This window comes from Desulfobacterales bacterium (assembly GCA_034520365.1).
Classification (GTDB): Bacteria; Desulfobacterota; Desulfobacteria; order Desulfobacterales; family Desulfosalsimonadaceae; genus M55B175.
On sequence record JAXHNP010000003.1, the window covers coordinates 575,875 to 633,545 of the forward strand.

A 57,671-nucleotide genomic window follows, 5' to 3' on the forward strand; every position below is an offset into this window, starting at 1 on the left:
AGGATGACCTCACAATCTCACCTGTGGTCCAGTCCATATTGTCGGTAATAATGATTTTTGCCCCGCCGGGCGAGTTCTGATTGCTGGTCAGTTCATCTTGCCCCCCCTTTCATCAAAACAATAACCGTTTAAAAACAAGCAATCAGGCAACCGAGTGCAATTGATCCAATTCTGTCGCATCCTGTCCATCAGCAAAATTATAGCTCAATTCAAACGCACTGCTGTTATGCACCAATTTCCGGGAAAAACCGAGTTTTTTACCCAAAGCGAGCATGTTGGTATTATCAGACAGCACAAGCCCCCATACCCGCTCAATATTACGCATGCGAGCAATTTTCAAACACCGCTTCATCAACTCCGCGCCTATGCCCTTGCCATGCCACTCATCACCTACTAGCACGGCAAATTCAGCATTTTTTTGATCGTATTCGATAATCACCCTCCCGACACCAAGCATCTGTTCACTGCCCATGCTATTTAGAATGGCAACAAGCGCTATTTCCCGATCATAGTCAATCTGAGTAAACCGGGCGAGCATGTTTTGCGGCAGCTTTTTCATGGGGCTAAAAAACCTATAGTAAATACTTTGCTTGGACAGTTTCTCAAAAAGTTCTGTCAGTAGGGAGGCATCCTCGGGGCGAATGGGCCTTATCAGCAAACGCCCCACATCCATGATTTCCACGTAGGATTCATATTGGTCGGGATACGGGCTGATAACCAAGTGCAGAGGAGCGGCAACTGTCTCTGGCTCGACAATTATTCGGGCATCTACCGCAACCGCGAATCTGTCGGTTATGATGAGCGGATTAATATCTATTTCAGAAATCTGGGAAAAATCCGTCACCAGTTGCGACAGTCGGATCAGTATCTCCTCAATCTGCATGATATTTGCGCCCGGATAGTTTCGATAACCTTTCAAAACCCTGAAAATTTTTGTCTCTTCCATCATCCGACGGGCAAGCAGACGATTCAAAGGCGGTAAAGCCAATGCCCGATCCTGGATAATCTCGGTAAATATGCCGCCGGTGCCAAAGAGCAACACGGGTCCGAAATCCCGGTCCTTTTTCACCCCCAGGATCAGCTCATAATCCGGGCGGTTCAGCATGGGCTGGATGGTGACGCCTTCAATTTTAGCATCACGCTGATACAGCCGTACACTTTCCGTAACCTTTGAAAAGGCCTGTCTGATACCTGCCGGACTGCCTACGTTTAAGACAACACCGCCGGAATCCGTTTTGTGTGTCACATCCGGCGAATAGATCTTCACCGCTACCGGATATCCCATTTCTTCAGCCAACATTACCGCGATTTCTTCATCCTTGGCGACTTCAGTCTCATTAACTGGAATCCCATAGCAGTTTAGAAGCTTTTTGGAATCAATTTCAGTCAAACACCCTTTGGTTTGCGCCAAAGCGCAGGAGATAATTTCCTCAGCCGCCTTCCGTTCAAACGTCAGGCGATTCTGAAGTTTGGGGGGAACTTCCTGCAGCATTTCCCTGTTTCTGGCGTATCGGTAAAGATCCATAAATGCCCTTACCGCCCTTTCCGGTGTATCAAATGTGCTAATCCCCGCCCGGTTGAAAATCTCGCGACCGGCCGCTACTCCAGCACCGCCCATCCATACCGTAAAAACCGGGAAGTTTTTATCTTGAAGAAAATCCGAAAGGGCGCTTGCAACCTCTGAAGGATCGGCAACCGCTTGCGGCGAGAACATAATCAATAACCCGTCAACTCCTTTTGCCTTCATCAGCGTTTTCACGACCATTTGATACCGTTCAGGCGTTGCATCGCCTAAAATATCTACAGGATTGGAGCGGCTCCAATAATACGGCAGCAGCTTATCAAGTTGCTCGATGGTTTCCCTTGCGAGTGCCGTCGGTTCTGCATGATGATCAGCCAGCGCATCAGCCGCCATTACACCAGGACCGCCAGCGTTTGTAACAATAGCGAGGCCGGGACCTTCTGGTAGAGGTTGTTTGGCCAAAAATTCAGCACAATCAAAAAGTTCTTCAAATGTCTTGACTCGAACGATGCCGGCCCGTCTAAATGCAGCATCATATACCGCATCAGCGCTGGCAAGCGCCCCTGTATGGGAGGCAGCCGCTTTGGCACCGGCATGGCTTCGACCAGCTTTGAGGGCAATAATCGGTTTGATCCGCGAAACGGCCCGCGCAGCGCTCATAAAATTTCTTATATGGGTGAGATTTTCAATATAGAGTACGATGCTGCTGACTTCCGGGTCAGCACCCACAAAATCAATCATATCCCCGAAATCAACATCCAGCATGGAGCCGAGACTAACGAAATAGCTAAACCCCATATTCTCCTTTATTGAAAAATCAAGAATTGACGTGCAGATGGCGCCGCTTTGGGAAATAAATGCCATTTTCCCAGTAGCCGGCATCCGGCTGGCAAATGTGGCGTTCAACTGCGACTGAGTGGAGACAACGCCGAGGCAATTTGGCCCGATAATCCGAAGATTATTTTTTGAAGCCTGCAGAATTTCTTTTTCTAAAATCACACCCGCTTTTCCAATCTCTTTACCGCCGGCTGAAATGACAACAGCGCCCCCTACCCCCGCCTTACTACATTCCGAAATTATTTTAGGTGCGTATCGGATGGGTGTGGCGATAATTGCCAGGTCTATGACCTTCTGAATTTTCTTAATGGTCGAAAAACACGTCAAATTGAAGACTTCGGGATGAAACGGGTTTACTGGATAAATTTCACCTTTAAACCCGCCGCCAATTAAGTTTCGCATAAGGGCTGTTCCCAAGCTGCCCGTCTTTTCACTGGCGCCGATGACCGCAACAGATTTGGGACGAAACATTCTTTCCAAATTAAGTATTGCCATAAATCACCGATGGTTCTTATACAATCCAAACCGTGTGATACCTGCCCACTTGCACGACTTTCTGGCAGACCCTGCCCATGAAAAATTCACGCACTTTAGAAAGCCCTCTTCGACCGACAACGATAGTGCTGTAATTTCCGCATTCAGCTTCCATAACGATTGCTCCGGCGCGTGAATAGGCCCCGGTAATAATTTTCTCGCTTATGCTCTCCGGCTTAAAGCCGCTGGAGAGCAGCTTTTCTCGTAGTTCCTTAAAATGGCTCTGCATATTCGCTTCAGCTGTCTCAACATTTTTTACCGGCATTTCAAACTCTGAATTTTCCGGCATGATGCTGCCAACCCCCCGGATCACATGAAGCAGCATTACGCAGCAATCGTATTTGCCAAGATTTTCTGCGACAAAATCCACGGCCTTTGCTGCAGCGGTTGAACCATCTACGCCTATTAGTATCCTGTTCGTCTGCTCCTTGCGTCCCGCCACCTGAATGGGCAGAAATGTCAATTTTGATAAAAGCTTCGTGGCAACGCTGCCCATTGATATGCCTTCCAGCTGCCCCATCCCCCGCCGGCGAAGTACAACCGTGCGATAACCGGCTTGCGCCTCATTTAAAATATCCCGGGCAATCCCTTTTTCACGGTCGTGAATCTTGACCTCAATTGCGGCGTTCGGAAAACCGCCATTGACTAAACGGCTCCGGGCGGTTGACATGTATTCTTCAATCTTCTCCTTTTTATGTTTTTCCCAGGCCCGAAGCTCATGATAGGCATGAACACTTGAAGGCTCTTTCTCCAGGTCCCAATAACACTCTGGAATGCCGCTAAAAACCGTGTAAAGAACAACCTTCATGGATTGAAACATCTGCATGCCGGCAATATAGTCAACTGTCATCAATGAGCGTTGTGATCCGTCCAATAAAACAAGCGCATTTTTTTGAGTCGGCATTTTTCTTCCTCCTGCAGTCATGAGTTAAATCCTTTGATGACTATAAAGGCAACAAACATGCCAATTAAAGACTCCCGGGATAAATTTTAATATTTCGATTTAATTGTTAATTATTATCAAACGAGTGAGCCTGCCAAACAAAGTCAATGTAAATGTCAACTTCTTTGACAGCTTGTAAAAAATCCGGCAAGTAAATTATGGCGCAAGGAGAGCGGCAACTAAGCATTGCTGCGTCCGTTCAGCACCTTCTCCATTTCAAAGAACAAGTCCTGCTCCCGGATGACACCGACCACACCGCCCCCCTGCCTGACCACCAGCCGGCGCACCTGGTATCTGACCATCATGTAGGTCGCCTCCATCAAAGAGGCGGTGGAATCAATGGCATACGGCGCCGGTGACATCACATCATAAATTTTTTTATCCGCGCTCCGCCGGACCTCAGTGGAAAACATTCCATTCCAGAACATGGGAGAATACTGGATGCTGTCTGCCAGGCTGGGCTTGGGGGCAGACAAGTAGGCCGGCATGATCATTTTCAAAAGGTCCAGGATTGCCACCACGCCCTTTACACGCTTTTGCGCATCCACCACCAGCACAGATCGATGCCCGGTTTCCATGATCCGGGACGTGCTCACTTTGGAGGCAAACGATTTTTTCAACGCCTGGATGGCGTCCTTTACCGAAGTGTCTCCTGACAGGGTAGTGTATTCATGGATCGGCACCATGACTTCCAGTACGGTATGCTCCCGGTATTCCCGGGGCGGGGTTCCACGGTTATACGCATCCTTTATCTTTCCGGTGAGTACATCGATGTCGCAGGGCTTGGAAAGATAATCAAACGCCCCTTCCCCATAAGCATCCCGGGCGGATGGAAGATCGCCGTGGCCGGTCAGCATGATCACCGGCAGATCCGGTTTCTGCTTTTTGATCTCCCGCAGGGTCTCGTGACCATCCATTCCTTCCATTTTAATATCCAGGATCACCACATCCGGATCTTCCTTTAATTTTTCGATGGCCGTTGCCCCGCTTTCCGCCATGATGGTCTCAAAACCCCGGCGCGTTAGAATCTTATTGGTGGTGGCCCGGAACTGCTCCTCATCGTCAACCATCAAAACCTTTATTTTATCCGTCATGATTTCATCTCCTTATCGTAAATATGGCGCCTTGATTGGGTTCTCATCAAGTAATTACCGGAAGCATGGCCCAGAAAACCAAAACCATTATACCTATTGAAAGCGCGACAACGCTCCACGCCTGCCTTGAGCTCAACCCGCAGGCGCGGGAAAGCCCGGTTCCGATCAGCCACCATTTCCAGAGCTCGGTCAGCCAAAGAGCCATGGGTATCCAGGCCGCAAGAAAAACCGTGCCCGCGGCATAGGCATACACCGACAACACCTGCACGAAAGAAAACCGCCGGCCCGCTATTAACACCACCAACGCATACCCCAAGCCTGCTGAAATGATCGTCATACCCAGCGCATTGGTGAACAGGATCGAGGTCATCACCATGGGATTCGGGAACTGATACACCAGGTGAGCCGCGAATGCGAGAAACAGGCTGGACACCACCAGAAATATAAGCGGGGTTCTAACGTGTACAGTTTTGGACAGTTCGGTAAAAAACTTGCCGGGCTCAGCCATTACCCGTGTCGCAATCTGAAAATAGGCGGTTACCGAAAATTCCGGAATTGCCTGCGCCATGACATACTCCCTCAAAATATCCCCAGTTTATATAGAATGCCGGCACCCAGCATGAAAAGGGTCAGGACAAAAAACACCTTTCGTTCCATTCGCCGGGTGAAATATATCCGGCCCCTGTCATAATGAATCGGTTTTTTGGCTTCTTCTAATGCGCGAAACATGGAAAACTCCTTTTATTGAGTCATTGACAAGCCACTCCTAAAATCCGGCCAGATTGCCGAATCCCCGAAGGCTCCAGTAAACAGCCGTCATGAGAAGCAGCATAATGTTGGCGCAAACCCATACGGGTATGCCCACCCGCAGGTAATCCTTGGGCTCCAGATAGCCGGATGCATACACAATGGCGTTCGGCGGAGTGCCGATAATCAGGCAGTATGCCATAGACGAGGCCACGGCGGTTGACATGGCCATAAAGGGCAGATATGTGGTACCCGGATGCACCAATCCGGCCAAATTCAAGGCAATCGGTCCGACGGCGGCGGCAGCCGGCCCGTCTGCCATAAGGTTAGTCAGAATGGCGGTCAGGCCGTTAGATACGGCCATCAGCGGCAGCCCTGAATTAATCCCCAAAGGCCCGATAAAATCGATGACTGAGCGCGCCAGCCAATAGGCGGCGCCGGTTTCATCCAGGACCCGGCCGAAGATAATGGCCCCGGCATACAGCCAGACCACCCCCCAATCGACCTTTTCCTGATAATCCCGCCAATTGACAACGCCGGCCATGATATAGGCGACGGCCCCGGCCACGGCAATGGTACCGATGCCCAGCCGGATGGGATAAATCCCCATTTGATAAAAGGCTTTCTCTGTGAACCAGCCGAAAATCATAACCAGAAAGATAATGATGGCCACAATCTGATACCGGTTCCATCCGCCCATGCGATCAATTTCAGAGCGCAGATGCTTCATGGCCGGGGCCAGGGAAAAAATCTGCGGCTTAAACCGCCAGTTTACCGTAAACCAGACGATAGGGATCATGATCACCACAAAGGGGAAACAGTAGGTGACCCACTGAAGGTAGCCGATATCAAAGCCGAACATGTCGTTTAGATAGGTCATCATGATAACATTTCGGGCGCCGCCGGATGGCGCACCCGGCCCGCCGATATTGCAGGCCATGGCAATGGCGATCATCAACAGCTTGGCAAGCTCCGGATCCTCACGGGTCTCCGGGGTCAGGCTGTTTTCATAGAGCAGAATGCCGATGGGCAGAAACATGGCGGCCAGGGCATGGTCGGAGATAAAGGCGGCCAGCGGGCTGATAATGATAAAAAATATCAGGGTGATCCATTTGACATTGGGCCTGGCCAGTTTCCTAAACATGATCAGGCACATTCGCTTATCCACCCCGGTTTTGACAAATGCAGCGGCAAACATGAGGCTACCCATGATAAACCAGCAGGCATCGTCCCAGTAAAGCATGGCCAGGTTCTTCTTTGTGACCACGCCGGTGAAAACAAGAATCAGGCCGATGCAGAAAGCCACCCCCGGCAGCGGAATGCATTCGGTAAAAAAGCAGATGATCACAAAAACGGCCATGGCAATGGAGACCTTGATATGCCAGGCCGCCTCATCCGCTTTTTTCTTCTCTTCAGGCGTCAGGTTCTCGTATTTGAGCTTCTCTTTGCGCAGATCCAGGGCTGACTGCATGAGGGAGGTAAACTTGTCCTTGGAGAGCTGATTTTCAACAAAGATTTTCGCCTCCTCAAAATTTTGGGCATCCACCGGGATGTTGTATTTTTTGCACCACCCCATGTCCCGTTCCATAAAGCGGTTTTTGGAAAGCGCCCCCATCTGCATGTTCTGCTCCATCATCTGTGCAGTCAAGAGCTGCCACTGATTCACTTCACTGCTTTTTTGCTGAAACAATGACTGGGTAATATAGTTGACCACTGCTTTGGGGCCGATGCGGTATTCCGTACCCACATCCTTCATCCCATAGGGCGTTGGCAGCATTAATATCAGGAAGAAAAGCACCACTGGTATGATAAATATCTTCCAATCCACATACTTGTCATAGCCGGTTACCTTCTGTTTTTTCTCTCTGGCCATTGTTTGCTCCTTTCCAGGCCCCCTCGCCCCGTTTGACCAAACTTTTAATATTTTCAGAAAATTAAACTATTTTATGCATTATTTTCCGATTCTTCTCCCCGGTTGATGGGCAGGCTAATGGTAAATGCGCTGCCGGCGCCGGGCATGCTCTGCACATCAATGGTGCCGCCCATGGCCTCAATAATGCTCAGACTGATACCCAGCCCAAGACCGGTGCCCTTGCCGGCCGGCTTGGTGGTAAAAAACGGGAGAAAAATCTTTCCCAGCTCCTCCTGGCTCATCCCTCTGCCGGTATCTGAGATCACGACCTGCACTTTGTTATCCTTAACGCGGGTGGTGAGGGTGATCTTGCCCGACCCCTCTATCGCGTCCGCCGCATTGTTAATCAGATTCTGAAATACCTGACGAAGCTGATTCACATCCACCTGTATTTCCGGCAGATCCTCTGCGTAATCCCGCACCAGTTCTATATTTTCGACATGGAATTCCCGCTCGATCAATCCGTTGACCACATCCTCCAAGGTCTGATTAATATTTGTCGTTTCCCAGCGCGGCTCGGTTTTTCGGGCGGATCTTAAAAGCTTATGGGTGATATCGCCGGCCCGGCCGACCGCATCATCGATAACAGCCAGTTCTTCGCGGATCTGATCGGCAAGTTCCGCCGTGATGTCCTTGCCACCCCCGTATTCCGGATCGAAAAGGTCCCGGATCACCCCGCACTGGGATCCGATAATGGCCAGGGGATTGTTGATTTCATGGGCCACGCCGGCTGCCAGTTCGCCGACCGATACCAGCCTGGCGGCATGATATAACTGGTCCTGCAGCTCCCGGCGCTTTTTCTCGGTTGCTTCAGCCCTTGACAGGAGACGCCGAACACTGAACCAGGTGATACTGAAAAGAAGAATAATGATCGCCACAGTGGTAATAATCAGCACCACCCGCGCATGATACATCCGGGCATAGGCGACGCGCATCGGCTGCATCACGATCAACGCCCAATCCACCTCTGACAGCCAGGCACAGGCCAGAAGCTGATCAGCGCCCGATTTGGCAATCTCAGTTACCCCGGAGCCTTTTTTTGCCGGCGGATCAATGCCGCTTTGCGCAAGCAGCTGACCCCTGTCCGGATCCACGATCTGGTATTCCCCCTCACGGTTAATAATTGATGTCACGATACTTTTGCCGCGCCCTATGTCCCTCAAAAACATGTAGAACTTGTCCGGATCCAGCGTGGCGCGCATTACGTAATACTGGTTATTCACCTGCTGCTTGACCGCAATGGTAAAATGGGGTTTATCCCGAAACCCCAGGTATATATCGCTGATATAATAATTCTTCTCCTGCTTTATCAGGGTCTGGAACCACTTCTCCTGGCTGTAGTCCTTTCCGTGCAGATAAGGGTGCGGACCGGCATATCCGATCTGCCGGCCGGCGGGATTGAAGAACCCGACATCGATAAAGGCGTCATTGGCCTCCATTAAATTTTGGAGATAATGATGCATATCCGATTGATCCGGCGTTACAGTGAACCGGTCGCCATGAAAAAGGTTAAATATATTGACCACCCGTTCCTGGAGAAACAGATCAATGGTATTGCGCAGGCTTTCTGCCAGCGAGACCACATGCAGCTTGCCGCTTTTTTTAAGCGTGGCATTGAATTGAAAATGAAAGTAGCCGGAGAGAATGACAAGCGGGATAATAAAGGCCAGAATCATAGAGACAAACAGCCGTTTTTTCAGCCGGCTGAAATAGGTTCGCGTATCCGCCTCCGACCCATTCGGCGCTTCCGGCGGCTTACCCTTATTTTTGTTTTTATCCGAATGCGGCGACATCCGTGTTCCTTTCTGAAAAAGAACGTAAATAAATAGAATCAATCCATGCAGTGGGTATCATACGAACAAAGCACCGTTGCGACGGCCTCTTTTAGCGCCGTCGGATTGCCGCTTTTTTCCACAAATGCATCCACCCATTGAACCTTCTCATGGCGCTCATACTCCATGTAATTCGTATAAATCACGACCGGTAACCGGGGCAGCAGATTATAGAGTCGCCTCAACACCTCAAAGCCTATTTTTAGGGGCATATCCAAGTCCATGACGATCAGATCCGGCGGAGAGCCCGAGCGCAGGTGGTCAAAAATCTCCCTGGCCTTCTCGGCCGTTTCTACCTGATAGCCGTCAGCAGACAACTCCCGTTGCAGAAATGCCCGCACAAAGGCATTTGAATCCGCTACCAGCAGGGTAAACGCATGCTTCATTTCCGCTTCCTTTCTTTTCCCGACTGTCTCTCTTTGAGCAAGCAGCGTGCCAGGAAGCCCGGAAAATGTTCAAGCTATTGAAATTGATGTTTATTTTTTAAAAAAGGGTTTTAGCGGAAGGGGCTTTGAATGCCCGCCGGGGACGTGTATAAAAACAAGGCGTGTTGATTTTTTTTACAAAGTGTAAAACATTACAGCAGACAAGCAGAAAAAGGAGCGGGGACCCGAGCGCTTAACGCCAGATGGCCGCCTCAGGGAGTCTGGGGATTTTGCGGGGTGGTTCTTACTTCAGTTTCAATCATGAGATTGTATTTTTCTATCTTGGACTGCAGGGTCGGCCGTGACATCCCGAGCAATTTGGCTGCCTGACTGCGATTGCCTCCGGTCTGATGCAGGGCCTCGCCGATGACGATACTGCCGAACCGATCCATCAGATAATTATACATATCCGGCCGGCTTTCCTCTTCTAGCTTTTTCCGGACCCAGTTCCGCCCGACGCTTTCAACGGAAATATTTTCCGCCTGGGTGGCTGCCGCCTCATTGTCTACTAAAAGCGCCTGGGTCATTTCTTCAGCCCGGATCGGATACCCCCGGGAAAAAATCAGCGCCTTTTTAATGGCATTGCCCAGTTCCCGGATATTTCCCGGCCAGGTATGTTTATTGATCATATCCTTTGCACGCTCACTCATGCCCGGGTTATCAATCTCCATCTCCTTTGCATACAGAGACAGGAAATAATCGCATAGCAGCGGAATATCGCCCTTTCGCTCCTTTAACGGCGGCAGCTCAAGCGTTACCACTTTTAAACGGTAATACAGGTCCTGCCGGAAGCGCTCCTCCTCTATGGCGCGCTCCAGGTTACGGTTGGTTGCGGCAACAATCCGCACATCCACGGAAATGGGTCGGGTGCCGCCCAATCGCTCTATGCTTTGCTCCTGAAGCAGGCGCAGGATTTTTGCCTGAATGGAAAGGGGCATATCGCCGATTTCATCGAGGAATACAGTCCCGCCGTTTGCCTGCTCGATTTTTCCCAGGCGACGATTCACTGCCCCAGTGAAGGCGCCTTTTTCATAACCGAAAAGCTCGCTTTCCAGGAGCGTCTCCGGGATGGCCACACAGTTTATGACCAAAAAGGGTTTATCCGAGCGGTGGCTGTACTGATAAATGGCCCGGGCCACCAATTCTTTGCCGGTACCGGATTCGCCCCGGATCAAAACGGTGGCATCGGTGGGCGCCACACGGCCGATTGACTTATAAACTTCCTGCATGCAGGGGCTTCGGCCGATAATGGCGTCCCGCTTGGCAGTATCCGGTGTGACATCCATTTCCACCCGGCAACGCATGAGCCGGCCCGCTTCAAGGGCTTCGCCGATTAAATCCAGAATATCCGGTATATCAAAAGGTTTTAGAACATAATCGAAGGCGCCCAGTTTGGTGGCTTCAATGGCGGTTTCCATGGTGCCGTAGGCGGTCATAATAATCACCGGCAGGGTGGTATCAATGCCGCGTATGGCGGCTAACGCTTTCAGCCCGTTTATGCCGGGAAGCTTCACATCCATGATCAGAAGATCCGGGCTCCCTTTTTGCACCTCTTCGATGCCGGCTTCGCCGGTGGGCGCGGTGCGAACCGTGTATCCGTCATTTGTCAGAAGCCGGTCAAAGCTCTGCCGCAGCTGATTATCGTCATCTACAATCAAAATCTCACTCATTCGGATCCCTCCTCAACCGCCGGCAATGTAATCCTAAAGGTGGTGCCTTTGCCTTCAGCCGATATCAATTCGAGGCGGCCCCCGTGCTCCTCGACAATGCGCACCACTATAAAGAGCCCGAGACCGGTGCCGTCCGCCTTGGTGGTTTCAAACGGCTCAAGCACCCGGGCCTGGACATCTTCGGACATTCCCGGCCCGCTGTCCTTAACCCGAATGATCACCGACCGTCCGATATGCTCCGCTGTTGCAGCCTCGGCTTCTATCTCAATGTCGCCTCCGTTGACCATGGCCTCGCAGGCATTGACCACGAGATTGACAAAGACCTCCTTTAACAGCTCCGGGTCCGCTTCGATCTTTGGCAGCGATTCATCCGGGGTCCAATGCACCGCCACTGAATGCAGATTCAGGCGATAGGATAACAGGTCCAGCGTCATGCTGATTACATCGCAGATATTTAGCCGCTGCTTGTGGAGTTTATGGGGGCGGGAGAATTCAAGAAAATTACGGACAATATTGTCCAGCCGGCGCATTTCCTCTGAAACCACATCAAAATCTTCCTTTTGCGTGGGATTCAGTTCCAGACTCCGGGCCAGAGAAAAAAGCCGCATATTAATCGAAGTCATGGGGTTTCGGATGCTGTGGGCCACTTCCGTGGCCAGTTTGCCGACAAGTGCCATTTTCTCAGAGTTCATCAACAGTTCTTTGCTCTGCTGCAACTCGCTTCGGGTGCGGTCCATATCCTCCATCAGGCCACGCACCCGCCGACTTAGCGCCCGGACTTCATCGCCCTCAGGCACGGAATCATCAAAAGTCGCCGCCTCCTGGGTCAGTCTCCGGATGGGCGCCAGTACCTGGGTCACCAGCATAACACATAGCAGTATCCCCAAACCCAAAGCCGCCAACACGAGGGTGACCACAATGGCCGTAAGCCGACGAAAATGTTCATAACCGGCCCTACGGGCGCTTAACATATTCTCCTGAATAGACTTTTCATACTGCCGGCACAGATCATTTAATTCAAAAAACTGGGAACGCACCGCCCAGTGCTGCTTTTCGCCCAGATCCCGCCGGTCGCTTTTATACAAGGCAATCACCGTATCTTTTGCGTGGATATATTCATGGTATTTATTTTCAATCTGCCTCAGAAGCTTATCCAGTTCAGTTTTATGCTCCATGGAATAGGCCTCTTTCAGCCATTCCTGAAAGTGCCGTCTCTGGGCTCTCAACTGCTCAAGCCATTTCGGATCCCCATCCAGAAAATAATAGGTGGCAAAGCCTTTGTGGTTGGCAAGGGCGGTCTGCAGGCCTCTCGCGGCCTCCAGGGCCACAATATCTTTATTAACTAATTTGGCAAGCATACCGCTGAACTGCGAGGCATGCCAAACGCTGGTCAGGCCCACGCCCAGGGTTAACGCCAGCAGAAGAAATATATTGAGAAATACCCGTGACTTCAGCGTGAACCGGCTTGTCCACTTCATAAATATACCTTCCTTTATATACTCAAAGCGCTTTTTAACCCCATAGCGCTTTTTTAACTGCATAACGTATACAGCGTCCATAAACAACCGCCTTCAGACATCTACCTCCATTTAGGATCTATTTATATATAATCTAATATTAAAAATCAAAAACTTATCCGCCCGCCCGGCGCTATAAAAAACTGACATATCGGTTGACCACCCGATGAATTTGTGTCATTGATTTCTATTTATTTTTGCACAAATCCATATTCCTTTGACAAACAGAAAAAAGGAGGCAAACCTGAAATGACAGCATATTATGAAGGGACGAAACGAAATCGGGGGACGCCATACCTATTCCTTTACGTTTATCTAACAAACCATTGATGCTTGAATGTTTCAAATCGACAGCATTGCAGTAATTTTTAAAATAGCGCACTGTCGATAAACGTTCCGGACTTGTAAATTGTTACCAAGATTGAAGACTTTAAAAAGGCCCTATCAGCTATCCAGTTAAAAGGGGAAGCCCAACATATGGGGGTAACCTTCAGAGGCTCAGAGCCCCGGATTACTGTCTTTTCTGTTTGACTATACGTAGCGATAGCGCCGCAGAGCAAAGAATAGCTGAAGGTTCGCTAATGTATTCTTGGATGGAGGGATAGAATTTGGGAGTGAACGTTGCCCCTAAGCCGCGCGAGGAACGAGCGTCGGCTTAGGGGCTGGTTGTGCGAACTGTGCCGTTGATTAGGCATACGCAAGACGGCCTTTCGGCTGAGGAATAGGCCTGCCGAGTCTTGTAGCAGTTTCGATCCACTCATCGATAATTTGTTCCGCATTGCTTAGGGCTTCTTGGTAGCTCTTCCCGTCCGCCATGCATCCGGGGAGTTCCGGCACCTCGGCCACAAATGAATTGTCCTCAGAGCTCCAAAAAATAATGATTTCGTATTTTTTTTCCATCGTCATTCTCCAATTCGAATTTGGTACTTCAGGATTACATCCCTGACTTGTTTGACTTGATATGGTTTACCTTTACCCTCTTTGGGCTGTAAATTGAGAATCTCATCAACACCATCCTTGGTGAAGATATGGTGATCCCCTCTGATACGCTCATCAAACCCAAGCCGCTTGAGCAGGGAGCATAAAGTCTCGAATGGGACATTCGCATCTGATCTTCGCATCAAAATGTGCTCGTACAGCTTTTCCAGTTTGCTCATAATCGTATCCTATCATTTCCATTCAATTGGGCCAAGTTGCTCTTTACATCTCTCGCATAACAAGTGATTCTCCGGTTTTCCGGATATCATTCATCTTTGTATAATATTCAAAATTTATCATGATGAAACAAATCCCACAAATATTTTTACCGATTTGAATCGCGGCTGAGAAAAAATCAGGCAATATTCCCAAGCTTTCTCAAATTTGCATCTTGCTCGCCATATTCTGGACCGTCAATTTCAAGCGTGGACTGAGGAATGTAAAAAGCAATGTAGCAACAACTATCAACTACGGATAGGACCTACAAGATCTTGGGGCGCACAAGCCGCACCCGGCCAACAAACCTGAATCAAGACCTCTGCGGCATCCTGAATCCAAACCGCCTGCAGCCTTTCTTTACATTTTGTAAAAATCTAATAATAAAAATCAAAAACTTATCCGCCCGCCCGGCGCTGTATAAAACTGACATATCGGTTGACCACCCGATGAATTTGTGTCATTGATTTCTATTTATTTTTGCACAAATCCATATTCCTTTGACAAAAAAAAAATAGGAGGCAAACCTGAAATGACAGCATATTATGAAGGACTGGAGATCTCGGAAAAGCCCAATTATTCACTTTTTATTCGGGAACAGGTGGATAAATACGGGGATAAAATCGCCCTGCGGGCCAAACGGGAAGGCGTTTGGGAATCCATTTCATGGCACGAGTTCGGTGACAAAATCAACCAGGCGGCCAAAGCCATGCTGGAGATGGGGATCCAAGACCAGCAGATGATAAGCATCTTCTCCCAGAACAAACCGGAATGCACCATTATCGATATCGCCGCACTCGCCATCCGGGCCGTGCCGGTATTCATCTATGCCACCAACACCGCCGGCCAGGCCGAGTATATCGTCAACGACTGCAAGGCCCGGCTGATTTTCGTGGGTGATCAGGAGCAATATGATAAGGCCAAAACCCTTTTTCCCAACTGTGACTCGCTTCAAAAAATCATCGCATTTGATCCCAACATCCAACTCGATGGTTCGGAGAACGCCATGTACCTCTCCGATTTTCTGGAAATCGGCAGAAATTCAAAACTCGGCGATGAAATCGACAATCGGATGTCCCGGGCCTCGCAGCATGATATACTCACCCTGATCTATACCTCCGGCACCACCGGCGAGCCAAAAGGCGTTATACTGACCCATTTCAACCTGATTTTCACAGCGGCCGCCCATGACAAGCGCCTTGACAGCGTAAGCGACCAGGATGTATCCCTCTGCTTTCTGCCGCTTTCCCACGTGTTCGAGCGCACCTGGACCTATTATGCATTGTACCGGGGCATGGAGGTCATTTATCTGGATGACCCCAAAATCATCATCGATTTTATCAAGGAGGCCAAGCCCCATATCATGTGCTCGGTGCCGCGGATTTATGAGAAAATCTATGCCGCCGTGTATCACAACCTGGAGTCCGCCTCACCTATGAAGAAAAAACTCTTTCACTGGGCCATGGGCAAAGGCGCACAGCGCAACAACCTGATAAAGGACCAGAAACCTGTTCCCCTCTTGATTGAGATGCAATATAAGATGGCGGACAAACTGGTATTGAGCAAAATCCGGGATCTGGTCGGCGGCCGCATCCGCTTCATGCCGTGCGCCGGCGCGCCGCTTGCCCAGAATATCGAGGAGTTCTTTTACGCGGCCGGCATGTTTGTCTGGTACGGCTACGGTCTGAGCGAGACCACGGCCACCGCCACCTGCCATCCTTCCCATAACTTCAAATTCGGCCTGGTCGGCACCCCGCTGCCCGGCGTTCATGTAAAAATCAGCGACAAGGGCGAAATCCTGATCAAAGGCGGCAATGTCATGCAGGGCTATTATAACAAGCCGGAGGCGACCGCCGAGGCATTCACCGAAGACGGCTGGTTTAGAACCGGGGATGTCGGGGAATTCGATGAAAACGGAGAGCTTCGGATCACCGATCGCATCAAGGACCTGATGAAAACCTCGGGCGGCAAATACATCGCCCCGCAGCTCATTGAATCCACCCTGGGGGCGGATCACTTCATTGAGCAGGTGATGGTCATCGGCGAGCAGAAAAAATTCGTCTCCGCGCTGATCGTGCCCTCATTTGAAGCCCTGGAAGAATATGCCCAAAACCGGAATATCGCCTACAGCAGCCGGGCCGAGCTGGTTCAGCATCCGGAAATCATTGAGCTCTACCGACAGCGGATCAACGAGGGCTCCAAAGAGCTGGCCAGTTACGAACAGGTCAAGGAATTCACGCTCCTGCGGGATGAATTCTCAGTGGACCGCAATGAGATCACCCCCACCATGAAGATCAAGCGCAAATTCGTGGCGGAAAAATATAATGATGCCATTAACAACATGTACGGATAGATGTAGCTTAGCGGCTTTCCTATGATTTTACACCTGATACTGCTGGCTGCCGGGTTTCTGCTGCTCTATTTCGGGGCCGAATGGCTGGTCAAGGGCTCGGCCAACCTGGCCCGGAGCCTGGGCATCAGCGCGGTGGTAATCGGCCTCACCGTGGTGGCCTTCGGCACCTCGACCCCGGAGCTGGTGGTAAGTGTGATCTCATCGCTTCAGGACAAGAGCATGATCGCGGTGGGAAACGTGGTGGGCAGCAATATCTGCAATATCGCCCTGGTGCTGGGTGCGGCCGCCGCCATCATGCCGATCACCGCCAACCGGTCGGTGGTCCAACGCGATATCCCGCTGATGCTTGCCATCTCCGTCTATCTGCTTCTGCTCTCTCTGGACTCCCGCATCAGCCGGATCGAAGGGGTTACCCTGTTTGCCGGGATTATTTTATACACCATTTTCAACTACTACATCTCGATTAAAGAAAACCCGGCAAGCCGCGAAATTTCATATACCCCGGCTAACAGGGGCGCAGAGGCCTGCGATACTGCGGACCCGGCTGAAAGCATAGAGGCGCAGGTCGAAGAGATCGACACCATTGAATCCCGCCCCAAACAGGTGCTCATGATCATTGCGGGCATTGCCGGGGTGGTGATCGGCGCGGACACGATGATCGATGCCGCTGTGGCCATGATGAAAAATTCCGGAGTCAGCGAAAAATTCATCGGCTTAACCATTGTGGCGCTTGGCACCTCGCTGCCTGAGCTGGCCACCTCAGTGGTGGCGGCCATGAAAAAACAGATGGACATCAGCATCGGCAACCTGGTGGGCAGCAATGTCTTTAACATCCTGTCAGTGATCGGTGCCGCCGGAATGATCCGGCCGATCCCCATCCCGGGCGGCTTCATTGAAAGCGGACTGATTATCGATTACCTGGTGATGATGGGTATCAGCCTCCTGCCGTGGCTGATGATGCGAAAGGACTGCACGGTTAAACGGTGGGGCGGCGGGCTGCTGATCTTATGCTATGCCGGCTATATTGCCTATCTGATCCATATCGGATAAACTGCTTGATAAGAATAACGGACACATTATGACCAACGACCGAATTATCCGCCACTACCATGTGGATGAGAATCTGACGGAAAGCGTATTATCCGCTATCAAAAAAGAAAAAGGCGGTTTGGATAATCTTTCCGTGGATGATCTGATCGCCATTGACGGCTTCCACATCCGGGGCCGCAAATCGACCATCGAGCTGGCCGAACAGCTCAACCTGGATGCCGGCCACAGGGTCTTAGACATCGGCGCCGGCTCGGGCGGCACGGCCCGGTATCTGGCATCCAGATTCGGCTGCCGGGTCATTGGTATTGATCTGACATTCTCCTATGCCGCCCTGGCGGCTGAACTTGCCAAGCACGTGGGGCTTTCCGATCAAACCGCCTATGGCTGCGCCAACGGGGCAAAACTTCCGTTTGAAAAAGAGAGTTTTGACATTGCCTGGACCGATCACATCCAGATGAACATCCCGGATAAGGGCCAGTATATTAAAGAGCTCCGCCGGGTGCTAAAGCCCGGCGGGAAAATCGCCCTGCATGAAGTGTTCACCGGCGCCCACGGTGATCCCTACCTGCCGGCACCCTGGTCGAGTGAGCCGTCCACGAGCTTTGTCATCCCGGCCGATCAAATGAAAACGCACTTAACGCAAATGAATTTTAAAGTTCTGGAATGGCAGGATGTCACGGAGATTTCCAGCCAGTGGTTTCAAAAGATGCAGGCCCGGCAAAAAGCGAGCAGCCCACCGCCTTTGGGGATTCACTTACTCATGGGGCCGAATGCGAAAGAAAAAATCGCCAATATGGGCCGCAGTCTGGCTGAAGGCCGGGTCCGGGTGATTATGGGGGTTTTGCAGAAAATCTGACTTAAATTGACGGCTAAAAAAACAAATGCCACGCGGTCAGCACCTCATAATGCTGCTGACCCGCATCTTTATATGCGGCCTCAACCGATAAATGATTGTTCGGACTGAGCCGGAAATTGCCGATTGCGCCGGCTGTATACTCGGCATGGGTATCGCCGGCAAAAAATCCGAGCCCCCGGCCGTATAAATGAAACTTGCTGGCCGGCCCCAAGGAAAAAATGGTGCCAAGCGACGCCCCGCTCCCCGCAGCGTAGTCGGCCTCCAGGTCGCCGCCCACCGCTAACTCGGCTTCGGCCATGGCATAACACATCCCCAGCCATGACGTCCGGGCGGCCGCTCCGGCCCCGCCGTTTACCCGGTAATAAGAGGCGTCGCCGTCATTTTCAAGCGGCTTTCGGTGCCAGCCGGTGTTGAATTTCCAGGAAAGGGGCTTAAAAATGGCGTCCATTGGCGCAACCGACACAATATCCACAATATCAAACTGCTCAAGGGTCAGCCGGCCGGATTCCGGATAATACCGGGTCCGCAGGTCGCCGAACTCAATCTGGGCCCCCTGGTTATGGACATAATCCATATCGGTTAGATCGGTCAGCGCCGGCCGAAACCGCAGCTCATAAAACACATCCCCGCTTCGCAGGCCGACCCCGGCGCTGGCCCGTCTGGAATCGTGGCTGTTTTCGGGCCGCGGCGGCACCGGAATTTCCGCCTCCCAGTCGGTTTCAGCCTGCCCCAGCCCGCTGCGGACCCGCAATGCGGAAAGGAGCTGCTTACGATAGCTCTTCTTGTCCAGGTCTTTACTGACATATTGGTATTGAATCACCTCGACCACCAGATCCAGTATCCGGATCTTTTCCTCCCGGGAAAACGGTTTGTCGAGCAACGCTGCAGGAGCTGTTCGGCCCCGGATGATCGCCTCGGCAGCCGCGACCTCTCCGGTATCCAGATGGTCGATCAGGTAATCAATCCGGGTGGCCTTGGCCGGCCTGAATGCCGCATCCACAATAAGGCCTTCTTCCTTTACCGCCTTAACGGTATCAATGGGAATGGCGTAGAGATCAAACCGATCAATCAGGTGAACCGACGGCCGTGCGGCCTCGATCAGATAAAGCAGGTTGTAGGAGCAGTTTTCATCAAAAAAATAGTAATCCGAGCCGATCTCGTCCATTTCCCGGATGTGGCGCACCATCCGGCGAAGCTCTGCCGGGGTTAGATTCAGTTGGTACTCCCATATATCCCGCTGGTTGATATCGCTGTATTCCTGGATTTTTTTATAATAGGGCATAACCGAATAATACCCCTGGTAAAGCCCGGTAAGCCCGGAAAGGGCCATTGATAACCCGTCGCCGCCCCCGGTAACAGCCGCATAATTTACCGCATTGGACAACCGTTTGTTGGTATATGCCGTATCAATGATAATCAGCGTATGGCCAAACATAGAGGCCGGGTTGTTCATGTAATAGGTGGGAAAAATCAGGCTGGCCGACCGCGGGTCGATGCGGTCGATATCCGGGCAGTCCCGGCCGGCAAAACATTGCGGCAGCACCCCGCCCAGCTCTTCTTTCAACCACCCGAACCGGGCGTAAAACCGGCAGGCGGCTTCTTCCTGCGCGTCAGTTTCGCCGTCAAAGAGATAGCGGATGGTGGCCCGGAGTTCGGCTTCCGGATCGGTCTTGCCGTCTTCTGCCAGGAAAAAATCCGGATCATCCACCTGGCTTTCAACACCTGTCAGCTTTTTCTCATAGTGCATGAGGATATGCCAGTACCGGTCCGCATGAAGATTTTTTTCCCGGGCCGTCGAGAGCAGGCGCTCGACCGAACACTGACCGCATGGCCCGGAATGGGCGGGGAATGGAAAAAAAATGCCGGCAGCCAACAGCGCCATGATAAAAAACGATACGGCCCCCTCTGCTCGGAGGCCGTATCGTTTTTTTAGTCTTGTTGGAATTCGCTGCTGATCAGATGGTTTGAATGATCTGGGCAATTTCAGTAACGACGGTCTCGTTGGTCACCTCTGAATCGATATAGATCCGGTCGAAATTCTGCTGCAGCTTGCTGTTTAACATGGGCCGTTTGGTTTCGGGCACTTGGGCGATCTCCGCCAGCGCATCCAGGGATTCCCCCTCGCCCTGGGCGATGTCAACGGCCAGGGAATCCATGTTGTCGGCCACGTAGATGTTTAACTGCTCGTTCATGGCCAGGGACTGCACCTGACCGCAATCAAGCGTTCCGGAACTCATGGCAAACGTTTGATTGCCGGAGATGCCGTTTAAAAACGTGCCCACCAGCTTCCAGACCAGGCCGGTTTTGTCCCCGATAGCCATGCCGCCTAAGCCGCATCCGCAGTCCTCGCGGACCGTGTGGCCGCCCTGGGCCATGCATACCGATGCAAAGCCCACCGTCATAAAACAGATGAGAACAATAAAAGCAATCTTTTTCATAATCTCCTCCAAATTATATGATGTTCCAATGAAAACCGGACCTCCCCATGAGGACCGGCCCCAATACTGGCCGTTCACGCAGATATAAAGGAAATGGGCGGGTATGATCAATCTCCAAAATGGTTTCCGGCTGCTTAATTCTTGATTATAGAATTAGTCTAACTGGAAAACCGACCGTTTTCAATCAGAAATCATCACAATCTCCTGCCGAGGCATTTTTCTCAATAATGGAATGCTGTCCGGGCACTTCCGCCAAAATGCCGGACTGGCGCGAAAGAAGGCTGATCCGCGTTTAAAAGGGTGCATTATCTGTAGAAATGGTTATAATTAACTGTTTGAAGAAAGGAGTAAATAAATATGACAAAGACCAAAACCCCGATGGAGATACTGAAACTGCTGGATCAATCCAACTGCCGGCAATGCAATGAACCGACCTGTATGGCATTTGCCGCCCAGGTGTTTAAGGGGAAAAAGAAATTAAGCGACTGCCCGAAACTGGATGCCGCCATCATCGAACAATACGGTGAAAGCGATGAAAGCGCCGGGGATACGGAAAAACCGCGCACCTCGGAGGAAGAGGTCGAGGCCTATGTGGAAAGCCTGAAGGAGAAAGTCCGCGAGATGGATCTTTCCTCGGTGGCAGAAAAACTGGGGGGCGTATTTAAAAACGGACGCCTCACCGTTAAAGTGCTGGGCAAAGATTTCAGCGTATACCCTGACGGCACCCTTTCCGCGGACATTCACACCAACCCCTGGGTGTCTGTGCCGGTGCTGACCTATATCACCCAGGGCGTGGGAAAGGATCTAACCGGTAACTGGCTGCCCTTCCGGGAACTGGAAGGCGGCAGCGCATGGGCCGGCCTGTTTCACCAGCGTTGCGAAAAGCCCCTAAAGCTGATCGCGGATACTGATTATGATCTTTTCGTGGATCTGCTGGATATATTTAACGGCCGGCCGGTGGAGCATCTGGATGCGGATGTCGCCCGGGTCTTTTATGTGCTGCCCAAGGTGGCCATCATGATCTGCTACTGGCCGGCAGAGGAGGATTTTGAGTCAAGCCTCAAAATCTATTTTGACGAAGTGGCAGATGAGAACTTAAACCTTGCCTCCATCAATGCCCTGGGCTCGGGGCTGGGCCGCATGTTTGAAAAACTGGCGGAAAAGCACAGTACGAAGCAATCGCTGGCAGCGAGCCAATAATTGCCAAAGTCAAACAAATCCGAATAATTGATGATGCGCGCCCCTGCGGCGCGCATTTCATTTTTTTTCAACCCTGCTTTGTTGGTTTGTTTTTAGCCGAAATGCGCGCTATACGGATTTTTCACCAACCAGCAGAAAATGCTTCGCCAGATCGTTGAATAATTGAACATTCTGGAAATTCGCGGCCGCCATCTGCTCTTTTACCTGTTCGGGCTGCCAGCGGATGTGCTCGGGCGGGCCTTCATCCATTTCCTCCTTTTTCCAGTCCACAATAAAAATTTTACCGCCATTTTTTAAAATTCTATATGATTCCAATAGGATGGCCTGTGGATTGTCCAGTTCATGATGCAGATTGATCATGAACACCAGGACCGCCGTTTCATCATCCAGCGGCACACGGTTCTCCTCAATCTTGAGCGGCTTAATGCCGGGGTTTTGGGGACAAATATGTTCTTCCATCCATTCAATCATGGTATCGGATATATCACAGGCATAAAGCGTCTCCCCTTTTGATAACTTCAAAAAGGGAACGCTGAAAAAACCGGTTCCCGCCCCGATATCGACCAGTACGTCGGGATTTAAGATACCTATTCTGCCCCAGATATACTCCGGCGGGATGTCCCGTAACCTGTCCGGATTATTAAGCTTCTGCAGTTTTTTGACATCAAACTTTTTCTCATTCATTCCGTGATCCTGTTTAATTTTTCGCAGTCGTTTCTTTTTTTTATGATCATTTCAAATTCCGGTTTGTTCATGGCGATTTCAGCGCACAGCCGCCCCCCGTTCGCGCAAATAGGTCTTCAAGTCGCTGATTTCAATCATCCCGAAATGAAAAACAGATGCGGCAAGCAAAATAGTCGCCCCGGCTTCCACCGCCTGATAGAAATGCGCCAGCTCCCCGGCGCCGCCGGAGGCCACCACTTCGGCCGACACCGCATCTTTCATCGCACTTATCACCGGCAGATCATAACCGGTCTTAGCGCCGTCCCCGGCTTTGCTTGTGGGCAGAATCACCGGCACGCCGTAACCGTCAACCCGCTTTGCCCATTCGATGGCATCTGCGCCGGTGGCGGTCCGGCCGCCGTCAATATAGACTTCATAACCGGACGGCATCGCCGGATTTTGATCCACGTCAATAGCCACGGTCACGTTCCCGGCGCCCAGCTCTTTAACCATTTCTTTGATTACCTCGGGCTTCCGGAAGGCCGCGCTGCTGGTCGACACCTTGTTTGCGCCCGCGTTCAGCACCATTTCGGCGGATTTCACATCTGAAATGCCCCCGCCCACGGTAAATGGCACGGTGGTGACCTCGGCCACGCGTTTAACGACATCCAGCATGGTGGCCCTTTTTTCAACCGTCGCCGTGATATCCAGAAGCGCCAGCTCATCCGCCCCCGCCTCGCAATAGGCGCGCGCGCATTCCACCGGATCACCGGCGTCTCGTATGTCAACAAAATGAACCCCCTTAACAACGCGGCCGTTCTGCATGTCCAGACAAGGCATGATTTTAACTGCTTGATCCAATGTGTCCCTCCTTTTTTGCTTGGTTTTGTCCTAAGAATTCTGGACGACAGTATATTCAAATAAATTTTTGCGACAATAAAAACTTCATGCTTTGCATGGGTTGTTGATATTTTTGGAATTCATTATATTTTATCCTAACTTATTGGTATTATTTCAATCAGTTCTCTTGCTTCGACCCGGAAACCGATTAAAGATCCCGCCTCATGCAAGTAAAAACCCCGTTGCCGGCAAATGACGTCAACGGGGTCATACATTGTAAGATTTTATGACGGTTTTATTTGGCTGCATCTGCTATCTTGTCAAGAGGTACCTCATCTGCCAGTGAGATAATATCTTCCTCGTTGTCAAACGAGGATGTTGAAAAAATCACTATTGTCTGTTCACCCGCGAATACTATCAGGTTGCTTTTGCCCCCCTTCTTGTTTAGCTCCAGCACGGCCTTGTGACCGGACACATCCAGGGTTTTTACCTTTTTTTCCGCGGTCTCCATGTTGAATTTCTGCAAGGCTTCAAATTTTCGAATCCCCGGGGCATCAGAGCCGCTTACTATTTTAAGCTGAACCTGATTTTCCCCGCCGTTTGAGTAATTCTGTTCAAAGGCAGACCAACTCTGCCCGCTCTGCTCCATGTTCATGCCGTCTGCCTCGCCCTGCCTGTCAAGCCCGCCAATTTTTTCGGGCACCAGGGGCACCCAGTCCTTGTAGTCAAGGGCGTTTACCGCCGGTGCTGCCAGCAGCATAAGAACAGCGGTGAAGGCAATGATTTTTGAGAGCTTTAATTTCATTTCAATTCTCCTTTGTAAAAAGAGTTGACAGGCGGGACGGCCGGACCGGGATTACCGGCTCTCCGGCAGACTTTCCCCCATTTCCTTGATGCAGTTCTGCACGACCTTTGTCCTTTTTAACATCTTATTGTTATCATATCAAAAATTTACCTTGGTCCGCCCGGCGAGCGCTTCGGCATCGATGTCTTTTTCCTGCATGATCTTTGCGATTCTGGCGCCGACTTTTCCTGATTTCATGATTTCTCCTGTTTGTGATAAATAATCGCGTTGCCAAGGCGGCGGATTGACTTCAAAGCCGCTCTTGTACGATATGAGATAGGGGTTGTAAAGTGAGATCAGCGGGGTTTGATGATAGCTTCATAAAAAGCGATTTATTTCGCCGCAGCGATATGTTTACAGAAAGGAACTTATGAAATAGGCCCATGCGTATACTCATTAGCCAAAGGCGCCTGCCTCATCCCCCCTTTGGAAGTCTATAGAGGGGCCGAAAATGGAAATCACTTTATACCAGATTGATCTGTGCGGCCATGCCACCCTGGCGTCGGCCTGGGTGCTTTTTAAAATCTCCTGGGATATGAAAACGACCGGTTAGAAACAAGTCACTTGCCTGGGGGCGCTTTAATGGATAGGATATAGTTTTACAATTTGCCTGAAATTTTTATAATACCCCAAAAAGGAGTTCTGTATGAGCGACGCATCCTATAAAAAACTGGCCCGGGTGTTGGACACCCTGCCCAATGGATTCCCGGCCACAGAAGATGGCATTGAGCTTAAAATTTTAAAAAGAATCTTCACCCCGGAGGAGGCGGAACTCTTCTGCCAGTTAAAACTCAGCTTCGAAACCACGGAACAGATTGCTGATCGCATCGATATGACGCTTGAAGAACTCGCGCCCAAGCTTGAAACCATGGAAAAGAAAGGCCAGATTTTCGGAGTCGATTTGGGCGAGGTCAAACTCTATAAGATGCTGCCCTGGGTTTTCGGCATCTACGAGATGCAGATGCCGCATCTCGACCGGGAGATGGCGGAAATGTGCGAGGCTTACGCCGAGACCTTCGGCAAACAATTTTTTGAAAACAAGCCCCAGCTCATGCAGGTGATCCCCATTGAATCCGAAATCGAGGGCGAACACCAGACGCTTTCCTATGAACGCGTCTCAAACATCATCGAAAACAGCCAGTCCTTTATGGTTATGGACTGCATCTGCAAAAAGGAAAAGGCGCTGATGGGCGAACCGTGCGACCGGCCCATGCGGGTCTGCACCGCCTACGCCCCGATCCCGAACTTCTTTGACAATCACCCCTATGGCACGCCGATGACCAAGGAGGAAGCCTATGAACTGCTCAAAAAAACCGAGGAAGAGGCCCTGGTGCATCTGACCTGGAATGTGCAGAGCGGCCATTACTTTATCTGCAACTGCTGCGGATGCTGCTGCGGCGTGCTCCGGGGCATCAATGAACTGGGTATTAAAGCCGGCGATGTGATTAACTCAAATTACTATGCCCAAATTGACCCGGAATTATGCACGGCCTGCGGCGTGTGCGCGGACGAGCGCTGCCAGGTGCATGCCATTGAAGAAGGCGACGAGGCCTATGAAGTGGTTCCGGAGAAATGCATCGGGTGCGGCCTTTGCGTGACCACCTGCCCGACCGAGGCCATCTCGCTTGTCAGAAAGCCGGAAGAGGAGATTGAAACCCCGCCCAAAGACGAGATGGACTGGTTTGAGGTGCGGGCGAAAATGCGGGGGGTTGATATCAGCGAGTTTAAATAATTTATTATACCGGAGCTTTACGCTGTTGTCATTCCGAGAAACGATAGTGACGAGGAATCTTAAGATTTCTCGCTGGCGCGCGAAATGACAGTATGGACGGATTTTGGCCAGCTTTTTAGACGACCTTTATATCCTCCTCAAACCGCCCGAGCTGCTCAAGGCCGTTCTCAGTGACCACGTGCGTGTTTTCAATGCCGACCACGCCTTTTCCCGGAAAAATGCATTTGGGCTCAAGGGCAATCACCATCCCGGCCTCAAGCTCTAATTTCTGCCCTTTGGCCAGAAACGGGAATTCATCAAGCTCCAGGCCCACGCCGTGGCCCACAAACCGGATGCGCTGGTCACCCACACCCATGAAATAATCGCCAAGTCCGTGCGCCTCAGCCGTTTCCAAAGCCAGGTCATAGAGCGCGCCCGCAGCCGCACCCGGAACCGCGGCCTTTTTAACCGCCGCCTGGACTTCCCGCATGGCCTGATGCGCGGCCTTAAGATCCTCCGGCAGCTCGCCGATGGAGAAAATCCGGGTATGGTCGGAAATATAGCCGTCCGTGGCAAACACCAGGTCCACCAGCACCGGCTCATTCCGGGAGATGGGCCGGAGGCTTGAGCCCTGGGCAATGGCCGGCGTCACCCCTTCCCCGCCGGTGGGCGAGGACAGATAGCTGGGCGCGGCCGCGGTGGCCCCGGCCATGACATGGCCGTAAAAGAGTTCCCCGCCGAACATCCGCATCCGGACAATGCCCTGATGCCCCATCTTCCGGGCTTCAGCTTCTATACGGCCGGCCAGTTCAATCTCGGTCATGCCCTCTTTAAGGATCGCGGGCACGGCGGCGGCCAGTTTGTCTGAAAACCCGGCGGCCCGGCGGATCAGGTCCACTTCATGCGCGGATTTAACCGCCCGGGCCATGCGGATGGTGCCGCTGATATCCACAATCCGCGTATTTTCCAGAAGCCGGGAAAAACTAAAGTATTGGTTGGTGGGCAGGACATCGAGTTCCATACCAAGTGTTCCGGGAACGGAAATGCCGTAGTGCGTAAGAATATCCAGCAATTCTTTGGATCGGGAAAACTGTATAATATTGGGTAATGCCGATTCCGTCCGCGCCCGCGCGATATCCTTTCTGACCATGAGCACCGGCTCGCCGCGGTCGGGGATGTAGAGCTGGCCCTGCTGAATGGTGCCGCTGAAATAGAAGAGGTCCGTATTCTGAACGATGAGCGCCCCGTCAATGCCTTCCTGCTGAAGATGCGCCTGAAGTTTTTCCCGTCGGGCGGTAAGTTCGGCGAACGGCGTGTGGGTCTGGCTGTATTCCATTATTTTTTCCCCCGCTTCTTTTTGTCCCCAATGACCTCGTTTGCGATCACGATTTTCTGAATCTGGGAGGTGCCCTCATAGATGGTAAGCACCCGGGCATCCCGGTAAAGCCGTTCCACGGCAAACTCCCGGGTATAGCCATAGCCGCCGTGAATCTGAATGGCCTGGCCGGTCACCCGGTTGGCCATCTCAGAGGCATATAGCTTGGCCATGGAGACCTCCTTGCTGCATTTCTCGCCCCGATCCTTTTTAGCCGCCGCATTGAATAACAGTTGGCGGGCGGCCTCCACGTCGGTGGCCATATCCGCAATCATCCAGCGCAGCCCCTGGTTGTCGGCAATGGGGCGGCCGAACTGAACGCGCTGCCGGGCATAGGCCACGGCCTCGTCCAGGGCCGCCTGGCCAACACCTAAAGACAGGGCGGCAATGCCTATGCGGCCGTCATTAAGCCCTGACATGGCCACAATAAACCCCTCGCCCGCATGGCCCAGCAGATGATCGGCCGGAACTTTACAGTTTGAAAACAAAAGATCCGTGGTGTCCGAGGCGCATTGCCCCATTTTATCCTCAAGCCGGCCGGTGGCAAAGCCCTCCATGTCCCGGGTAACAAGAAAGGCGGAGATGCCCTTGTGCGCCGCATCCGGATCCGTTTTGGCCAGCACGATGAACAACCCGGAGGTGGCCCCGCCGGTAATCCAGCGTTTAGTGCCGTTTAAAATATAATAATCCCCGGCTTTTTCCGCCGTGGTCTCAAGGCTGGCCGGATCCGAGCCCGCCTCCGGCTCGGACAGGGCGAAGGATCCGATGAATTCGCCTCTGGCCATGGGCACGAGAAACTGCTGCCTCTGCGCCTCGGTGCCGAATCTTAAAAGGCTGCCGCAGCAGATGGAGTTATGAACGGACATGATCACGGCGGTTGAGGCACAGGCATAGGCGATTTCGCTCATGGCCAGGGCATAGGAGACCGTATCCATCTCTTCGCCGCCGTAAGCCTCGGGCACCAGCATGCCCAGAAGCCCCAGTTCGCCCATTTTTTTTAGACTGTCCGCCGGATAGGCGTGCTCCCGGTCCCGCTCGGCGGCCATAGGGGCCAGGTTCTTGCGGGCAAACTCCCGGGCCATTTTCTGAATCATCAACTGTTCCTGGGTAAATTCCATAGGCTTTCCCCTAAATTGAGCGTTCCAAATTTTTAAAATACAAATTTTTGCTGAAACGAATCAATATATCCTTTAATTTATTATTGAAATCACCAGTGGGGCATGGTAACTATAAATTAAATTCTAGCCTGAAATACTTCTGTATTCAAACAGTATCTTTACTTTCATGTCAAGCATCTTAAGGTGCGGTATGGATCCCCTCACCCTCATGAGCGAGCAGCTGCAGCGCTGTCAATCCACAGAGGCCAAGTTCCATCGGCAAAACATTTACCTGGAAGCCCTGCATGAAACCTCCCTGGGCCTGATCGACCGGCTGGACAAGGAAGAAATCCTGGAGAGTATCCTGGACCGGGCGGCCTCGCTGACCGGAACCGCCCACGGCTATATCTACCTTCGCGAACCCGGCGAGGACCGGATGCAGATGCGGATGGGGCTTGGATTCTTCAAAAACCAGCTGGGCCGGGAGGTCGCCATTGGCGAGGGCATGGGCGGGTGCGCATGGGAGGCCGGAGCCCCGCTTCTGGTGGATGATTACCAGTGCTGGCCGGGCCGGATTCCGGATAAAAAGCTCGATCAGCTGCGCTCCATCGTGGGCATCCCCCTGAAATCCGATCAGGGCGTGCTGGGGGTCATCGGCGTGGCCCACGTCAACGGGGACAAACGGTTTACCCAGGAAGATGTCACGGTTCTGGAGCGCTTTGCCGCCCTGGCCATCATTGCGCTGCAGAAATCCCGCCTGTATGCGGATGTCCGGCGCGAACTGGCGGAACGAAAACACACCGAGGCGGTTTTGCGGGAAAGCGAGGCCCGGTACCGGACCCTGCTGGAATCCTCGCCGGATCCCATCGTGGTCTATGACATGAAAGGGGTGGCCACCTATGTCAACCCGGCGTTTGAGGAGACATTCGGCCTGACCCGGGATGAGCTTCTGGGCAAAAAAATTGATTTCGTGCCCAAGGAAAATGTGGCAGAAACCAAGGCGGCCATCAAGAAGATGCTCTCCGGCCAGACCATCAATCTGTTCGAAACCCGCCGATTTACCCGGGACGGCCAGATCCTGGATGTGCAGATAAGCTCCACCCTTTACAAAGGCATTGACGGCAAGCCGGCCGGCAATATCGTCATCCTGCGAAATATCACCGCCCAGAAACAGGCGGAAAAAGAACTCCAGACCTATCACGACCATCTGGAAGAGCTCGTGGCCGAGCGCACCGCGGAACTGGAGCGGGCCAACCGGGAGCTGGAGCAGCAGATCGAGGAACGCAAGCGGGTCGAACGCGCCCTGCGTGAGCATCAAAAGGAGCTCAGCGCCCAGTCGCATCATCTCGAAGAGGTCAATACCGCCCTGCGCGTGCTGCTCAAGCAGCGCGAGGAGGACAAAAAGGAATTGAGCGACATGGTGCGCAGAAACGTCGAAGAACTGGTTAGCCCCTATCTGGAGAAAGTGCTGAACAGCCGGCTTGAAACCCGGCAGCGGACCCTGCTCCAGATTTTAAAGACCAACCTGAAAAACATTATCTCCCCGTTTATCAATCAACTCACCGGTCAGATGGGCAGCCTTACCCCGATGGAAATCCGGGTGGCGGATCTGATCAAAGCGGGCAAGACCAATAAAGAAATTGCCGAGCTCCTTTTGGTCTCCCTTAATACGGTTTTGTTCCACCGGCACAACATAAGAACCAAATTAAGCATAAAAAACAAGAAGATAAACTTGCGGTCGCACCTTTTGTCCCTTGAAAAATAGTGGGATTAACCCGCTATTTTACTACTATTCTGTACGCTTGACTCTTTGTTTGATCCGGTTATCCTAGTTAGCAAGTAAAGCATAGATCCCCACGCTCACTTCAAACACTTGAGAGCATTATGGCAAATCTAAGCGTTTCGGATGTGACCCTTACTTTCGGCGGACTTCACGCCCTCTCTTCGGTGCAAATAGAAATCCGGCAGGGACTGATCACCTCGATCATCGGTCCCAACGGCGCCGGCAAGACCAGCCTGTTAAACTGCATCTCCGGATTCTACCATCCAACCAAGGGTGAAATCCATTACGGCGACCACCGGCTCACCAGAGCCTCACCGCACCGGGTATCAAGCATGGGGATTGCCCGGGCCTTCCAGAACCTGGAGCTCTTCCGCGGCCTCTCTGTTCTGGACAACCTCATGCTGGCCCGGCACCAGAAGCTTCGCTACAACCTGATAAACGCCTTTCTCTTCCTTGGCAAGGCCTCCCGGGTGGAGGCGGAAAACCGGGCACATGTGGAAGCGGTCATCGACTTCATGGAGCTTGAGCCCTATCGCAAGCAAGTGGTGGGCAACTTAAGCTACGGCGTTCAGAAGCGGGTGGAAGTGGCCCGGGCCCTCACGCTGGCGCCAAGGCTCATTCTGCTGGATGAACCCATGGCCGGCATGAACATCGAGGAAAAGGAAGATATCGTCCGCTTTATCATGGATATTAAAAACGAATGGGACATCACGGTCGTTCTCGTGGAGCATGACCTGGGCGTGGTCATGGACATATCGGATCAAATCTATGTACTTGATTTCGGAGAAGTCATCGGCTCGGGCGGGCCGAAGGAAGTTGCGTCAAATGCCAATGTTATTGAAGCCTACATCGGGGAACAATAGATTGAAAACCCAGGACAGAGACTACCTGTTAAGTTTGAGTATTCCACAGCTCCTGCGCTGGCGGGTCAAAGAAAGCGGCGAGAAGACGGCGCTTCGGGAAAAGGATTTCGGCCGCTGGATCAGCTACTCATGGGACCAGTACTACGATTATACCCGCAAAACCGGCCTGGGCCTTCAACAAATCGGCTTTGGCAAAGATGATAAAATCGCCATCATCTCCGACAACATTCCGGAGGTCCTCTATGTGGCCATCGGCGCCCAGGCCCTGGGCGGGATTTCCGCGGGCATCTATCAGACCACCCTGCCTGACGAAATCGGCCAGATCATCGATTCCCTGGATGTGAGCGTGGTCTTCTGCAACGATCAGGAGCAGGTCGACAAAGTCATCGAAGTCCGGGATAGAATCCCGAATGTCAAAAAAGTCATCTACGAAGACAGCCGGGGCATGCGCAGCTACCAGTCGGATGACTGGTTTATGTTCATCGAGGATTTGTACAAGTTGGGCGATAAGGCCCACCAGCGGGATCCGGATTTATTCGAAAAACTGGTCGATCAAACCCGTCCGGACGATATCTGTCACCTGTGCCTGACCTCGGGCACCACAGGACTTCCCAAGGGCGCCATGCTGACGCACAAGAACTACATCAACATGGGCCTGCAGCTAACCGAGGCCGACCCCCTGGATCCATCGGATGAATACCTCTCCTTTCTTCCCTTTGCCTGGATCGGCGAACAGATGAACTCTTTCGGCGTGGCCATGGCCACGGGCATCGCGGTCAATTTTCCCGAATCCGTGGAAACCGCCATGTCGGATTTAAAGGAGATCGGTCCGCATTTCATGTTCGGCGCCCCCCGGATTTACGAAACCATCCGCTCCCAGATCTGGCTGAAAATCGATGAATCCTATCGCTTTAACAAACTCTGCTACAACTATTTCATGAAAATCGGCGAACGGGCGGCCAGATACCGGATGACCGGCAAAAAAATGCCCCTTGCGCTGCGACTGAAGGCATGGATCGGCAAACAGATGATGTTTCGGCCGCTGATCAACCAGATCGGGTTTCTCCGCCTCCGCCGCGCCTACACAGGAGGTGCGGCCCTGGGGCCGGAACTGTTTACCTTCTACCAGGCCCTGGGCGTCAACCTCAAACAGATCTACGGCCAGACCGAAATCGTCGGCATTGCCTATATGCACCGCGACGGCGATGTCCGGCCCGACACGGTGGGCAAGCCCCTGCCCCGCACCCAGTGCAAGATCTCGGAAAAGGGTGAGATCCTGTCAAAATCCGATTCAGTAACCCCGGGCTACTACAAACAGCCGGAAAAAACCGCAGAGCTGCTTGAAGGCGGATGGCTTCATTCCGGCGATGCCGGCTATATCGATGAAAACGGCCACCTGGTGGTCATCGACCGGGTCTCGGACGTCATGCACAACAACCAGGGAGAAATGTTTTCCCCCATGTTCATTGAAAACCGGCTCAAATTCAGCCCCTACATCAAAGAGGCGGTGGTTTTCGGGGATCAGCGGGACTACGTGGCGGCCCTCATTAATGTCGATCCCATCGTGGTGGGCAAATGGGCCGAGGACCGGGGTATTTCCTTTTCAACCTTCATGGATCTCTCTGCCAAGCCGGAGGTCGCCGATCTCATCTATGACGAGATCGTCAAAATCAATCAGAACGCGGAAAAAGAACATTTTAAAATCCACCGATTCGCGATTCTTTATAAACTGCTGGATGTTGACGACGGGGAATTGACCAAAACCGGCAAAATCCGCCGCAAATTTGTGCGCGAAAAATACAATGACCTTTATGAAGCCTTATATGACGAGGCGGTTTCGGAAAAGCAGGTCGAGGCGTTTTATCAGTATCAGGACGGTCAGACGACCACTATTCAAACCAAACTCCGTTTTTACACAATGGAAGAAAACTGATGAGCTATTTTCTGCAACTTGTCTTCAGCGGGATTGTGGTGGGCTCCATTTATGCCCTGGCCGCCATCGGATTCGTACTGATCTACAAGTCGAGCCGGGTCTTAAATCTCGCCCACGGTCAGATTATCGCCACCGGCGCCTATATCATGTATGTTCTCACGGTATGGGTGGGCATCCCTATCTACCTATCGTTTGTGATGAGCATGATCATCACCTTTTTCCTGGCCATGAGCGTGGAGCGGATCTTTCTGCGGCGCCTGATCGGCGAGCCCATCATCTCGGTTATCATGGTGACCATCGGCCTGATGTCGATTATCGACGGGCTGATCTATCTCACCCCTTTCGGCTCGGAGAACTTTTCATTCCCCCCGTTTCTGCCCCGGGAGCCGATTATGTTATGGGGAACGTACCTTTCCTACACCCAGGTGGCGGGCGTGGTTATCACCTTTATCCTGATCGGGGCGTTTTCCTGGTTTTTCAAAAAATCCACCGTGGGCATATCCATGCGGGCCGTATCCGACGACCAGATGGCCTCCATGTCCATCGGCATCTCGGTGCCCAAGGTGTTCGGGCTGGCATGGGCCACCGCCGGATTGACAGCGGCCGCAGCCGGCGGGATTCTCGGCAATATTACGGGGCTTAATTTTGATACGCTCCACGCCTTCGGCATCCTGGTTTTCCCGGTGGTGATTTTAGGCGGGCTGGATTCGCTGCTGGGGGCGGTGGTGGCAGGCATCCTCATGGGACTCATACAGCAGTTCGCCGGGGGCTACCTGGACGGCAACTGGGGCTTGAACGGCACCGGCCAGGTGCTGCCCTATATTCTGCTGCTGGTGTTACTGCTTTTCAAGCCGCACGGCTTATTCGGCACACACGAAATCGAACGGGTGTAGACTATGTCAGCAAATCGTTGGTTGGCAACAGGCAACTATTTCACCACCTACCGAGAAGAACAGCGCATTTTCTTCACCCATATCGACCGGCTGCTTTTCGCGGCTTTCCTGACCGCGCTTTTTGCCTGGCCGCTTTTCATTGAGGCAAGCAGCAAGTACATGCTGATCTTTGACAACATTCTCGTGGCCGTCATTGCGGTTTTGGGCTTGAATCTGGTCACCGGTTTCGGGGGTCTGATATCCGTCGGCCACGCGGCCTTCGTGGGGGTCGGCGCCTATACCGTGGCCTGCCTGGCCCAAATCATCGGGGATCAGCATGTGCTGATCACCCACGCCTGGCCGCTGATGATTGTCGCCGGCGGATTGACAGGCGCGGTTTTCGGCTTGATTGTGGGACTGCCGGCGCTTCGGCTAAGGCACCTGTATCTGCTGATGGCCACCCTTTCTTTTCAAATGATATTCCAATGGGTCGTGGGATTCATGGATTTTTTTAATCAGGGGCAATTTATATATGTGGGCCGCGTATACTGGTTCACCGGCGAGGTGGGCAGAAGCGTGCACTACAATTTCTGGTATTATGCGCTTTTGACAACAGTGGTCGTCCTTGGATTCGGCGTCCGAAATCTTCTGCGCACGCGCTATGGCCGGAGCCTCGTGGCTGTCCGGGACAACGACCGGGCGGCCGATGCTATGGGCATGCATCCGGGGTTTACAAAAGTTTCGGCATTCGGACTGGCCGGTTTTTTTGCCGGGGTGGCCGGCGCCATGCAGGCCTACCTGAACCGGGGCGCGGGATTTGAAACCTTTACCCTGCATGAATCGATTCAATACCTGGCCATGACCATCGTCGGCGGACTGGGGTCTCTGCCCGGGACCTTTTTCGGGCCGGCGGCCATAAAGATGCTGGATCTGCAAATGGAGAATCTGGCCGAATGGGCCGGCCATCTTCTGCCTTCCTCTCTTGACCTGGCGACCGGCCTGCGCCCTTTGAGCTTCGGTTTGGTTATCGTGCTTTTTCTCATGTTTGAGCCGCGCGGGATCGCCAACTGGTGGCGGATCTTGCGTTCATACGTAAAATTGTGGCCGTTTCGCTATTGATTCCGGCCGCCGGTTTTCCCGAATCACTTGAAAACCGATTGAAACTAACCAAAAAGCAAGGAGGGGGAAATGAAAACGAAAAAAATATCCATTGGGATCATTGTATCCGTAGTTGTCCTCATGCTGGCCATGCCGGTCTCGGCAGTGGCTGAGGAATACATGATCGGGCTGTCGCTTGCCATCACCGGCCCGACATCCGACGCCGGAAATCCCTATGCCAAGGGCGTGGAGGATTATTTCCGCTACGCCAATGACATGAAGCTGCTTGGCAAGGACACCATCAAATATGAGATCCGGGACGACAAGTACGAGACCGCCATCACCAAACGCAATTTCGAAGAATACCTGGACATGGGCATGGTCTTTTACCTCAACTACTCAACCGGCAGCACCCTGGCGCTGAAACGGGATTTTGAGGAGGTAAAGATGCCGACCCTGCCGGCCTCCTATCACGCAGGCAACATAGAGGATTCGGACTATGTTTTTCTGCCCATCGCCTCCTATTCCGCCCAGGCCATCGGTCTGGCCGAATACCTGGTGGCCAATCATGACGGCAAAACACCCAGAGTGGCCATGTACGTGCATCCGTCCGCATTCGGGAGAGGCCCGGTGGAAGATGTCAAAGCCGCGGTTAAAGCGGGGCTTGATATGGAAATCGTGGAGGTCGTGGAGCACGGTAAGGATCTGGATGTGACCGGCATGCTTCAGCGCTGGAAAAGCAAAAATGTCCAGTATGTCATCAGCCATACGGTGCAGTCGCCGGTGGCCACCCTTTTAAAAGGCGCCAGCCGTATGGATCTGGTGGCCAAAAGCTTTGGTGAAAAAGGCAAAATCACATTTATGGGCGCCCATTACACGGGCGGAAACGATCTGATCGCCCTGGCCGGCAAGGCGGCGGAAAATTTCTACTGGACCACTTCCTTTATTACCACCAGTGAGGACAGCTACGCCGCTGACACCCAGATGGCGCTCGCCGAGCGTTACGGCCGGGATGACAAAACCGCCAACTCCCACAACTATGCGGCCGGCATCATTGTCGCAGAGGTGGCCACAGAGGTGATCCAGCGGGCCAAGGCCAAAGGTGAAGAAATCAACAAAAAAACCCTTTACCAGGAGCTTTTGGCAATGAACGGCATGAACGCCTTTTACTCCGGCACTGCCGTGGGCCCGGTGACCTATTCGAAAGACGATCACCAGGGTGTTGATACCCTGCAGCTCTATTCGGTCCAGAATGGGGAGTTCCGGGCTGTAGGCAAACCGTTTATCCCGGAGTATACGGATAAAATCAAGTAAGTCGCGCCCCCCGACAAAAGGGGGTTGCGGTAAATTAAATGATAAAAATTGCCTCAACCCCCTTTTTACCGGGTGATCGCCTCCCTGCATCAGCGAAATCGCCCGGCAACGGGTCTGAAAAACATTGAATAGCGGGTTTTAAGTACATGGCGGCAAAAAGTAACGGGCATTTGCTCGAAGTCAACAACATTGAAGTGGTCTATCACGATATCGTCCAGGTGCTTCGGGGGGTCAGCCTTCAGGTGCCGGAGGGGGCGATCGTTGCGCTCTTGGGGACTAACGGAGCGGGCAAGACCACCACCCTGCGGGCCATCAGCGGTCTGCTCAAACCGGAGAACGGGTTTATCCGGGATGGATACATCAAATTCAGGGGAACAGACATCACCAATGTGCTGGGTACGCAGGTGGTCAAACTGGGGGCTGTGATGGTGCCCGAGGAGCGCCGGGTGTTTAAACATCTGACCGTGGATGAAAATATCCGGGTCGGATCCATCACCCGAAAAGACGGCCAGCATGCAATAAATGCCGACCATCAGCTCATGTACAAGCATTTTCCCCGGCTGGGAAATATCACCAATCGCCTGGCCGGGTATTGCTCCGGCGGAGAGCAGCAGATGATCGTTATCGCCAGAGCCCTGATGAGCGCGCCCAAAGTACTAATGCTCGATGAGCCGTCTCTCGGCCTTGCACCGCTTCTGGTCAAAGAAATCTTTGAAAATATCCGCACCATCAATGAGGAATTGAATACCACCATATTGGTTGTCGAGCAGAATGCCAAGATCGCCCTGGAAGTGTCCCAGTACGCCTATATCATGGAGTCCGGCAAAATCGTCCTGGAAGGCCCGTCCAAGGAATTAAAGAACAATCCGGATGTCAAGGAATTCTACATGGGCATCACCCGGGGCGGGGGGCGCAAATCGTTTAAAGAAGTCAAATCCTACAAACGGCGTAAACGCTGGATGTAATCGGTCATCCGGAGAAGGAAAAACTCATGAATATTTTAGTGGGATATAGCGGCACGGATGTCTCTAATACGGCATTGGCGCTGGCGCGGGATCACGCAAAAATCTTCAATGCCAAAGTGCTGGTAATGAATTCCATGGAAGGCGGGGCTGCGGAAAAAATAAAAACCATTGACCGAATAGAATCCCGACTGAATGCGGCCAAAAAATTTATCCAAGAGGCCGGCGTGGCGTGCGAAACCCATCAGCTGGCCCGGGGCATGTCACCGGGGGAAGACATCGTTCAATTCGCCCAGGAAAAGGAAATCGACCTGATATATGTCGGCATCAAGAAAAAATCGCGCGCCCAGAAAATTATTCTCGGTTCAACCGCCCAGTTTATTATTTTAAAGGCCCCGTGTCCGGTCGTTACGGTTAAGTAATGGGAACCATTTCAAAAACCCCAGCCAGACGGGAAAACAGCCATGGGACTGTATGATTTTACCTACTATGATCTAATCCGCCGCAATGCCGATATTTATTCAACATCATCGGCATGGCACGATGTCGATACCAAACAGGCGCTCACATTCGGCCAGGTAAAAGCCCGGGTCGATCGACTGGCTGCGGGGCTTAAAGCCGAAGGCATTCAAAAAGGGGACCGGCTCGGGGTATTCGGCAAAAACAGTACGGAGTTCTTCCTGCTCTATGGCGCGGCCGCCGCTTTAGGGGCGATCATGCTCCCGGTTAACTGGCGGTTGAGCGGCGAAGAAGCCTGCTACAATCTAAGCGACGGCACGCCTAAACTCCTGTTTGCGGATGCGGAATTCCAGGAAACGATCAACGCCCATCGTCAGAAACTGCCTTCTGACATGCGGTTCTTCAATTTAAAGACAGACAGCGGCGAATATGACTCGTTTGCCTCACTGACAAATCAAACCGAATCATTTGTACCTGCTGACGTCAAAAATGATGACGGTTTTCTCATTATCCATACCGCGGCGGTGGGCGGCCGGCCGCGTGGGGCGCTGCTAAGCCACGCCAACTTGATGTGCGCCTGCCTGCACCTAAACTATTATTTCGGGCTCTCGGAAAAGGACGTTCATTTGAATCTGCTGCCCCTTTTTCATGTGGCCGGCCTGTTCATGGCGGCGGCCGCCTTTCAGTGCGGCGCCTTAAACGTCAACATGACCAAGTTCGACGCCGCCCATGCCGCCGGCCTGATTGATGAGTTCGAAGTTTCCCTGATTTTTGACTTTCCGCCCATTCTAAACTCCATCCTGACGGCGGCCGGCGAAGGAAACCACAAATTATCTTCCCTCAAATCGGTCATCGGTCTGGGCACAGCCGAAGACATCGAGAGATATCAGGAAATGACCCAGGGTACGTATTTTTGTATGTACGGCCAAACCGAGACGGCCATGATGACAACCATCGGCCGATACAATGATGCGCCCGGCTCGGTGGGCCGGCCGGTCATTCTCTCGGATGTCCGCACGATCAATGATGACGGCCACCCCTTAGCCGCGGGAGAGGTCGGGGAAATCGTTATGAAGGGCCCCCTGATTTTTCAGGGGTACTGGAATCTACCTGACGAGAATGCCCATACGTTTCGCGGGGGTTGGCATCATACCGGGGATACCGGAAAATTCGACGAGGCCGGCTTTTTATACTATGCGGGCCGCAAAGAGGAAAAGGAACTCATCAAACCGGGCGGGGAAAATGTCTATCCCGCGGAGGTGGAAAAGGTCATTCTGGAGCACCCGGCGATTGAGAATACGGTGGTTTTCGGTGTTCCGGACCCCAAATGGAAGGAAGGGATCAAGGCCGTTTGCCTGTTAAAAGCCGGAGAAACGCTTGAGGCGCAAACACTCATCGATTTCGTCGGCGAACGGATCGCCCGGTTTAAAAAGCCCCATTATGTAGAGATGACAGCGGATTTTCCCTTAAAAGCCGATGGCACGCCGGATCGGGAAAAAATCAAGGAACGTTTCGGCCGCGGATAAAGAATCGTCTATTTTGCTATGCCAAAACTTAAGCTTCTGCTTTTTTTGGAAAATTTATATATATCCTTATAAATATATTGATTTTACTATTATTTCTTTATAATATAAATAATATCAGGAAACTATTTAATAAAAAGGAGGACAGCCTATGGAATAAATGGCTTGCATGGTTGGGGGAAACTTTTTGAAACTCAGATCAAAAGAAAAAAAGGGGGGACCAATGAAACGACTGACAATTTTTATGTTTTTAGTTTTTACCAGCGTGGCCTTTCTGGCCGGCCCGGCTCTGGCCGAAATGGGCATGGGCAAGGTCACACCGGTAACCACGGATGTGGGCATTCAACTTTTCGGCACCTTGAAAACATTTCCGCATTTTGTAAGCAATATGGATTTCAATGATGATGATACCGACTTTGACTGGCTGCTTGACGAGGGCGGAATTATTGACAACGATGAGATCACCGTCCGGAATGAATTTCGGCTCGGAATAAAAGGCGGCGGCGAAAACTGGAAATTTATGTCCATGCTGGAAAGCGATTTTGCGCTGGATAAAGGCAACGTGGACCGCGGCGTTCGGGCCGGGGAAATCAGCAATGACCTGGGAATGACCGGCGAGGACTTTGCGGTCGAAAAACTGGCATTCAGCTACGATTTCACTTCCCACGGCATGCCGGCAACCCTTGAAACCGGCTGGAACACAACCTGGGTGGATTTGGAAACCGGCGGCTTGTTCTACGGCGACGACCATCCCTATATCAGCCTGTCCGGCAACATGAATGATGTTAAATGGGAACTCCTGGCCCTTCTCATAAATGACTGGGCAACCATGGACGGCAATGGTGATGAGGATGACTGGCAGGTCTATACCGCCAAGGCCACATTCCCTGCCGGCTCCTTAAAAGTAGCGCCTTTCTATGGCTACAGCGATAATCAGGCCCGGGAAGCGGATGTGCATTACTTAGGCATTCAGGCGTATGGGAAAATGGGCAACCTCAAACCCAAAGCCGAATTCGTCTATGCGCTGGGAGATAAAGACAACTTCACGGCCACCGGTGGTGAGGCTGATATTTCCGCATATGGCGGCTTTGCCGCAATCGAAGCCGCTGTTTCCGGTTCGGTTAATCCCTACTTCGGCGGTTATTATATCTCCGGCGATGACGACGCAACGGACGATGACATTGAAGCGTTTAACCCGATTACCAATATCTCCCGCTATGCCGGCCCCTTCGGTCTTGAGAACGGCATCATTTACCGATACCTTCCGGTGGCCGGCTCTCATCTTTACAGCAACACCTTTGACACCCTCGGGGGCGCCCCCGGATACGGCGGCATCAGCAACTCAGCCAATGCCAACAGTCCGGGCATGTATAGTCTAGGAGTCGGCACCCACGGCGGAATGAACAGTTGGTCCTACAAAACCCAATTACAGTATTTCTGGATGGCGGAAACCGGCGCGCTGGAGGATGTTGAAGAAAAGAGCATCGACGATGCCATGGGCTGGGAATTCGATTTGCAGCTGACCTATCATTTCAACAAGCACTTTTCACTGGGCAATGTGATTTCAATCTTCGATCCCGGCGATGGTATTGAAGATCTGCAGGGCCCGGGTTTTGATGAAATGGCTTTTGTGGACACGATTGAGATGAAATGGACATTTTAGTCCGCTGGATCAATTAATTATTTTGGCGCACAAAAAAGGAAAAAAGGCCGGACAAGTCCGGCCTTTTTCTGTTATTCTAAGGCTAATTCATCAGGCGAGGCACTAGAAAATGTTAAAAAAAAGGTTTGTCGGACTTTTGGCGGCCCTTAGTCTCCTGTGGGCAGCGGCGCCGGCTTCTGCCGCTTTACCGGATTATCAGGGGCTTTTCACCTATCTGGATACCGCATTTCCGGATCAGCAAAAGATCATATCAAAAATTTCCGCCGTACATCAGCACCGGCTACTTTTCCCCAAAAACGAAGCCTCCCTTGAAAAAGGCCGGGAACTTTTAATTCTTCGCCAGCCCCCCAACACGCCTGATGCCCTGCTCCCGCAGATCGGCGTATTGCAAATCGAGCGCTTGACCGGCAACAGCTATGTGGCCCGGCAGGTTGCGGTATTTGAAGATTTGCCGCCGGAATCGGGCGATCCGGTGGCCACCCCCGCCGCCCCGCTGATCTGCCTGTATTCCAATATTTCCGAAAAAAACGGGTTTGCCCCGTATCAGAAGCTGCTTCAAAAACTGCTGGATCACCATTACCCGGTTTTGGAAATCGACGCCCTTTCGCATATCCCGTCAGGTCAGGAATACGGACTTCTGCTGCGATTGGAAGGCACAGGAAACACCCTGGTCACCAAGCTGCAATCCTTGTATTCCGGAAAAACTTTCTATTCCGAAGCCCAGGCTTGTGACCAGGCGTTTCAGACAAAAGATTCTGCGGGCGAAGAGTTCATGCCGGCAACCAAACCACCTGCCCGGGTGCCGGACACGCCCCACAGGCAGGAGAAACCCGAGAAAGCTGCGCCGCCCGCCACAGATGCCAAGCTCCGGCCATCTCCGGCTGAGCCCGGATCACCAAATTTTCAAACCGTCAGCACCGAAGCCGGAAATGACTTTCAGCCGCTTCGGCTTCCCGATAAATTCCAGCGACTGGTCATCTGCCAGCTTGATGAGACGCCGGCACTAGAATTTGTGCTTTTAAATAATGACAGGGTCCAGGTCTTTCACAAAATCGATAACAGCCTGCAATCCGTATACGATTATGCATTTGACACAGACGGCATCATCGGCCTCCATCTCCATGCCATGGATCTGAACCGGGACGGCCGGGATGAGCTGGCCGTGACCCTGGGACAGCGGAAAATAGCGGTCGATGCCTGGAGCACCCGCTTATGCGCTCAGATTTTAAGCATTCAGGACCACCGGCTTCAGCCGATAAAAAAAGACATTCCTTTTTATCTGCGCGTCATTTCCGAACCCGACGGGAAACCGGTATTGCTGGGCCAGGCCAAGGGCGAATACGAGCCTTATACCGGTGCCATCCTAAAAATTGATCCGGCAGATGACGGCCGTTTGTCCACTTCCACATATGCCCCGGCAAAGGGCGTTTATTCCTTATATCAATTCAGCCGCCTGCCGGGATATCCTGAGAACATAATGATTCTTGAACCCGGCCATCACATCAGCGTCTATCACGCGGAAACTGAAAAAATAATGGCAATGACGGATCAAGAATTCGGAGCCTATGAAATCCTCTCTTATCCGGTTGCCCTTGAAGAACCGGAATTTCTCGGCGGGTTTGACAAAAAAACGTCGGCAGACTGCTTTGCGCCCAGGCGCTTTAGCCTGAAACCAGCCTATGATGAGCAGGTTTTTACCATCAATAAACAGCGCGAAATGGATTGGGGACTGGAAAAGCTTAAACGCCTCATCGGCAAAGAGAATGCCCGGGACAGCCTGGTGGCTGTTCAATGGACCGGCGAGGCCGTCCGGCAGACCTATACATCCAAAGCCATAGCCAAGGATATTCTGGATTTTTCATTTATGCGCGGAGAGGATAAAGACGAGATTTTCATTCTGGTTAAAGACGCCCAGGGCTTTGCCCTGCTAAGAATGGAATAGAAACCCTGTGCCTACTGCTGCCGCTCGCCCAGAAAAAACTTTTTAATTTTTCCTGCGATCCACCTGGCCGGCAGGCGCGTGATCGTATAGCCGATGGTGGCCAGCATGATAAAGATCAGGACTTTGGAAGAAACGGCCATCTCAGGGGTTGTGGCAAATTGCTGCGCCAGCAGGGCGAGCCCGATGCCCATCAGAATCTGCCACGTATCTGGCAGGAATAGAATGTAAAAAACGATATAGGTTGGGGTTACCGGTCGTTTCGGCATATTCAGGGCCCTGTTTTCTTCTAAGTAACTTCACGGGTATTAGGTTAATTAAATCAATAATTTATGGTTGGCACGGTGGCCGACCCTACGATGAATCGGGTTTTTCCCCATTCGTAGGGCGGGCCACCGTGCCCGCCTGAAAAATAGATAGAACAAATTTACCGTACCTCAGTGCCTTTAAAGTTACTTATAGGCTCGGTCCCGGGCGGCAGCCCGGGGGGAATACTTTCAAGGAACTTTGGGTATTAGGTATTAGGTGTAAAACTCAATAATATATGCTTTTATTCCGGAGTCTTCCGCAACTGTCATTCCGAGGCGCGCCAGCAACGAGGAATCTTAAGATTTCTCGCTGCCGCTCGAAATGACAGTATGGACGGATTTTATGCACCTTTTTGGGTTACTTTCGGCAAAAATGGCACGCCCACGGCTTCAACCGCTTTTTGCGAAGCCGTCATTCCTAAAGCAGATTCTCCCCCCGCAGCCGATCAATAATCTCACTGGTGGATTTGCTCCGGTTCATAGTATAGAAGTGCAATCCCGAAACGCCTTCTTTTAACAGCCCCCGGCACTGATCAACGGCAAAATCAATCCCCATCTGAAGCACCGCCTCCTTATCCGCGTCAGCCATTGCGTCCAATTTCTGCTGCAGTTCATCCGTAATGGTGGAGCCGCATACTTTGGATAAGATATTGGTGAGCTTGATGGTGTAGACCGGCATAACCCCCGGAATAATAGGGACGGTAATACCGGCTGCCCGGCACTTATCAACGAAATCAAAGAAATACTGATTGTCATAGCAGTACTGGCATACGATGTAGGCCGCCCCGCTATCCTGTTTCTTTTTGATCGCCTCAATGTCTTTGTCCAGACTTTCCGCTTCCACATGGCCTTCGGGATAGGCCGCGCATCCAAGCGCAAAATCATACCGATCCTTGATAAAGCCGATCATATCCGAGGCATAAGAGAAGCTTTCCGGATGAGGGGCAAAATTTTCATCCTTAGGCTTATCCCCCCGGATCACAAAAATCGTCTCAATCCCGAGCGCCTTATAATTATCCAGCACTTCGGTTATTTCATCCGGCCCCAGCCCATAGCCTGCAAGATAGGCAACAGTGGGCAGATTCTTTTCCTCAACCAGTTTTTTTACCGTCTGATAGGAGCCGTCCCGGTTTGAGCCGCCCGCCCCGAAGGTCACCGTCATATAATCGGGGCCGCGCTCCGCCAATTTATCCACAATACCATCGAATTTTTCCGCTGCCGCCTCATCGCGGGGCGGAAAAAATTCCATGGACACCACCGGGGCCTTTTTTTCATAAAGCTCTGTCACGCGCATAATCTTAAATTTTCCTCCTGTGCGAATTTGATAATCAATTAAAACCAGAACTGCACAGTATTTTAAAATGCCCCCGGGGTTGTCAAGACAATCTTTCCTAAATTGAGCGTTTCAAATTTTTAAAATCGGAAGCTTCAAAAAACGTCCCGGCCCGCGCCGGCCCGCTACGCATAGCCTTAAAACTTTCTGATTTTCTTAAAAATAATAATTTGACGCCCAAGTAAATCCTGTTATATTATGTAAAGAGGTCTATTATGCCTGAAAGGAGGCGGCTTTGCTTCAAAAATATGAAATAATTAAGGATAGCCAGCAAAAAAAACTTAAAATCCGGGAGTATGCGATTATTGACAAGCGCCTTAAAAATGTGAGCCCTGGATTGCTGCGTCCCGAGGATTACACATTTCTTCATGAGGAGACCTATGAGGCCAAAGCCATTTTCAAGGCCATCGCCCAAGGGGGCCTTGACCTGATCGCCGCCCTGCGAACTCCCATTTTTTTCCCGAATGCGGACAATATCGCCATCATCGCCGAATCCGTGGTAAAATTATATGATGCCAAAAATAAAAAAGCGGTTGCGCTGATCTTCAATGACGGCGCCGGCCACACAAGCGCTGACATCAACTGACCCCCCGGCCTTATCCCTATTATTTAACCATTAAATTCAGGCGATTGCATTTCTGCGCGGATACTGTTATTGTTGAGCATATCCATTTAAGATTTAAAAACGCTTGCAGGGAAATCATGGTACCCCCAAAACTTCATATCGGCACTTCCGGCTGGAATTACAATCATTGGAAAGGCCCTATGCCGGAAGCCTTGGCGATAAACTGGGGCCGGTCCTTTTTCAGCTGCCGCCCCGCTGGAAGTTAAATATTGACCGGCTCCAGGAGCTGGCCAATTAATAAAACCTCCTGTTACCGGGATTTATTTTTGCCCAGTCCATGCTAGGTTTCGTAAAACTCTCATCCCGCTGACCGGATGACACATCCATGCATATGCAAACAGAAAAAAATATAACCCGATTTTTGAGCATCCTGGCATTTTTCATTTCGATTTTTTATTTCATTCTGCCGCAACCCCCGGTTGGCGCGGCAAACAGCCGGGAGACCCTCTGGCCGATCCCCGATTTTTTAAACAAGACCACCGTTAACCCGGCACTGACCGATCGATTCGGTACGTGGCGGACGGATCTGTATAAAAACGGCATCCGGCTATCCATGGACACGGTAACCGGCTACCAGAATGTGCTTTCCGGCGGCATCCGCGAAGACGGCGAGGCCGGCGGATCGCTGGACCTTGAGCTGGCCTTTGATTTTGAAAAACTCGGCTTATGGCAGGGCGGGTATGTCCGGCTGTTTGCGGAAACCCGATTCGGCGATTTTATCAATGCCGACACCGGCTCACTGCACGCGGAAAACACGGACGGATTGTACCCGCTGGCGCATAAAAACGAAACCGTCATGACCAGCATCGCCTACTACCATCGGATTTCTTCAAAGACCGGCGTCTTTTTCGGGAAACTGGAAACCCTGGGGCGGGATGCCAATGCATTGGCCGGCGGCCGGGGTAAGACCCAGTTTTCAAACCAGAACCTGGTATTTAATCCGGTCACCCTGCAGACCATCCCGTATGCCGCCCTGGGCGGCGGTTTCTTTCTGCAGGACACCGAAGAGAAAGCCGCCTTTTCCCTGGCCGTACTCGACCCAAACGGGAAGCCCAATAAAATCGGACTTGACGAGGCATTTGATGACGGCGCAACCCTTGCCATGGAATACCGCATCTCTCTCGATGTTCTTGGCCGCAGCGCCAATCAGCTGCTGGGGCTCTCGGTCGGGACCAAAGATTACGGCCTGGCCGTGCCGGACGACTGGCTGAAATTCTCCCATATCCCGAAAGATCCATCCCTTATCCGGCCGGGAAAAGATGAAACCTGGTGTATTTATTTTAATTATGACCAGTTCCGGTTTTTTGAAGAAACCGAACCGCAACAGGGTATCGGCTATTTTCTCAGACTGGGGTATGCGGATGAGGCCACCAATCCCTTTGAATGGTTTTGCAGCTTCGGCCTGAGCACCACCGGCATCATTCCGGATCGCCCAGAGGATACACTCGGACTGGGATATTATTTTACGGCCATAAGCGACGAACTGCCGGATTATCTCTTTATATTGGACGATGAGCAGGGAATGGAATTTTATTACGACATCACCGCCGCCCCCTGGCTCCATATCACGCCGAACTTTCAGATTGTCGACCCCGCCAATCAGTTCGTGGAGACCGCATTGATTATGGGGCTTCGGGTAAAAGTGGATATCTAACATCGGCTTGATCCGGTATTGGAGAAAGATATCCGGGCTGAAACCGGCACGCAGGGGTTTATTGCGGACGCGCCCATCAATTTAATTTATGTGGCGGATTATTCAAAAATGAGCGGCGCGGACGAAGACCGGAAAAGATTTTATGCGGCCGCTGATACCGGGTTCATCAGCCAGAACGTCTACCTTTACTGCGCCTCAGCCGGCCTTGCCACCGTGGTCAGGGGCTCGGTGCCCCGATCACAGCTCGCCAAAATCATGAATCTGCGCGCGGAACAGCATATTACGCTGGCCCAGACGGTTGGATTTCCGGGCGACTAATTGCATGCAAGCGTCGGGTTGGCGTTTGCCTGTATATTATTTTATACTTCTAAGTAACTTCACGGGTATTAGGTTTTGGGTATTAGGTATTAGGTTAATGAAATCAAGAATTTATGGTCGGCACGGTGGCCGACCCTACGATGAATCGGGTTTTTCCCCATTCGTAGGGCGGGCCACCGTGCCCGCCTGAAAAATAGATAGAACAAATTTACCGTGCCTCAGTGCCTTTAAAGTTATTTTTAGGCTCGGTCCCGGGCGGCGGCCCGGGGGGAATACTTCTAAGTGACTTTACGGGTTTTGGGTATTAGGTGAATGAAATCAAATTACAAGACTGTCATCCATTGATAAAAAAAATAAACTCCCCCCCCCTTGACGAGCAGATCCGATGTATTAATTTTAAAACTGAAAAGGAAATAGACAACTGAAATTTATATAAATCAGTAAAAAAGGGGGTGACATTATGGCACTGGTAAGATGGGATCCATGGACTACGCTGCCGACGTTGCAGGATCGTATCAACCGACTGTTTGAGGATACATTCCCTGCCCGCCCGGGCGGCGAGGAAAGCGAGATGGCACTGTTTGACTGGCGTCCGACAGTGGATACCTATGAAGAAGGCGACAACATTGTGATCAGAGCGGACCTGCCGGGCGTCAAAAAAGAGGATGTGAGCATTGATGTAAAAGACAATGTGCTGACACTCAAAGGTGAACGTAAACACGAAGAAAATATCAATGAAGAAAACTACTACCGCAGGGAAAGCGCATACGGCAAATTTCAACGGGCATTTACCCTGCCGGACGGAGTTGATCCCGATAAGATCGAGGCAAGTTATAAGGACGGAACACTGAAAATCACCGTTCCCAAAACAGAAAAGACCAAAACGAAGAAAATCGATATCAAATAAAACGGCGTGAAAAAACCCGGACGATCTCCCAGAACCGTCCGGGTTTTTTTATGCCCAAACTTTAGAGTTGGTTTAGGCAGGCCATCTGCCACCCCCCAAACCTCAACACCTAATACCCAACACCCAACACCTTACACCTTATACCCTACACCCAACACCTTACACCCTATACCCTACACCTTTACCGGCAGCGTCCAGTTCTCCGGGTCCTCAGCCCGGCCGTACTGAATATCCGTAATCGCATCAAAAAACTTCTTGGCCCAGGGCCCGACCTGGCCGTCCCCCACGAACATCTGCTTATCCCGGTATTTGATCTCGCCAACCGGTGAAATCACCGCTGCCGTGCCGGAGCCGAAAACCTCCTGCAGCTTACCGGCGTCATAGGTATCCACCAGTTCATCGATACTGAGTCTGCGCTCGGTTACCGGCATGCCCCATTGGCGGGCCAAACGGATCACTGTGTCCCGGGTAATGCCTGAAAGGATGCTGCCGCTGAGCGAAGGCGTCACCAGTTCATTGTCGATCACAAAGAAAATATTCATGGAACCGACTTCCTCGACATATTTGAGCTCCACGCCATCCAGCCACAGGACCTGGGTATAGCCCTGCCGGTGGGCTTCTTCGCCGGCATAGAGGCTGGCCGCATAATTGCCCGCGGTTTTGACTTCGCCCATTCCGCCGCGCACGGCCCGAACGTACTTGTCCGTGACCCAGATCTTAACCGGATTAAACCCTTCCTTATAATAGGCCCCGACCGGCGATAAAATGATGAAAAACCGATAGGTATAGGAGGCCCGGACCCCTAAAAACGGATCTGTGGCGATGATCGTGGGCCGTATGTAAAGGGAGGTCCCCGGCGCAGAAGGCACCCAGCGTTTCTCGACTCTTAGGAGCTCCATCAGGGCCTCCAGGGCAAAGTCTTCGTCAAGCTCCGGAATACAAAGCTTGTGCGCGGAGCGGTTGAACCGTTTGAAGTTTTCCATTGGCCGGAACAGATTGATCCCCCCGGACGGAGTTTTAAACGCCTTTAACCCCTCAAAAATGGACTGACCATAATGCAGCACCATGGTTGACGGATCCAGGGTGAAATTATGGTAGGGCTCGATCCGGGGGTTGTGCCACCCATTTTCCAGGTTATAATCCATATTAAACATGTGATCCGTAAAAACAGTTCCGAAGCTTAGCTCGGACTCCTCTGGCAGCTCTTTTAACTGATCGGTGGTTTTGATGCTAAGTGTCATGCTTTTCTCCATATCCGAAATGATGAGGTGATTATTCAAAATATTTTTATATTCTTTACCATGCACATCACCATGATCAAGAAAATTTATTTTAACGCAAACGAGAAATTCAGTCAGGCGGCGGTTTAATGCGATCCATTTGGGTTATAAGCGGCCGGATACGGGCGGCCCGACCGGTTAAAAGCCTTGACAAAACCGATAATTTTCTTAATTTTTGCCTTTTAAGCCAATACAAGACAGCTTCATTCATCAATTGATCCGGATTAAAAAATTAAAGGGCAGGCAATGCGAGAAGATATCACTCAAATCCGTTGGCACGGCCGGGGGGGACAGGGGGCCATTACAGCGGCCAAGATTGTGGCCGGCGCCGCCTTTTCCTCGGGGTATGAAGGGGTGGTCATGACGCCTACTTTCGGCACGGAGCGCCGGGGGGCGCCGGTCTTGACCTCACTGAAAATCTCCAAACACAAAATCTATGATCTCTCGCCGATCACTGCGCCGGATATGGTCGTGGTGTTTGATCATCTCTTATTAAAAGAGGTGGATGTAGCCGGCGGGCTGCGGACCGGGGGACTCATCATGATCAACACCCCGAGGCCGCCGGCGGATTACGCCTATGAGGGCATGAACGTATCCACCGCGGATGTAAGTTCCATTGCCCCGCGCGTCGGGCTGCCGCCGGGCATCATCAATACCGGCATGATCGGCCTGTTTGCCAAAGCCACCGGCCTGCTGGATCTGGAGCCCCTGCTTCAGGCCATCACCGAGGAATTTGAAGGCCGCAACCCGGAAAAAAATGTTGAAGCCGCCCGTGTAACCTATGAAAATACCCTAGTTGGAGAATCCCGATGACCGAAAAAAAATATGCCTGCCGGATTTCAAGAAGTGAGCCCGGCCCCGGAGACGGGGGCCGAACCGGCTCCTGGCGGGTGCTTCGCCCTGTGATCGACCTTGAAAAATGCATTCCCGCCAAACGCAACAAGGCCGCCTGCTTTAACTGCTGGCTTTACTGCCCGGACGGGGTGATCACCCGGACCATTCCCCCGACCATAGATTACGAATACTGCAAAGGCTGCGAAATCTGCGCGGAAGAATGCCCTGTGGGGGCGATTACCATGGTCGAAGAAACCGTCTACATCAAAGAGGAGAAATAACCCTATGCATGTCATTGAATCCGGCAACGTGGCAGCCGCCAACGGGGTCAAGCTGGCGCGGGCCCAGGTGGTGGCCGCATACCCTATTACGCCCCAGACGCCGTTGACTGAAAAGCTGTCCGAATTTGTCGATTCCGGAAAAATGGATGCCGAATATATCCCGGTGGAAAGCGAACACAGCGCCCTGTCCGTCTGTATTGCCGCATCCAGCGCAGGTGCGCGGGCGTTTACCGCAACAAGCGCAAACGGACTGCTGTACATGAGCGAACAGCTGCACTGGGCGGCCGGCGCCCGCCTGCCGATTGTGATGTGCGTTGTCAACCGCGGCATCGGCGCCCCATGGACCGTTTGGAACGACCAGCAGGACGCGATTTCCCAGCGGGATGCCGGCTGGATTCAGCTTTTTGCCTGCGACCATCAGCAGATCATTGACACGGTGATCCAGGCCTTTGCCATTGCCGAAACCGTAAGCATCCCGGTCATGGTCTGCTACGACGGCTATTTGCTGTCGCATACCTATATGCCCTTTGACATTCCGGAAAGCGGCACTGTAGACAAGTTTCTTCCCGCATATGCGCCTGAATACGCTTTGGATCCGGCAGCCCCCTGCAACTTAAACACCGTGACCCTGCCGGATATCCGGCCGGATGTGCGCGGTCATACAGCGCCCGGCTATATGGAGATCCGCCACAACCTCCATACGGACATGAGGGATGCGCTTGATGTAATCAAAACCGTGGATGAAAAATTCTACGACACCTTTGGCCGGGGCGGGCATTGCTATCTGGAACCCTACAAACTTGAAAACGCCGAATATATCGCCGTATGCATGGGATCGCTTTCATATCAGCTAAGGGACGTGGTCGACGTCCTGCGGGAGGACGGCCTCAATATCGGGGTATGCGGCCTCCGGGTGCACCGCCCGTTTCCGGATGCGGCCGTTCGGGAAACCTTTGGCGCGGCCAGAGGAATCATTGTAATGGAAAAAGCGCTCAGCTACGGCTATGAAGGGGCCTTATATACGGACATCAAGGCCGCGCTCTATCATTCAGACAATCGGCCGTTTATCCACAACTACATCCTGGGGCTTGGCGGCCGGGAAATCCAGACCCAGCAGCTCAAAGCGGCGCTTCATCAGTCGTGCTCCGAAAAGATTGGGCCTGAGGATATGCCCCAATGGATCGGGCTGAAAATGTGATGGCTTCGCAAAATTTGGTTTATACCATCGCCACAGCATTTTTGCAGAAAGTAACTTTTGATTCGTACTCGTACGCGTACTCGTGCTCGTAATCGGCTTTTAATTATTTCGAGTACGATCACGAGTACGAGAACCGTCCCGCTTGCGCGGGACTGAGTACGATTAAGTTACTTAGAAGAAGCCAATATCTTTTAATTAAAATATAACAGAACATATAATAGGATATAAAAATGGCTGAAAAAACAACCATCCTCAACCTGCCGGAAGACGAACTGGTTCATCCGGGAAACCGGGCCTGCGCAGGCTGCGGTTTAGGCCTTATTTACCGGATCGGGCTGAAAGCCCTGGGACGGGACACGATTCTGGTGGTGCCGCCCAGCTGCCTCACAGTGCTGCAGGGGCTATATCCCATTGCCGCCACCCAGCTGCCCTGTCTCAATGTGACCTTTGCCTCCACCGCGGCCGCAGCCACGGGCATCCTTGGCGCCATGCGGGCGAAAAAAAACACTTCCACCACCGTGGCCGCCTGGGCCGGTGACGGGGGCACCAGCGACATAGGTCTTCAGGCGCTCTCCGGGGCGTGTGAGCGCGGGGAGGATTTTGTTTTTATCTGCTATGACAATGAGGCGTATATGAATACCGGCGTGCAGCGCTCCGGCACCACGCCCCAGGGGGTATTGACCACCACGACCCCGATTTCCGGGAAAAAACAGAAGAACAAAGATGTTCCGGCCATTCTGGCGGCCCATGGGATTCCCTATGTGGCCACCGCTTCCCCCGCCTATCCGCTGGATCTGTATGATAAAATTAAAAAGGCGAAAACCATCTCCGGGCCGAAATATATTCATGTGCATACGCCGTGCCCGTCCGGATGGGGGTTTAATCCGCGATACAGCATAAAAATCGGACGTCTGGCCGTTGAGAGCGGACTGTTTGATTTATACGAAAAAGAAAACGGGCGGTTTGAATTAAGCAGTCCCTCCAGCCGCCTGCTTAAAAAGGAGCGGCGACCGGTATCCGAATACCTCGAAACCCAGGCCCGCTTCAGGGGATTTTCAGACGCACAGATCGCCGCCATCCAGCAGGAAGTGGATGCCAAATGGGAGACTTATAAAAAGGAAGCCGAGTGCGGCCTCATCTAACGGTCTATCCTTCGTAAAGCACCGCCAGGATGTCTGCCTGCCCCTCTTTGGCCGCGATCATATGCGGGGTTGTGGAAAGGTAATAAATACTGTCGCCGGGCTCCAACTCAAATTTCTCCTGATCAATTTTCACAACCACGGTCCCTTCAAGCACGTAGATGAACTCCTCGCCTTCGTGGACCGAAGTTTCCTGATCCGGACTCTCCTCCAGGGTGACCGTCAAGGCTTCCATATGGCGGCCTTTGACCTCCGGCGCCAGGCTCTTGTAGGTATATAACTGTTTGCCTTTGGTGTTAGTTGAACGGGAAACCACCTTGCGCTCATTTTCCCGGGTGATTGAATAAAGCTTGTCGCCGACCCCGGACACCAGGCGGCTGAATGCGCTGTCAAGCGCCTTGGAGAGCTTGACCAGGGTGCCGAGCTGGGGCTGGATTTCATTTTTTTCAATCTGTTGCAGGGAATTCACATCAAACCCAGTTACATTGGCCAGCTCCTCGTAAGAAAGGCCCTTGGCTTCCCGGATTTTTCTGATCCGCTCCCCCACAGCCTCCACAGTGACCGGCTCGGATAATGAAATATCCCCGGTTAAAACCTCATATCGATCTTCATTGATGGACATTTGCGACTCCCCTATCTATTCTGTATAATATAATTGACAGCCTTAAAAAACCTTATGATAATTAATTATCAAATCCAATCCCCCGGGTCAACAAATCCAGACGCTCCGACACGGCTAATTTGTTCTGTATCCAAATCGAAATCGCTATCGGGATCGGGATCGAAAAAAATATGACCCTTGGACACGAAAAACTGGACGTCTATCGCCTTTCAATAGGCTACGTTGCATGGGTTTACGAGAAGGCCGACAGCCTGAACGGAGTCCATCGGCCCGCCCGGGATCAACGGCTTCGGGCCAGCCAGTCGATACCGCTCAATATCGCCGAAGGTAATGGCAAGACCGCGGAAGCCGACCGAAGGCGTTATTTCGAAATCGCTCGTGGCTCCGCGCTTGAGTGCGCGGCGATTCAAGATGTGCTGGTTGTCGGCAAGGCGCTGGACAAGATGGAAAGCCGGAACCGCAAGGATGAACTCGACCGTATGGCCGCGATGCTCAGCCGTCTCGGCGGAAGAGGATACCAAGTTCGAAAGGATCAGGAAGTCTACAGCATCGATTTCGATCCCGATAGCGATTTCGATTCCGATTTCGATCCCGATAGCGAAGAAAACGAATCCCAACCTTAGCGTTAACAGGACCGGGGGTATGGATTTTGCGGTTAGAACAAATTAGCCGTGGACGCTCCGAATTTTCTTCATGAGCGGTTTTCCTTGCCCGTGGCGGTTCCGGCATAACCGTTTCGACCATTTTGAATGATTGTCATTTACATATCCTTTATGTATAATTGCGGCCATAAGAACAATCGCAAGAAAACGGGACCCCTCAGCAGCCCGAAAAAATATCCGGGAGCCGCATGAAGTATCAAAAATTCTTTCACTTTCTGCAAAACGTCGGCAAAGACCCGTCCGCCATTTTTTTTGAGGACGAGCTGACGCGGCTCAAAAACCGCCGGTTTCTGCTGAACTATTTTAAAAATGAAATTGACTGGCAGGGATTTAAGCCTCCGGTTTCTTTGTTGCTGATAGATATTGATCATTTCAAGCGCTTAAACGAGCAATACGGCGAGGAAGCCGGAGATCAGGCGCTGGTGCATGTCAGCACCATTTTAAAGGATACGGCCCGCGAAAACGCAATCCCGATCCGGTATGCCGGGGATGAATTTATCCTGCTCCTGCCGGACACGCCCAAGCCGGAGGCCCTGAAAGCTGCGGAAAAGCTGCTGAACAACATCCACTACAACCTGTTTTTTTCCGCTGACGCAGACACAGCCATTCCCGTCACCTTAAGCATCGGCATTGCCAGCGCTCCGGATGATGCCGCCTCCGGCAATGAACTGATCCATCAGGCGGATACCGCCCTGTATGCGGCCAAACAATCCGGACGAAACCGATATGTGGATATCGGCGCTGTCACTCCCGAGGCGGTTTCCCATAAAACCGCCATTCATTACCTGGACAATGCCGGCATTGTGGGGCGCAAATCCCAATTCAAAGAGGTTGGCAATGCCCTGCAGCAACTGGGGCGTGGCCAGCAGGGGTTCCTTGTTGTCGACGGGGCGCCCGGAATGGGCAAAACCAGCTTTCTGGACCTGGTGCAGCGCAATCTGGCCAAAACCCATGTCAATATGGTCCGGATCGCCGGCGCATTGCAGGAATCCTACCGCCCCTATTACTTGATTTCCTATATCGCCATGGCCATGATGAACCAGCGCGAGGACAAGGGAAAATCCGTTCTGGATGCCATGGATGATGAAGCCATATACCGGCTGGCCCATGTCATCCCCCAGTTAATTGACGCAGAGGAGCCGCCGCCGGAAGATGACGCGGCCCATCGGGAGGCCATCTTCCGGTCATTTTGTGATTTTTTCACCGCGTTGATGGATGATCAGCCGCTGATACTTCTGATCGATGATTTTGATTACAGTGATCCCGCATCGCTGCATTTGTTACAGACCATATTTAACGAGCAGCCGGTACCCATTCTGATTTGCGGAACGGCTTCCCAGGAGGTGCCCACCCGGCCTCAGGCGATCCCCCTGGAAATCTTTCGCAACGCCTACAGCGAGGCACTGGAGATTCGCGATATTACCCTCACCGCCCTTACGGCAGAGGACATCAATAAACATGTCAATATGATCTTTCCGGGCATTAAGTTTCCCCGCCGCACCGCCCATGAAATGGCCGCCCTGACCGAGGGCAATCCGCTGTTTATTACAGAAATTCTTCGGAAAATGGCCAATGACCAAAAAATTTTCCAGGAAGGCGCCAAATGGCGCATTGCCGCCATTGAAAAAAATTACTTCCCCCGCTCCCTGGAAGAGATCATTCAGCAGAAAATGGCGCTTCTGGACGAAGAAAGCCGGCAATTTATTGATCGGGCCTCTGCCTTCGGCGAAACAACTTCCCTTAGCATGATAGCGGGATTTAGCAAAAAACAATCCGCCAAAATTTACGACTGCTTAAACCAAGCATTGGCCCAGGGCATTGTCCGGTCTGATTTCAACGAGACAGATGAAAGTATCCGGTTTTCCAGCAAACGCGTCCGGGATACCATCTATGAGGACATTTCGCCCGAGGTCCGGGCCACGCTGGAGGATCAGATCGGCAGTTACAAAGAAGACCTGTATAACCGGCAGCTCCTGCCCTCAAAAACGATTGCCGCCCATCACTTCAGCCTTGGCGGTGATCCGGAAAAAGCCCGGGCCTACCAGGAATCCCTGGCGGATTATCATCTCCGGACTTTCAACCCGGACGAGGCGCTCACCTATCCGGATACAGATACCGGGGAGCCCGACGAAGGGGCGGGGGGCGAAGCGGCGATTGCGGATACGCCCTTGAGTAAAAATGCCATAAACCATATTCCCAGCCTCTTGCGCGCGATAGTGGTGGCGGTTCGAAATACCAGGCTTTACCCGCCGCAGAGCAAATCCGTGGTTGACTCTGTGAACCAGCTCTTGGCGCTGATCCGGCAAATCCTCTCCACCGATGAGCGGGTCTCCATTATATTGGAAAAAAATACCCTGCTGGTAAACCAGGACCCCCTGGATATCACCGCCTACCCCACAGTGGCGGAACAAATTATGGCTATCTGGGACCGACTGGAGCTCAAACACCTGACTTTTGTGCGCGGCATTTCAGCGGAGGAGCTCACCACCCTGATTCATAAAATCAGCCAGACAGAGCGCAAGTCCATCATGCCGGGCTTCTGGCGGTCTTTTCAAAGCGCCTATCCGATGCCCCATATCATCGTCGGCCAGATCACCTACCAAAAAATGGATTCTCCAAAATCGCCGGCGGCACCAACTGCACCCCAAAAATCCGCCCGGGAAATCAAAAATATGTTGGAGCCGGCGGATTCAAAAATTGTCCGGCAGATAATTGGAAGCCTGCTCGGCGCGATTAACAAACTGAAACTCTACCCGGCTGAGGGACTGGTGGCCAAAGAAGCGATCCAAAGCCTTCATGCCGAAATTCAGCCGTTTTTTGAAAAATATGGGGAACTGACCATTGCGCGAGTGGAAAATGCGCTTTTGATCAACGGCCTGAAAATGGATACCTCGGGCTTTGAAGCCCTGACCAGCGGATTTCTCAAATTTCTGGCTGAGGCGGGCTTGCAGAGCATTAGCTTTTTATCCCCGGTGACAGCCGACGAACTGACCCGTTTTATCGCCCTTACCTGTCAGGCCGATCAAATCAAAATGGATGATTCTTTCTGGCATACCCACACGGATGCGCAAAAGCTTCAAAATATCCGGCCGAATGAGGGGGTCTATGGGATTCGGGAGATATTTCCCGCTGATGACGATAACCGGCCGGCGGATGATTCAGTTGAGCAGCGGCAAAAAGCCAGCCCGCCCGGCGCACAAAAAATAATTGCCGAGGATGACCTGGATCCCGAAACCCTGCCGGCCCGGCTCCGGGATATGTTTCTGACCGGTGAATTCGACCATGCCCAGGCCATCCTTGACCGGCTCTGCGCGGACTATAAAAATTCCGATGCTTCAGGCAGGCAGGCAATCATCAGGCTTTTTGATGCGATCTTAAATCCCGCGGACTGGAAACCGAGTGCCGCGTTTATTCGCTTTGTTCTCTCTGCGCTGCTGGCGATTTTTG

The 57,671-nt window shown here is 52.1% G+C and carries 50 protein-coding genes (2 of these 50 only partly in view); 27 read left to right on the forward strand and 23 right to left on the reverse strand.

Going from position 1 to position 57,671, the window contains the following annotated elements; all coding sequences use genetic code 11:
- On the forward strand, window positions 1-80 hold the 3' portion of the coding sequence (locus tag U5L07_05905) for a hypothetical protein (protein ID MDZ7831265.1). The gene continues 103 nt to the left of window position 1, outside the view; 80 of the gene's 183 nt are visible here — the last part of the coding sequence; its start codon lies beyond the left edge, outside the window; it ends in the stop codon at window positions 78-80.
- Window positions 81-142: 62 nt separating this feature from the next.
- On the opposite strand, the gene U5L07_05910 is transcribed toward U5L07_05905, so the two are convergent.
- The 12 genes from U5L07_05910 to U5L07_05965 all read right to left on the reverse strand — a co-directional run bounded on the left by U5L07_05910 (window position 143) and on the right by U5L07_05965 (window position 14,190).
- Entirely contained in the window at window positions 143-2,854 is a 2,712-nt protein-coding gene (locus U5L07_05910) for a bifunctional acetate--CoA ligase family protein/GNAT family N-acetyltransferase (GenBank protein ID MDZ7831266.1), read from the reverse strand.
- Window positions 2,855-2,870: 16 nt separating this feature from the next.
- Window positions 2,871-3,797 carry a universal stress protein gene (locus U5L07_05915; protein MDZ7831267.1) on the reverse strand — a complete coding sequence of 309 codons (927 nt, stop codon included), beginning with the start codon at window positions 3,795-3,797 and terminating at the stop codon, window positions 2,871-2,873.
- Between the two features lie 218 nt (window positions 3,798-4,015).
- Window positions 4,016-4,930 (reverse strand): response regulator, encoded by a 915-nt coding sequence (locus tag U5L07_05920; protein MDZ7831268.1) that lies wholly within the window; start codon window positions 4,928-4,930, stop codon window positions 4,016-4,018.
- A gap of 46 nt (window positions 4,931-4,976) precedes the next feature.
- Window positions 4,977-5,498: a YIP1 family protein gene (locus tag U5L07_05925; protein ID MDZ7831269.1), complete on the reverse strand. Its 522-nt coding sequence runs from the start codon at window positions 5,496-5,498 to the stop codon at window positions 4,977-4,979.
- Window positions 5,499-5,509: 11 nt separating this feature from the next.
- Complete coding sequence (locus U5L07_05930) at window positions 5,510-5,659, reverse strand: hypothetical protein (GenBank protein ID MDZ7831270.1); 150 nt, start codon at window positions 5,657-5,659, stop codon at window positions 5,510-5,512.
- Window positions 5,660-5,696: 37 nt separating this feature from the next.
- Window positions 5,697-7,550: a DASS family sodium-coupled anion symporter gene (locus tag U5L07_05935; protein MDZ7831271.1), complete on the reverse strand. Its 1,854-nt coding sequence runs from the start codon at window positions 7,548-7,550 to the stop codon at window positions 5,697-5,699.
- A 71-nt stretch (window positions 7,551-7,621) separates the two neighbouring features.
- Window positions 7,622-9,382 (reverse strand): ATP-binding protein, encoded by a 1,761-nt coding sequence (locus U5L07_05940; protein MDZ7831272.1) that lies wholly within the window; start codon window positions 9,380-9,382, stop codon window positions 7,622-7,624.
- Between the two features lie 38 nt (window positions 9,383-9,420).
- Window positions 9,421-9,807 carry a response regulator gene (locus U5L07_05945; protein MDZ7831273.1) on the reverse strand — a complete coding sequence of 129 codons (387 nt, stop codon included), beginning with the start codon at window positions 9,805-9,807 and terminating at the stop codon, window positions 9,421-9,423.
- Between the two features lie 251 nt (window positions 9,808-10,058).
- Window positions 10,059-11,516: a sigma-54 dependent transcriptional regulator gene (locus tag U5L07_05950; protein ID MDZ7831274.1), complete on the reverse strand. Its 1,458-nt coding sequence runs from the start codon at window positions 11,514-11,516 to the stop codon at window positions 10,059-10,061.
- Window positions 11,513-13,075 (reverse strand): ATP-binding protein, encoded by a 1,563-nt coding sequence (locus tag U5L07_05955; GenBank protein MDZ7831275.1) that lies wholly within the window; start codon window positions 13,073-13,075, stop codon window positions 11,513-11,515. The genes U5L07_05950 and U5L07_05955 overlap by 4 nt, the downstream gene beginning before the upstream one ends.
- 645 nt (window positions 13,076-13,720) lie before the next feature.
- Window positions 13,721-13,933: a type II toxin-antitoxin system HicB family antitoxin gene (locus U5L07_05960; GenBank protein MDZ7831276.1), complete on the reverse strand. Its 213-nt coding sequence runs from the start codon at window positions 13,931-13,933 to the stop codon at window positions 13,721-13,723.
- Between the two features lie 2 nt (window positions 13,934-13,935).
- Window positions 13,936-14,190: a type II toxin-antitoxin system HicA family toxin gene (locus U5L07_05965; protein MDZ7831277.1), complete on the reverse strand. Its 255-nt coding sequence runs from the start codon at window positions 14,188-14,190 to the stop codon at window positions 13,936-13,938.
- Window positions 14,191-14,759: 569 nt separating this feature from the next.
- Here U5L07_05965 and U5L07_05970 point away from each other — a divergent pair.
- The 3 genes from U5L07_05970 to U5L07_05980 are packed head-to-tail and all read left to right on the forward strand — an operon-like array spanning window position 14,760 to window position 18,486.
- Window positions 14,760-16,580 carry a long-chain fatty acid--CoA ligase gene (locus U5L07_05970; protein ID MDZ7831278.1) on the forward strand — a complete coding sequence of 607 codons (1,821 nt, stop codon included), beginning with the start codon at window positions 14,760-14,762 and terminating at the stop codon, window positions 16,578-16,580.
- A 21-nt stretch (window positions 16,581-16,601) separates the two neighbouring features.
- On the forward strand, window positions 16,602-17,630 hold the full coding sequence (locus tag U5L07_05975) for a calcium/sodium antiporter (protein ID MDZ7831279.1): 1,029 nt from the start codon (window positions 16,602-16,604) through the stop codon (window positions 17,628-17,630).
- A gap of 28 nt (window positions 17,631-17,658) precedes the next feature.
- Window positions 17,659-18,486 carry a methyltransferase domain-containing protein gene (locus U5L07_05980; GenBank protein MDZ7831280.1) on the forward strand — a complete coding sequence of 276 codons (828 nt, stop codon included), beginning with the start codon at window positions 17,659-17,661 and terminating at the stop codon, window positions 18,484-18,486.
- Between the two features lie 13 nt (window positions 18,487-18,499).
- Here U5L07_05980 and U5L07_05985 read toward each other — a convergent pair whose 3' ends face one another.
- Window positions 18,500-20,368, reverse strand: a complete 1,869-nt coding sequence (locus U5L07_05985; GenBank protein ID MDZ7831281.1) for a DUF4105 domain-containing protein — start codon at window positions 20,366-20,368, stop codon at window positions 18,500-18,502.
- A 73-nt stretch (window positions 20,369-20,441) separates the two neighbouring features.
- Complete coding sequence (locus U5L07_05990) at window positions 20,442-20,924, reverse strand: DUF3015 family protein (GenBank protein MDZ7831282.1); 483 nt, start codon at window positions 20,922-20,924, stop codon at window positions 20,442-20,444.
- Between the two features lie 357 nt (window positions 20,925-21,281).
- Between U5L07_05990 and U5L07_05995 the strand changes: the two genes are divergently transcribed.
- Entirely contained in the window at window positions 21,282-22,124 is an 843-nt protein-coding gene (locus U5L07_05995) for a DUF3786 domain-containing protein (GenBank protein ID MDZ7831283.1), read from the forward strand.
- Window positions 22,125-22,232: 108 nt separating this feature from the next.
- Here U5L07_05995 and U5L07_06000 read toward each other — a convergent pair whose 3' ends face one another.
- The 3 genes from U5L07_06000 to U5L07_06010 all read right to left on the reverse strand — a co-directional run bounded on the left by U5L07_06000 (window position 22,233) and on the right by U5L07_06010 (window position 24,432).
- Window positions 22,233-22,808, reverse strand: coding sequence for a class I SAM-dependent methyltransferase (locus U5L07_06000; GenBank protein ID MDZ7831284.1), 576 nt, complete (start codon window positions 22,806-22,808; stop codon window positions 22,233-22,235).
- Between the two features lie 78 nt (window positions 22,809-22,886).
- Window positions 22,887-23,648 carry an imidazole glycerol phosphate synthase cyclase subunit gene (locus tag U5L07_06005; protein MDZ7831285.1) on the reverse strand — a complete coding sequence of 254 codons (762 nt, stop codon included), beginning with the start codon at window positions 23,646-23,648 and terminating at the stop codon, window positions 22,887-22,889.
- A gap of 274 nt (window positions 23,649-23,922) precedes the next feature.
- Complete coding sequence (locus U5L07_06010; GenBank protein MDZ7831286.1) at window positions 23,923-24,432, reverse strand: hypothetical protein; 510 nt, start codon at window positions 24,430-24,432, stop codon at window positions 23,923-23,925.
- 685 nt (window positions 24,433-25,117) lie between these two features.
- On the opposite strand from U5L07_06010, the gene U5L07_06015 reads away from it, so the two are divergent.
- Complete coding sequence (locus U5L07_06015; protein ID MDZ7831287.1) at window positions 25,118-26,203, forward strand: 4Fe-4S binding protein; 1,086 nt, start codon at window positions 25,118-25,120, stop codon at window positions 26,201-26,203.
- A 115-nt stretch (window positions 26,204-26,318) separates the two neighbouring features.
- Here U5L07_06015 and U5L07_06020 read toward each other — a convergent pair whose 3' ends face one another.
- Together U5L07_06020 and U5L07_06025 are read right to left on the reverse strand one after the other, a co-directional pair.
- On the reverse strand, window positions 26,319-27,518 hold the full coding sequence (locus tag U5L07_06020; protein ID MDZ7831288.1) for a Xaa-Pro peptidase family protein: 1,200 nt from the start codon (window positions 27,516-27,518) through the stop codon (window positions 26,319-26,321).
- A complete protein-coding gene (locus U5L07_06025; GenBank protein MDZ7831289.1) occupies window positions 27,518-28,675 on the reverse strand; it encodes an acyl-CoA dehydrogenase family protein in 1,158 nt (385 codons plus the stop codon). The genes U5L07_06020 and U5L07_06025 overlap by 1 nt, the downstream gene beginning before the upstream one ends.
- Window positions 28,676-28,865: 190 nt before the next feature.
- Here U5L07_06025 and U5L07_06030 point away from each other — a divergent pair, with 190 nt between their 5' ends.
- The 11 genes from U5L07_06030 (at window position 28,866) to U5L07_06080 (ending at window position 43,066) form a co-directional block, all read left to right on the forward strand.
- Window positions 28,866-30,419: a PAS domain S-box protein gene (locus tag U5L07_06030; GenBank protein MDZ7831290.1), complete on the forward strand. Its 1,554-nt coding sequence runs from the start codon at window positions 28,866-28,868 to the stop codon at window positions 30,417-30,419.
- 119 nt (window positions 30,420-30,538) lie between these two features.
- Window positions 30,539-31,300, forward strand: coding sequence for an ABC transporter ATP-binding protein (locus U5L07_06035; protein ID MDZ7831291.1), 762 nt, complete (start codon window positions 30,539-30,541; stop codon window positions 31,298-31,300).
- A 1-nt stretch (window position 31,301) separates the two neighbouring features.
- Complete coding sequence (locus tag U5L07_06040; GenBank protein MDZ7831292.1) at window positions 31,302-33,233, forward strand: AMP-binding protein; 1,932 nt, start codon at window positions 31,302-31,304, stop codon at window positions 33,231-33,233.
- Window positions 33,233-34,126 (forward strand): branched-chain amino acid ABC transporter permease, encoded by an 894-nt coding sequence (locus U5L07_06045; protein MDZ7831293.1) that lies wholly within the window; start codon window positions 33,233-33,235, stop codon window positions 34,124-34,126. Before U5L07_06040 ends, U5L07_06045 begins: the two co-directional genes overlap by 1 nt.
- 3 nt (window positions 34,127-34,129) lie before the next feature.
- On the forward strand, window positions 34,130-35,224 hold the full coding sequence (locus U5L07_06050; GenBank protein ID MDZ7831294.1) for a branched-chain amino acid ABC transporter permease: 1,095 nt from the start codon (window positions 34,130-34,132) through the stop codon (window positions 35,222-35,224).
- A gap of 69 nt (window positions 35,225-35,293) precedes the next feature.
- Window positions 35,294-36,517 (forward strand): ABC transporter substrate-binding protein, encoded by a 1,224-nt coding sequence (locus tag U5L07_06055; protein ID MDZ7831295.1) that lies wholly within the window; start codon window positions 35,294-35,296, stop codon window positions 36,515-36,517.
- 146 nt (window positions 36,518-36,663) lie between these two features.
- Window positions 36,664-37,482, forward strand: a complete 819-nt coding sequence (locus U5L07_06060) for an ABC transporter ATP-binding protein (protein ID MDZ7831296.1) — start codon at window positions 36,664-36,666, stop codon at window positions 37,480-37,482.
- 26 nt (window positions 37,483-37,508) lie between these two features.
- Window positions 37,509-37,901 (forward strand): universal stress protein, encoded by a 393-nt coding sequence (locus U5L07_06065; GenBank protein MDZ7831297.1) that lies wholly within the window; start codon window positions 37,509-37,511, stop codon window positions 37,899-37,901.
- A 42-nt stretch (window positions 37,902-37,943) separates the two neighbouring features.
- Window positions 37,944-39,464, forward strand: a complete 1,521-nt coding sequence (locus U5L07_06070) for an AMP-binding protein (GenBank protein MDZ7831298.1) — start codon at window positions 37,944-37,946, stop codon at window positions 39,462-39,464.
- Window positions 39,465-39,684: 220 nt separating this feature from the next.
- Entirely contained in the window at window positions 39,685-41,124 is a 1,440-nt protein-coding gene (locus U5L07_06075) for a hypothetical protein (protein MDZ7831299.1), read from the forward strand.
- Between the two features lie 109 nt (window positions 41,125-41,233).
- The gene (locus U5L07_06080; GenBank protein ID MDZ7831300.1) at window positions 41,234-43,066 is read left to right on the forward strand and encodes a VCBS repeat-containing protein; all 1,833 of its coding nucleotides are present in this window, start codon (window positions 41,234-41,236) and stop codon (window positions 43,064-43,066) included.
- An 11-nt stretch (window positions 43,067-43,077) separates the two neighbouring features.
- Here U5L07_06080 and U5L07_06085 read toward each other — a convergent pair whose 3' ends face one another.
- Window positions 43,078-43,332 (reverse strand): hypothetical protein, encoded by a 255-nt coding sequence (locus tag U5L07_06085; protein ID MDZ7831301.1) that lies wholly within the window; start codon window positions 43,330-43,332, stop codon window positions 43,078-43,080.
- 457 nt (window positions 43,333-43,789) lie between these two features.
- Window positions 43,790-44,665 carry a methylenetetrahydrofolate reductase gene (locus tag U5L07_06090; GenBank protein MDZ7831302.1) on the reverse strand — a complete coding sequence of 292 codons (876 nt, stop codon included), beginning with the start codon at window positions 44,663-44,665 and terminating at the stop codon, window positions 43,790-43,792.
- Window positions 44,666-44,939: 274 nt separating this feature from the next.
- Here U5L07_06090 and U5L07_06095 point away from each other — a divergent pair, with 274 nt between their 5' ends.
- From U5L07_06095 to U5L07_06110, 4 genes are all read left to right on the forward strand, one after another.
- A complete protein-coding gene (locus U5L07_06095) occupies window positions 44,940-45,290 on the forward strand; it encodes a hypothetical protein (GenBank protein ID MDZ7831303.1) in 351 nt (116 codons plus the stop codon).
- A gap of 370 nt (window positions 45,291-45,660) precedes the next feature.
- Window positions 45,661-46,983: a carbohydrate porin gene (locus U5L07_06100; GenBank protein MDZ7831304.1), complete on the forward strand. Its 1,323-nt coding sequence runs from the start codon at window positions 45,661-45,663 to the stop codon at window positions 46,981-46,983.
- 18 nt (window positions 46,984-47,001) lie between these two features.
- Entirely contained in the window at window positions 47,002-47,301 is a 300-nt protein-coding gene (locus U5L07_06105) for a nitroreductase family protein (GenBank protein MDZ7831305.1), read from the forward strand.
- Window positions 47,302-47,761: 460 nt separating this feature from the next.
- The gene (locus U5L07_06110) at window positions 47,762-48,208 is read left to right on the forward strand and encodes an Hsp20/alpha crystallin family protein (GenBank protein MDZ7831306.1); all 447 of its coding nucleotides are present in this window, start codon (window positions 47,762-47,764) and stop codon (window positions 48,206-48,208) included.
- 173 nt (window positions 48,209-48,381) lie between these two features.
- On the opposite strand, the gene U5L07_06115 is transcribed toward U5L07_06110, so the two are convergent.
- Complete coding sequence (locus tag U5L07_06115) at window positions 48,382-49,449, reverse strand: branched-chain amino acid aminotransferase (protein MDZ7831307.1); 1,068 nt, start codon at window positions 49,447-49,449, stop codon at window positions 48,382-48,384.
- Between the two features lie 285 nt (window positions 49,450-49,734).
- Between U5L07_06115 and U5L07_06120 the strand changes: the two genes are divergently transcribed.
- From U5L07_06120 to U5L07_06135, 4 genes are all read left to right on the forward strand, one after another.
- Complete coding sequence (locus U5L07_06120) at window positions 49,735-50,301, forward strand: 2-oxoacid:acceptor oxidoreductase family protein (GenBank protein MDZ7831308.1); 567 nt, start codon at window positions 49,735-49,737, stop codon at window positions 50,299-50,301.
- Window positions 50,298-50,603 carry a 4Fe-4S binding protein gene (locus tag U5L07_06125; GenBank protein ID MDZ7831309.1) on the forward strand — a complete coding sequence of 102 codons (306 nt, stop codon included), beginning with the start codon at window positions 50,298-50,300 and terminating at the stop codon, window positions 50,601-50,603. The genes U5L07_06120 and U5L07_06125 overlap by 4 nt, the downstream gene beginning before the upstream one ends.
- Window positions 50,604-50,607: 4 nt before the next feature.
- Window positions 50,608-51,801 carry a pyruvate ferredoxin oxidoreductase gene (locus U5L07_06130; GenBank protein ID MDZ7831310.1) on the forward strand — a complete coding sequence of 398 codons (1,194 nt, stop codon included), beginning with the start codon at window positions 50,608-50,610 and terminating at the stop codon, window positions 51,799-51,801.
- A 230-nt stretch (window positions 51,802-52,031) separates the two neighbouring features.
- A complete protein-coding gene (locus U5L07_06135; protein ID MDZ7831311.1) occupies window positions 52,032-52,943 on the forward strand; it encodes a thiamine pyrophosphate-dependent enzyme in 912 nt (303 codons plus the stop codon).
- Between the two features lie 4 nt (window positions 52,944-52,947).
- Here the strand turns inward: U5L07_06135 and U5L07_06140 are convergent, their stop codons facing one another.
- Complete coding sequence (locus U5L07_06140) at window positions 52,948-53,562, reverse strand: XRE family transcriptional regulator (GenBank protein ID MDZ7831312.1); 615 nt, start codon at window positions 53,560-53,562, stop codon at window positions 52,948-52,950.
- A 119-nt stretch (window positions 53,563-53,681) separates the two neighbouring features.
- On the opposite strand from U5L07_06140, the gene U5L07_06145 reads away from it, so the two are divergent.
- Both U5L07_06145 and U5L07_06150 read left to right on the forward strand, forming a co-directional pair.
- Window positions 53,682-54,185 carry a four helix bundle protein gene (locus tag U5L07_06145; GenBank protein MDZ7831313.1) on the forward strand — a complete coding sequence of 168 codons (504 nt, stop codon included), beginning with the start codon at window positions 53,682-53,684 and terminating at the stop codon, window positions 54,183-54,185.
- Between the two features lie 227 nt (window positions 54,186-54,412).
- Window positions 54,413-57,671, forward strand: partial view of a diguanylate cyclase gene (locus U5L07_06150; GenBank protein MDZ7831314.1) — the 5' portion only. Its footprint extends 923 nt past the window's final position; 3,259 of the gene's 4,182 nt are visible here — the first part of the coding sequence; its start codon is at window positions 54,413-54,415; the stop codon falls past the right edge of the window.

What these genes read in the sequence shown, in the direction of transcription:
- U5L07_06130 (MDZ7831310.1), top strand. Translation starts at nt 50,608, where the DNA reads ATGCATGTCATTGAATCCGGCAACGTGGCAGCCGCCAACGGGGTCAAG.
- U5L07_06000 (MDZ7831284.1), bottom strand. Translation starts at nt 22,808, where the DNA reads ATGAATGAGAAAAAGTTTGATGTCAAAAAACTGCAGAAGCTTAATAAT.
- U5L07_05955 (MDZ7831275.1), bottom strand. Translation starts at nt 13,075, where the DNA reads ATGGACGCTGTATACGTTATGCAGTTAAAAAAGCGCTATGGGGTTAAA.
- U5L07_06090 (MDZ7831302.1), bottom strand. Translation starts at nt 44,665, where the DNA reads ATGCGCGTGACAGAGCTTTATGAAAAAAAGGCCCCGGTGGTGTCCATG.
- U5L07_06030 (MDZ7831290.1), top strand. Translation starts at nt 28,866, where the DNA reads ATGGATCCCCTCACCCTCATGAGCGAGCAGCTGCAGCGCTGTCAATCC.
- U5L07_06025 (MDZ7831289.1), bottom strand. Translation starts at nt 28,675, where the DNA reads ATGGAATTTACCCAGGAACAGTTGATGATTCAGAAAATGGCCCGGGAG.
- U5L07_06085 (MDZ7831301.1), bottom strand. Translation starts at nt 43,332, where the DNA reads ATGCCGAAACGACCGGTAACCCCAACCTATATCGTTTTTTACATTCTA.
- U5L07_06075 (MDZ7831299.1), top strand. Translation starts at nt 39,685, where the DNA reads ATGAAACGACTGACAATTTTTATGTTTTTAGTTTTTACCAGCGTGGCC.
- U5L07_05995 (MDZ7831283.1), top strand. Translation starts at nt 21,282, where the DNA reads ATGACAAAGACCAAAACCCCGATGGAGATACTGAAACTGCTGGATCAA.
- U5L07_06125 (MDZ7831309.1), top strand. Translation starts at nt 50,298, where the DNA reads ATGACCGAAAAAAAATATGCCTGCCGGATTTCAAGAAGTGAGCCCGGC.
- U5L07_06135 (MDZ7831311.1), top strand. Translation starts at nt 52,032, where the DNA reads ATGGCTGAAAAAACAACCATCCTCAACCTGCCGGAAGACGAACTGGTT.
- U5L07_06100 (MDZ7831304.1), top strand. Translation starts at nt 45,661, where the DNA reads ATGCAAACAGAAAAAAATATAACCCGATTTTTGAGCATCCTGGCATTT.
- U5L07_06060 (MDZ7831296.1), top strand. Translation starts at nt 36,664, where the DNA reads ATGGCGGCAAAAAGTAACGGGCATTTGCTCGAAGTCAACAACATTGAA.
- U5L07_06065 (MDZ7831297.1), top strand. Translation starts at nt 37,509, where the DNA reads ATGAATATTTTAGTGGGATATAGCGGCACGGATGTCTCTAATACGGCA.
- U5L07_06055 (MDZ7831295.1), top strand. Translation starts at nt 35,294, where the DNA reads ATGAAAACGAAAAAAATATCCATTGGGATCATTGTATCCGTAGTTGTC.
- U5L07_06010 (MDZ7831286.1), bottom strand. Translation starts at nt 24,432, where the DNA reads ATGAAATTAAAGCTCTCAAAAATCATTGCCTTCACCGCTGTTCTTATG.
- U5L07_05975 (MDZ7831279.1), top strand. Translation starts at nt 16,602, where the DNA reads ATGATTTTACACCTGATACTGCTGGCTGCCGGGTTTCTGCTGCTCTAT.
- U5L07_05910 (MDZ7831266.1), bottom strand. Translation starts at nt 2,854, where the DNA reads ATGGCAATACTTAATTTGGAAAGAATGTTTCGTCCCAAATCTGTTGCG.
- U5L07_06120 (MDZ7831308.1), top strand. Translation starts at nt 49,735, where the DNA reads ATGCGAGAAGATATCACTCAAATCCGTTGGCACGGCCGGGGGGGACAG.
- U5L07_05920 (MDZ7831268.1), bottom strand. Translation starts at nt 4,930, where the DNA reads ATGACGGATAAAATAAAGGTTTTGATGGTTGACGATGAGGAGCAGTTC.
- U5L07_06015 (MDZ7831287.1), top strand. Translation starts at nt 25,118, where the DNA reads ATGAGCGACGCATCCTATAAAAAACTGGCCCGGGTGTTGGACACCCTG.
- U5L07_06140 (MDZ7831312.1), bottom strand. Translation starts at nt 53,562, where the DNA reads ATGTCCATCAATGAAGATCGATATGAGGTTTTAACCGGGGATATTTCA.
- U5L07_05945 (MDZ7831273.1), bottom strand. Translation starts at nt 9,807, where the DNA reads ATGAAGCATGCGTTTACCCTGCTGGTAGCGGATTCAAATGCCTTTGTG.
- U5L07_05925 (MDZ7831269.1), bottom strand. Translation starts at nt 5,498, where the DNA reads ATGGCGCAGGCAATTCCGGAATTTTCGGTAACCGCCTATTTTCAGATT.
- U5L07_05930 (MDZ7831270.1), bottom strand. Translation starts at nt 5,659, where the DNA reads ATGTTTCGCGCATTAGAAGAAGCCAAAAAACCGATTCATTATGACAGG.
- U5L07_06080 (MDZ7831300.1), top strand. Translation starts at nt 41,234, where the DNA reads ATGTTAAAAAAAAGGTTTGTCGGACTTTTGGCGGCCCTTAGTCTCCTG.
- U5L07_06070 (MDZ7831298.1), top strand. Translation starts at nt 37,944, where the DNA reads ATGGGACTGTATGATTTTACCTACTATGATCTAATCCGCCGCAATGCC.
- U5L07_05960 (MDZ7831276.1), bottom strand. Translation starts at nt 13,933, where the DNA reads ATGGAAAAAAAATACGAAATCATTATTTTTTGGAGCTCTGAGGACAAT.
- U5L07_05940 (MDZ7831272.1), bottom strand. Translation starts at nt 9,382, where the DNA reads ATGTCGCCGCATTCGGATAAAAACAAAAATAAGGGTAAGCCGCCGGAA.
- U5L07_05965 (MDZ7831277.1), bottom strand. Translation starts at nt 14,190, where the DNA reads ATGAGCAAACTGGAAAAGCTGTACGAGCACATTTTGATGCGAAGATCA.
- U5L07_06045 (MDZ7831293.1), top strand. Translation starts at nt 33,233, where the DNA reads ATGAGCTATTTTCTGCAACTTGTCTTCAGCGGGATTGTGGTGGGCTCC.
- U5L07_05970 (MDZ7831278.1), top strand. Translation starts at nt 14,760, where the DNA reads ATGACAGCATATTATGAAGGACTGGAGATCTCGGAAAAGCCCAATTAT.
- U5L07_05980 (MDZ7831280.1), top strand. Translation starts at nt 17,659, where the DNA reads ATGACCAACGACCGAATTATCCGCCACTACCATGTGGATGAGAATCTG.
- U5L07_05915 (MDZ7831267.1), bottom strand. Translation starts at nt 3,797, where the DNA reads ATGCCGACTCAAAAAAATGCGCTTGTTTTATTGGACGGATCACAACGC.
- U5L07_06020 (MDZ7831288.1), bottom strand. Translation starts at nt 27,518, where the DNA reads ATGGAATACAGCCAGACCCACACGCCGTTCGCCGAACTTACCGCCCGA.
- U5L07_05935 (MDZ7831271.1), bottom strand. Translation starts at nt 7,550, where the DNA reads ATGGCCAGAGAGAAAAAACAGAAGGTAACCGGCTATGACAAGTATGTG.
- U5L07_06115 (MDZ7831307.1), bottom strand. Translation starts at nt 49,449, where the DNA reads ATGACACTTAGCATCAAAACCACCGATCAGTTAAAAGAGCTGCCAGAG.
- U5L07_06035 (MDZ7831291.1), top strand. Translation starts at nt 30,539, where the DNA reads ATGGCAAATCTAAGCGTTTCGGATGTGACCCTTACTTTCGGCGGACTT.
- U5L07_06050 (MDZ7831294.1), top strand. Translation starts at nt 34,130, where the DNA reads ATGTCAGCAAATCGTTGGTTGGCAACAGGCAACTATTTCACCACCTAC.
- U5L07_05990 (MDZ7831282.1), bottom strand. Translation starts at nt 20,924, where the DNA reads ATGAAAAAGATTGCTTTTATTGTTCTCATCTGTTTTATGACGGTGGGC.
- U5L07_05985 (MDZ7831281.1), bottom strand. Translation starts at nt 20,368, where the DNA reads ATGGCGCTGTTGGCTGCCGGCATTTTTTTTCCATTCCCCGCCCATTCC.
- U5L07_06110 (MDZ7831306.1), top strand. Translation starts at nt 47,762, where the DNA reads ATGGCACTGGTAAGATGGGATCCATGGACTACGCTGCCGACGTTGCAG.
- U5L07_05950 (MDZ7831274.1), bottom strand. Translation starts at nt 11,516, where the DNA reads ATGAGTGAGATTTTGATTGTAGATGACGATAATCAGCTGCGGCAGAGC.